Genomic DNA, 57,354 nt, shown 5'->3' on the forward strand with positions numbered 1-57,354 from the left:
CGCGCGCCAGCCGCTCCGGGCCGGCGGCTACTCGCTGATCGGCGAAGTGGGAGAGGTGCGCGAGGACGGGACCGTGCTGGTGCAGGGCGAGCTGTGGAAAGCCACCAGCGCGGCGCCGCTCGTTCCCGGCGATCGGGCCCGGGTGCTCGCCGTGCACGGACTCACCCTGATCGTGGCGCCTGAGGGCGCCCCACTGACAAAGGCAAGCTCATGATCTACTGGGTCTTCGTCGTCCCCGTCCTGTTCTGGATCATCTCCGGCCTGCGCGTCATCCAGGAGTACGAGTCGGGCGTCATCTTCCGGCTCGGCCGCTTCGCGGAAGTGAAGCGCGCCGGGCTCAACTGGATCGTTCCCGGGGTGGACCGGATGGTGAAGGTGGACCTCCGCACCGTGACCCGCGACGTTCCACCGCAGGACGTGATCACGCACGATAACGTCAGCCTGAAGGTCTCGGCCGTCATCTACTTCCGGGTGATCGACGCGGAGAAAGCAATCATCCAGGTGGAGAACTTCCTCTACGCCACCTCGCAGCTCTCGCAGACCACGCTGCGCAGCACGCTCGGCAAGCTCGACCTCGACGATCTGCTGGCCCAGCGCGAGAAGATCAACAAGGAGCTCCAGCAGGTCCTCGACCTGCACACCGAGCCCTGGGGCATCAAGGTGACCGCGGTCGAGGTCAAGGCCATCGATCTTCCGCCGGAGATGCAGCGGGCGATGGCGCGGCAGGCAGAGGCGGAGCGCGAGCGGCGCGCCAAGGTGATCGCCGCCGAGGGCGAGTACCAGGCGGCGGAGAAGCTGGGGATGGCCGCGGACGTGATCCAGGCGCATCCGTCGGCGCTGCAGCTCCGCTATCTGCAGACGCTGGTCGAGATCAGCGCCGAGAAGGCGAGCACCACCATCTTCCCGGTGCCCATCGACCTGCTCACGCCCTTCATCAAGCTTGCGCAGGGAGCCGCCGATCAGCAGCAGCTTCCGCCGCAGCGGGTTCCCATCGGAGTGACGCGTGAGTGATCCGTACGGGCTGCGGCGGGTGGTGCGCCCCAAGGGCGTGCTGCCGCAGCAGGCGGAGGTGATCGATCCGCGCCTGCCGCTCGGGCCCGACGAGGTCGCCATCGACGTCGAACGCCTGAACATCGACGCGGCTTCTTTCCGGCAGCTGCAGGAGGAGTGCAAGGGCGACGTCCCGCGGATCGCCGCCCGGATCCGCGAGATCGTCGCGGCCCGCGGAAAGATGCAGAACCCCGTCACCGGGTCCGGAGGGATGCTGATCGGCAGGGTGGCGGAAGTCGGACCGGAGCATCCCGCGCGCGGCGAGCTGGAGCGTGGCGACCGGATCGCGACGCTGGTGTCGCTCACGCTGACGCCACTGTCACTCGAGGAGATCCAGGCGGTGCATCCGCACGCCGAGCGCGCCGACGTGCGCGGGCGCGCCGTGCTGTTCGCCACCGGCTTGTGGGCGCGGCTCCCCGAGGATCTGCCGGAGGCAACGGCTCTCGCCGTGCTCGACGTCTGCGGAGCTCCGGCGTGGGTGGCTCGGCTGGCGTCCAAAGGTCAGCGCTTGCTGGTCGTAGGCGCGGGCAAGAGCGGATCGCTCGCCTGCGCGCAGGCCCGCAGGAACGGCGCCCACGTCACCGTTCTCGATTACCGGCGGGACGTCGCCCAGGGCCTCGTCTCGGACGGGCTCGCCCACGCGTGGCTTGCCGCGGACGCGACGCGCCCGCTCGAGGTCTACGCGCTGACGAAGGGCGAGTTCGACGTGGTGGTGAACTGCGCCAGCGTTCCCGGCACCGAGATGGCGAGCATCCTCTCCACGCGCCAGGGCGGAGAGGTCCTCTTCTTCAGCATGGCGACCTCCTTCACGGCCGCGGCGCTGGGCGCCGAAGGAGTCGGCAAGGACGTCCGCCTGACGATCGGCAACGGCTACGCGCAGGGGCACGCGGAGCTGGCGCTGGATCTGGTCCGCGAGACGCCGGCGCTGCAGAAGATCTTCGCTGCCCGGGTGGCCTAGGTGGCGCGGGACGCCTGCGCCGTCGTGCTCGCGGGCGGCGAGAGCCGGAGATTCGGCAGCGACAAGGCACTCGCCCGATTCCGCGGTGAGCCGCTGATCGCGCGCGTGGTCCGCGAGCTGCGGAACGTCGGATTCAACCAGGTCGCCATCGCCGCGAAGGAACCGGAAAAGTACGCCGACGCGGCACCGGGGGCCGAGCTTCTCCGCGATGTCCGCCCCATTCAAACTCCGCTCGCAGGGCTCGCCGCCGGACTGCGCGCCTCGCGGCACGCGCTGGTCTTTGCCTGTGCCGCGGACATGCCCTTTGCGGCAGATGCCGCGTTGATCGACGCCCTCACCGCGGCCATCGCCGGACACGATGCCGCCGTGCCCCACGCCGCCGGCTCGCTGCAGCCTCTTTGCGGCCTCTGGTGGAAGGACGCGTGCCTTCGCGCTGCCGAAGCGCTGCTCGCGAGACCGCGGCCCCCCGGCCCACGCGCCATCCTGCCGCTGGTCCGCGCCGCACGCCTCGATTGGCCGGATCCCCGTCCGTTCCTCGACGCGGACACCCCCGAGGTCCTACGCGAGCTGGAGCTCGCTTCGTAAGGCGGTGGCGAGCCGCGCGAACTGATCCTCGGAGTTGTACGCCTGCGCCGAGATCCGGATCAGCTGCCGGGGCAGCGCCGGAAACGGCATGACCGGAACCTCGATGTCATGCCTCTCGAGCAGCGCCCGCTGCAGCGGATGCCAGAAGACGCCGCGCGCCAGGGGCATCTTGCCTTTCGCGTCCGGCAGCGGAACCGAAGCGAGCGATCCCAGCATCTCCTCGGGCGCCGGCGCTTCGACGCGGAGCGCCTCGCAGAGCAGCTTCCGGCCGCGCACCGCCAGCGCATGGTTGCGCTCGATCAAGTCCGGCCACCCTCCGGGAAACAGGGAGCCGAGAAAGCGCAGCGCGTGCGGGATGCAAAGAAAGGGAGTGGGATCGTCGGTCCCGGTCCAGTCGAACTCCAGTCGGAACCGCGAGCGCTCCGTTCGCGCGGCGTTCGCCCCGTGGCTGATCGTCAGGGGACGGATGCGCTGCTGGCGATCGCGCCGCACGTACAGGAACGCGGCTCCCTTCGGCGCGCAGAGCCACTTGTGGCAGTTGCCCGTGAAGTACGCGGCGCCGATCCCGCGCAGATCCAGCGGCATCATCCCCGGCGCGTGCGCTCCGTCGATGAGGGAGTCGATGCCCCTTTCCTGAAGACGCCCGACGATCTCCTCGACAGGAAAAATGATCCCGGTCGGGCTGGTCACATGATCGAGCAAGGCCAGCCGGGTCCGGGCCGTGACGGCACCGAGCACCGCATCGACGACCTGCGAGGGCCCGGCGATGGGCCACGGCACCGCCGCCACCACGACTTTCGCGCCGCGCCGTTCCTGCCAGCGCAGCGCGTTCCGGCAGGCGTTGTAGGCGTGGTCGGTGGTGAGCAGCTCGTCGCCCGGCTCGAGCTCGAGCGAGCGGATCACGGTGTTCACGCCGCTGGTCGCGTTCGGAACGAACGCGAGATCGTCCGGATCTGCCCCGATGAACCGCGCCAGATCTCCCCGGGCTTCGTCGAGCAGGCCCTCGAGATCGCGTGCCAGGAACTGCAGCGGCTGCCGCTCCATGCGCGCGCGCAGCTCCGTCTGCGCCTCGAGCACCGGCTTCGGGCAGGCTCCGAACGAGCCGTGGTTGAGGAAGTCGATGCGCGGGTCGAGCGTCCAGTGCTGCGCGAGCGGATTAGCCACGCTTCGGCTCGGGCGGGAGCTGATCGACGAAGGCGACCTCGGTGAATCCGAGCCCGACGAAGAGCGAGCGCAACGACTGCCGCGCCGACTCGCGGGCGCGTTCCTGAAGGTCCTTGTCGGCGCCGACCTCCGCCTCGAAGGCGTTCCGCGCGCGCTCGAAGAGCTGCGCCGTCTGGGCGGAGCTCAGGTTCGAGCCGATCACCTCGACCTCAGCGGGGCGCAGCTCCACCTGCGTCTGGACTCGCGGCAAGACCACTTCCACCCGGCGCCCTTCGACGCGTAGCGAGGCGGTATCCAGCTTGCGAAGATCGAGTCCGAGGTGCGCGACGGCAAAGACGATGGCACGCCCGCGCGGTGGCCTCACCGAGTAGCTCGCCCACTCGACGAGCGAAGCCCAGGCGGTGGCCTGCTCGCGCGGGTCGGGAGAGAAATCGATCTTCTTGTAGAGCGAGACGTCGAGAGTCTCCAGCCGCGCCACCTCGCGGATCTTCAGCACCAGCGCCTGCGCGTCGGGCAGTCGCGGCTCGCGGTGCGTGAAGTGCCAGACGAGGGCGGCGCCGAGCACGAACGCGAGCAGCAGGGCGGCGAGGGCGAGCAGGTTTCGCATTCGAGTGAGCATACCGCGTCGCGGGGTTACGTTTTCTTACATTGACCTCCGTCGGCCCTCTCTCTACGGTGATTGAGAGTCGCTCAACGGAGGCTTTTCTTGGCGAAGCGCACCCTCCTGCTGTTCCTGGCCGTGGCGGCGTGCCGATCCGGCTCCGACGAGAATGCGCTGCCGTCCTTTGTGGTCCCGGGGTCGGTCGTCACCACGTCGTACGACGGCGGCAGCGACGATCTGCTGACCGGCGGCCTGGGCGTGGCGGGCCTGGGGCAGGCGACGCCGATCAGCCCTACCACTCCGCCTGCGCCGGGATTCGTCGATCCGGCGAATCCCACGGCAGCGGAGTTGAGGACTCGAGCGATCTACGTGAACTACCGCGCGCTCGTGGATCCCATCTTCAACGGCGGCTACGCCACCCTGTACGGCCCGAACGTCGACGTGAACGGGAATCCCACGTTCAACCCTGGCCGGATCGCCGGTGAAGAATGGCTTGCCTACGACGACGACGGCACCGGTCGCGTCAACGTCACCATGATGGTGCAGGTGCCCGCGAGCTTCAATCAGGACAAACCGTGCATCGTGACCGGCACGTCGTCGGGATCGCGCGGGGTATACGGCGGCATCGCCACAGCGGGAGACTGGGGCCTCAAGAACGGCTGCGCCGTCGCCTACACCGACAAGGGCAGCGGGATGGGCGTCCATGACCTGCGGAACAACACCGTCAATCAGATCGACGGCATCCGTGACGCCGCCCCCGACGCCGGCACCGGATCCAACTTCACCGCCGCGCTGACCGACGCCGAGCGGACTGCGTTCAACACGGCGAGCTCGGACCGGCTCGCCGTCAAGCATGCGCACTCGCAGCTCAACCCGGAAAAGGACTGGGGCCTCTACACGCTGCACGCCATCGAGTTCGCGTACTACGTGCTGAACCAGAAGTTTGGCACGCGCAGTAGCGACGCCGGCAGCGCTACCGTCGCCCGCAAGTACCATGCCGGTCAGATCCTCACGATCGCTGCGAGCGTCTCGAACGGCGGCGGCGCGTCGCTGGCGGCGGCCGAGCAGGACGGGCAGCACTGGATCAGCGGCGTCGTCGTCGGCGAGCCCCAGGTCCAGGTCGCATCGACCTCCGCCATCCAGCGCGGCGGAAGCGCGGTCGCGGCCAAGGCGAAGCCGCTCTACGACTACATGACCCTTGCCGCGCTCTACCAGGGCTGCGCCGCCGGGGCCGCAATCTACTCCTCGAACGCCAACATGAACTTGCTGACGGCCACGCAGATCACCAACCGATGCGCGGGCCTGAAGGCGAAGAGTCTGCTGACCGCGACCACCCAGCAGGCCCAGTCCGACGAGGCCCTGCAGAAGCTTCGCGACGCCGGCTATGAGGCGGACTCCGACCTCCTCCACAGCACGCACTTCAGCACGTACGCCACGCCGGCAGTCGCGCTCACGTACGCGAACGCGTACGCGCGGGCGAGCGTGAAGGACAACCTCTGCGACTACAGTTTCGCCGCGGTGGATTCACAGGCGAGCGGCCTGGTGGTGCCTGTCAACTCGACGACCGCGAACGCGCAGGGGCTGGCACAGATCTTCGCCAACGGCAACGGCGTTCCGCCCACCGGACCCATCGAGATCATCAACAACAAGGCCGTCGGCGGACCGCACCGGGATCAGGTTTCGCTCTCCGCCTCGACCAACGCCGCGGACTTGAACATCGACGGCGCGGCCTGCTTGCGCGGCCTCTGGACCGGCACCGTCGACGGGTCGGGTGCGCCGCTAACCGGGACCCTGCTGTCCCAATCGAACGCGTTGAAGTCCGCCGTGCAGCAGGTGCAGCGCAGCGCGAGATTGCACGGCATTCCCACCATCCTCGTCCAGGGGCGCAACGATGCGCTGGTGCCCGTCAACCACGCCTCGCGCGCCTACTACGGCGCGAACAAGCTGGCGGAGGGCGCGAACAGCCCCCTCTACTACTACGAAGTCACCAACGCGCAGCACTTCGATACCTTCATCGGGGCGTTCGCCGGCTACCAGACGCGCTTCATCCCGCTGCACCGCTACGTCATCGAGTCGCTCGACTTCATGTACAAGCATCTGCGCGATGGCGCTGCGATCCCTCCCAGCCAGGTGGTCCGCACCACGCCGCGCAGCTCGGGCAACAACCTGATCTCCAAGTCACAGAACGTACCGGACATTCCCGCGACCCCCGTGGCCGCGAACTTGATCACCTTCTCCAACGGCACCCTCAACATCCCGGAGTAGCGCCCGCCTTGCCCAAGGAGCTGCCTTGGGATAGACGCACCCGTCCCCATGGCGCAGCTCTTCGTCGACGCTGAGAAGATCGCCCGCGCGCGCGAGCTCGCCCGCAGCGCCGCGATGGGTGTGCAGGCGTTCATCGGTCGCCACACCACGGTCTCCATCGAGCGCACCGTCCTGCGGCTGCTCGGGATCTCCGGCACCGGTGCCCGCGGTGCTCCGCTGGCGAATCTGATGGTCGACCGCCTGCGCGACGCCCGCGTGTTGCAACGGGGCGCGGCGTACTGGCTGGGCCGCGCCCTGCGCGCGTCGCCGGGGAAGGATCCGCTGCAGGCGATCGAGCGAATCGCGGCGCATCCCGAGAAGCTGCCACCGCTTCCCGCCGCCGAGGACCAGCAGCTCCGCGAGGAGATGCGCGCGGAGACGCGCGCCGCGGTCCGGGAGCTGCAAGCGCGCATCGACGAGCGCAAGCAGCGCAAGCGCGACCTTCGCGTCGGATCGTTCGATGGCGCGCCCTGGAAGTACGTCATCGTCGCCACCGGCAATATCCACGACGACGTGGAGCAGGCGAAAGCCGCCGCCGAGCAGGGCGCCGACGTGATCGCCGTCATCCGCAGCACGGCGCAGTCGCTGCTCGACTATGTTCCGCACGGCGCCACCACCGAGGGATTCGGCGGCACCTACGCGACCCAGGAGAACTTCCGCATCATGCGCGAGGCGCTCGACGAGGAGTCGAAGCGCCTCGGGCGCTACGTCCACCTGACGAACTACAGCTCCGGTCTCTGCATGCCGGAGATCGCCTTCATGGCCGCGTACGAGCGTCTGGACATGCTGCTCAACGACGCCATGTACGGCATCCTCTTCCGCGACATCAACATGCAGCGGACGTTCTGCGACCAGTATTTCTCCCGCCGCATCTGCGCCTTCGCGGAGATCATCATCAACACCGGCGAGGACAACTACATCACCACCGCCGACGCGGACGAGGCGGCGCACACCGTGATCGCCTCGCAGCTGATCAACGAGACCTTCGCCCGCCTCGCCGGCATGAAGGAGGAACTGATCGGCTTCGGCCATTCCTTCGAGATCGATCCGGCCCGCGAGGACACGCTCTTGCGCGAGTTCGCGATGGCGATGATGGTCCGGGAGCTCTTCCCTCGCAGTCCGATCAAGTACATGCCTCCCACCAAGCACAAGGAGGGCGACATCTTCTTCAGCCACGCCTACGACGTGATGTCCGATCTGGTCGCCATCGCCACCGGGCAGCGCATCCAGCTCCTGGGCATGATGACGGAAGCGATGCACAATCCCTTCCTCATGGATCGCTACGTGGCGCTCAAGTCCGCCTCGTACGTGTACCGGGGCGCGCGGCACCTGGGCGACGAAATCCGTTTCCAGCCCGACGGGATCGTCGCCCGGCGGCAGCGCGAGGTGTTCGACCAGGCCCTCGCGCTGCTCGAGGAGGTTGCCAAGGACGGGATGATGGCTGCCATCGGCAAGGCGCGGTTCGGCGACACCGCGCGCACACCCGAAGGAGGGAAGGGGCTCGACGGAGTGGTGGAGAAGGCCCCCGACTACTTCAACCCCTTCCTCGAGATCCTCGAGGGCGCGGCGTGAGCACCGAGAAGGAAAAGCAGCTCATCCGGCCGTACGGCGATCGCAAGGACGACGGCGTCATCCAGCTCTCCTTCGTCCTGCCCGTGCCCAGCAGCGAGAAGGCGAAGGAAGCCGCGGCGACGGTGGCGAAGAAGCTGGGCCTCTCCCACGTGCTCGTCGCCTGCATGGAGAAAGCGGGCGAGGGCTACAGCTTCTTCGTCGTGTACGGCCGAACGCACATGCAGCTCGACTACAATTCCATCGAGGTGCCCGAGGTCGTGCACCGCAAGCACGGCTACGACGAGCTGAACGAGGTCATCCGCCGCGACCTCGGCCGCCGCATCGTGGTGGTCGGCGCCTGCATCGGGACCGATTCGCACACCACGGGCATCGACGCGATCATGAACATGAAGGGTTTCGCCGGCGACTACGGGCTCGAGCGCTATCCGATGTTCCGCGCCGTCAACCTCGGGTCGCAGGTGGACCCGGAGCACCTGGTCCAGCGCGCCAAGGAGGAAAACGCCGACGCCGTCCTGGTCAGCAAGGTCGTCACCCAGCGGGACGTGCACAAGGAGGACGCCCGGGCACTGATCGACGCCGCGAAGCAGCAGGGCGTGTTCGAGAAGACCATCTTCCTCTTCGGTGGCCCGCGGGTCGATCACAAGACTGCCCTGGAGCTGGGGTTCGACGCCGGGTTCGGTCCCGGCACCCGGCCCAGCGACGTCGCGAATTACATTTATTATCGTCTACTGGAAAGAATGGGCCGCCCGCCACCACCACAGAAGACGGCCCATGGTACGCAGGACGCCACGGTCCCGGCGACCGGCGAGAAGCTGGGAGAGACGCTGTGAAGGTGACGCTCAGGGTCAGGCTCTCCGCGCACGACGCGCACTACGGTGGCGGGTTGGTCGATGGCGCGCGCGTGCTCGGCCTCTTCGGCGACGCCGGCACCGAGCTGCTCATCCGCAACGACGGAGATGAAGGCCTCTTCCGCGCGTACGAGTCGGTCGAATTCCTCGCCCCGCTGCACGCCGGCGATTTCGTCGAGGTGGACGCGGAGCTCGTCTCGGTGGGAAAGACCAGCCGCAAGGTGCGGTTCGAGGCGCGCAAGTACATCTCGCCCCGGCCGGATGTTTCCGACTCCGCCGCCGACCTGCTGCAGGAACCGGTGGTGGTCTGCCGCGCGGTGGGAACCTGCGTGATCCCGGCGGCAAAGCAGAGGCGCAAGTGACTCCTGCGATCATCACCGCCGCGATCTGCGGAGCGGAGACCACGCGCGAGATGACGCCGTACCTGCCGATCACCGCCGACGAGCTGGCGGAAGAAGCGGCCCGGTGCCAGCAGGCGGGCGCCTCCGTCATCCACCTCCACGTCCGGCACGACGACGGTACGCCGACGCAGGATCGCGCCCTGTTCCAGAAGGCGCTCGATGCCATCCGCCGCCGGACCGACGTGATAGTCCAGACCAGCACTGGCGGCGCGGTGGGCATGAGCGCCGACGAGCGGGCGCAGCCGCTCGAGTGCGCTCCGCCGCCGGACATGGCGACGCTGAACGCCGGGTCGCTCAACTTCGGCGACGACGTCTTCCTCAATCCATTTCCGCTGGTGCGTGACTTCGCCGGCCGCATGCGCGCCAGACGAATTGCTTACGAGCTGGAGTGCTACGACGTCGGTCACGTCGAGGCCTGCCTGCGCCTGGCCGAAGAGGGCGTGATCGATCTGCCGGCCCATTTCGACTTCGTGATGGGCGTCCGCGGAGGGATCCAGGCGAGCGAGGACAACCTGACGTTCCTGGTCATGAAGCTGCCGCGCGGCTGTACATTCAATGTCGCGGGAATCGGGCGCCATCAGCTTCCGATGGCGGAGCTGTCGCTGCGGATGGGCGGGCACGCTCGCTGCGGGCTCGAGGACAACGTCTATCTGAGCAAGGGCGTGCTGGCGAAGGGCAGCTTCGAGCTCGTCGCGAAGATCGCGGAAATGGCGCGCGCCAGCGGCCGGGAGGTCGCCACGCCGGTGCAGGCGCGCGAGATCCTGCGCATTCCCGGGAGGCGGCAATGAGATGGCGCATCGCCAGGTTTCGCGTCCGCGCCTCCGAGGCGGCGGCGGCGGAGAAGGCGATCATCGCCTTCGTCTCCAAGGTCGCCGACGAGCCGGGCACGCTTCGCTACGAGTCGTTCCGGGAGGCCGACGGCGTCTCCTACGTGCACTTGATGGGATTCGCCGACGAGGTCGCGGAAGAGGCGCACAAGAAAACCGACCACGTGAAACAGTTCGTCGCCGATCTGTACCCCAAATGCGAGGCGCCGCCGGTCTTCGTCGATCTGAAGATGATCAGCGGCGCCGGTCGCTAGCGCGCTCTTGCAGAGGCGCCGCGGCAATTCCGCGGGCGGGCGGACAAGCCCACGACGCTGCTGTTCGATCGGGCGGTCCAGACGTTGGGCGGGGTACGCTCCTTGCCGGTCAGGTCGTAGCCTCCTTGCAGCAGCCGTGCGCTCGCGCACCGGAGGCATCGTATGCGTCTCACGGCGATCTGCTCTTGCATCGTGATCGGGTGCGGTCTGGCGAGTTGTGGAACCAGTTCGGCTTCGCCAGGATCGGGCAGCGGCGGATCCGCCAGCGATGGAGGAGTTGCATCCGACGGCGGCGGGAGCAGCACGGATGCGGGGACCGGCCAAGGCGGCGCGAGCGATGCAGGGACGGCAGCAGATGGTGGTGGCGATAGCGGTCCGGGCGGCGGGTCTGACGGCGGCTCCGGCGGTGGTGGCGGGGGGTCGGGTGGCACGGGCGATGGTGGGTCGGGCGGGACGACCGCATCCGACTGCGACAGCCTGATGCCCGCGGCGCCGGGCGCGCCATTGCAGTTCCGTTGGGCCGGCCGGGATCTGGTTAACGGCTCATGCTCCATCGGTGATGTCGACGGCACCGGTCACATCGCTTTGCTCTGGCAGGACAATAACCAGCCGGGTGACAGCCACTATTTGTTCGTCGATTCGTCCACCGGCAGCTCCGCTGGATCGTACACGGGGACGTGGCTGCTCGGGCTGATCGGGCAGCTCAGCGGGTTCATGGGCGCCGACTGCTTCGACACGTATTGCACACAAGGGGACTACGTCGTGCTCAGCCCGACCGGAGGGCTCCTCTACAGGAGCGGTCCCGATGAAACACCGGGCAGATCGCTATTCAACGATCCGACCGGCGGAATGATCCGCGAGCGCGTGAAGAGAGACAGCGGCAACTTCCTTCTCCTGCTCGACGCGATCGAGGCTTCCGGCGGCATCCGCTGGACGCGTCAGATCCCCGACGTCTTCCCGGACAGCGGCTTCACCCCGCACGCGACAGTCGGCGTGGACCGCAAGGGCAACGTGCTCGCGATCTGGTCTCGATCGGGAGAGAACCGGGGACAGTGGTTCGACCATGATGGCAACGCCGGGCCGGTGTTCGTCACGACCACGAATTCCGTGGGGGAGCTCGTGGACCGCGTAGGCGATGGACTCTTCGTCTATGGCGGCATCCAAGGGGTAAGCAAGCCGGTGTGGATCGGACAGTTCGAGCCGTTCGCGACGACGATGTCGGACCCGCCCGAGTGGCTCCGTGATTCGCCGATCGGCTCCACCCTGCACATGGTCCACGATGGGCGCGGATACGCGGTTCTTCCCCGCGAGGAATCCAGCGAGACCTGCGAGCAGTCGGTGAGCATCTTCTCTCCCTCCGGGCAGCTCTGCGGGACGACGACCTTCAGCGTCGGCGGCGGAAACTGTTTCACGGAACGCATGACCATCGGGTACGACGGCACCGCAGTGCAGCAGCTGCCGCGCGCCCGCGAGAGCAACTGTGCAGCCAGCCCCGGCGTTTCCTGCGACTGCACCTATCGGTACTGGCCCGGGTACTTCAGGTAGAGCGCCACGCCGCTAGACGGGGGCGACCTCGCGCTTGCGCCAGGGGCGCTCCACCTGCTTCCCCTGGCAAAGCGTCAGGTAGTGCGCGAGCAGCGGGCGCGTCTCGCGGGGATCGATGACGTCGTCGACATAGCCCAGCGCCGCCGTGCGCTCGATGTCGATGTGCGGCCGGATCGCCTCGGCGAGCTGCTTCTTCACTTCGTCGGTCTCCTTGTTCGCGGCGATGGCCACCATTCCTTCCGCGCCCATCACGCTGATCTCCGCTCCCGGCCATGCGACGAGAAGATCCGGCTCGTATGCGCGCCCGTTCATCACGTAATAGCCGGCGCCGTACGCCTTGCGCATCACCACGGTCAGCTTGGGCACCGTCGCCGACGCCACCGCGTACAGCATCTTGGCTCCGTGCCGGATGATTCCCTGCTGCTCGACCTTCGACCCGACCATGAACCCGGGGACGTCCTGCAGGAACACCAGCGGGATCTCGAACGCGTCGCAGAGGTTCACGAAACGGGCCGCCTTGTCGGCGGCGTTCACGTCCAGGACTCCCCCGGCCTGCATCGGGTTGTTCGCCACGATCCCGACCGGCCATCCGTCGATGCGCGCGAGACCCGTCACGATGTTTCGCGCCCAGCGCGGCTTGATCTCGAAGAGCTGGCCGCCGTCGACGATCGCGGCAATGACCTTGTGCACGTCGTATGCCTGCCGCGGGTTGTGCGGAACGATGTCCAGCAGCGCTTCCTCCCTGCGGTCCGCGGGATCCGACGAGGTGCGCCGGGGAGGCTTCTCGCCCGCCCGGGAAGGGAAGTACGACAGATAGTCGCGGACGGCGGCCAGGCATTCGGCGTCGTTCGCGGTCTCCAGATCCGCGACCCCGCTCACCTCGGTGTGGACCTTCGATCCGCCCAGCGCCTCCTCAGTGACATCTTCTCCGACGATGCTCTTGACGAGGTAGGGTCCGCCGATGGCGAGCGAGGACGTGCCCCGAACCATGGGGACGAAATCCGCGAGTCCCGGAATGTAGGCGGTGCCCGCAGCGCCCGGACCGACCATCGCCGCCACCAGCGGAACGACTCCGCTCATCACCACCTGTTCGCGAAAGAGATAGCCCGTATCGGCGAAGGAAGTGATCCAGGCCGCCTCCTCCGGATCGGCGGAAAGGCGCGCGCCCGCGGAATCGACGAGCCAGATCATCGGAATGCGCTCGCGTAGCGCCAGCTCGCGCAGGCGCGCCACCTTCCGCTCGCCGACGGGGCCGATGCTGCCGCCGAGGACGGTGAAGTCATACGACGCCACGCAGACCGGCCGGGACTCGATGAATCCGGTGCCGCAGACGACGCCGTCCGCCGGCGTGGGCGAATCCAGCTTGCCCAGATGCGTAGCCAACAGTCCGATTTCCCGGAATGTTTTTGGATCGAGCAGGAGGTCGAGGCGGGCGCGGGCGTCGAGCTTTCCACGCTCTTTCTGACGCGACAGACGCGCCTCGCCGCCCATTTTCCGGGCCTGGGACCTGCGACGCTCGAGCTCTTCCATTTTGTTCCGCATTGACATGAGGAGTCCGTATCACGGAGCATTTGGAAAAACCGGAATTCCCTGGACTGGAGCACCGTCGGATGGCCGCCCCGCAAGCCGCCCCTGACCTTCCTGAAAAAGGAGCAGAAGCGGATCCGCTTCTGGGGCGCGTTCTCAACGATCGGTACACGATCGTCTCCGCCGTTGGACATGGCGGAATGGGGCGGGTTTACAAGGCATTGCAGGCGCCGCTCGACCGGGTCGTCGCCCTCAAGGTGCTCGGCGCCGGCCACGACCGCGATCCCAACTTCTACAAGCGCTTCTTCCTCGAGGCGAGCGTCACGGCGAAGCTGACGCATCCCAATACCATCACGCTCTACGATTACGGGCGTACCGAGGACGGCGTCTTCTTCATCGCCATGGAGTACCTGAACGGCCGGACGCTCTCGCAGGCGATGCAGGCGGACGGACCGCTTGCCCAGGAGCGCGTGATCCACTCATCCACCGCGATCTCAAGCCGGCCAACGTGATGCTGCTCACGCAGCAGGACGATCACGACTTCGTCAAGGTGCTGGACTTCGGCCTGGTGAAGTTCTTCTCCGGCGAGACCACGGAAAGCGACATCACCAACGCCGGGACCTTCATGGGGTCGCCGCACTACATCGCCCCGGAACAGGCGCGCAACCGGAGCCCCGATCAGCGCTGCGACATCTATTCGCTGGGGGTGCTGCTCTATCACATGCTCACCGGGCGCGTGCCGTTCACGGCCACGGCGCCGGTCGACATCATCCTCAAGCATCTGCACGACGCGCCGGTGCCGCCCGCGGAGGCGCGCCCAGATCTCAAAATCGTCCCGGAGCTGCAGGAAGTCGTGCTGCGCTGCATGGCCAAGGACCGCGACGGGCGGTTCCAGTCCATGGACGAGCTCCTCGGGCAGCTCAAGGCGGTGCGCTCTCGATTGACGGGCGCGACGCCGCAGACTTCGACGCCGGAGCCGCGAGCGAACGCGTCCAGCGGAGCGATCGCGCAGACGCCTCCAACGCCGCCGCCCGGCCTGCGCACGCCAAGCCAACCGATGAGCGCTCTGCGGGCGACGCCGCCGCGTGGGATGTCGCGGCCGCCGCCGCCGCCGCCGGCGGACGCGTTCGCGGAGCAGGCGACGCCGATCAGGCGGCCGACAACCGCACTTGCAGCATGGCGTCAGGTGCTTTCGCCGACCATGGTCGCCGCGCTGAAAGTCGGCGTCGCGCCGGCCTTGATTCTCGTCGCGGGGATCGGCGCGGCGGCTTACGTGTTGCGAGCCCCCCTCCACGTTCCGGTCGTGCACGTGCCGCCTCCGTCGCTGCAGCCGCGGCCGTCCGTTGCCGCTCCGGCGGCTTCGCCAGTGGTAACGATTCCGCCGGCGCCTCCGGCGCCGTCGGTGACCTTCGTGACCGTCACCAGCGCGCCTTCCGGCGCCGAGGTACGGGACACGAATGGCGACCTTCTCGGGAGGACCCCGCTCCATCTGCGCGTGCCCTCGGGGCGGATCCTTCAGATCACGGTGCGGCGGGACGGATACCGGCCGGTATCGCTCAGCCGCAAGGTGGAAGGCGAGCACGCGGCAGTGAGCGTGACGATGAGGAGCGCGAAGTCGGGCGCGCCCGAGTCGAGGCCACAGAAGAGATCGACCGGATACAAGGACGACCCGTACTAAGAGGGGGATGACGACGGCATGAACAATACGAACAGCGCGACCCCATTGGCCGCGCGCGCAAACGTGTGCGCTGCGCTTGCGCTCGTTGCCCTCCTCGCCCCCGCTACGGCGCTCGCCGATGCGCGGTCGGATGCGAAGCGGCACTTTCGCGACGGCATGTCCCTGATCGCGGCGGGGCAGGTGGAGCGCGGGATCGCCGAGCTGAAACAGGCCTACGCCATCAAGCCTCACCCCGATGTGCTGTACGACATCGCCAAGGCATACGTCGATCTGGGAAACATCTCCGAAGCCCTCAACTACTTCCGGCACTACGTCGCGACGGATCCCGCCGACAAGGAGCAGGTGATGAGCGTGATGCAGCGGCTGCAGGCCGCCATCGCGCCGGCGGCTCCGCCGCCACCGCAGAACATCGACGTGCAGAAGCTGCTCGCGCAGCTGCAAGCGCTGATCGACCAGCAGCGGGGTCACCAGCAGCCGCCGTCGGCTCCAGCGCCCGCGGCCAGGCCGGCAGTCGCCAAAAAGGCGGAACCGGCAAGGGCCGAGCCGGAAGAGGACATGTTCGAGGCGGAGACCATTTCCGCGAAGACCCGGGCCACTGCGCGCGAGATCGCCGCCGAGCTGTCCGCGCACGAGAGCAGCGCGGAGGACATCTTCGAGGAGCAGGTGGTGACGGCATCCGCCCGATCCAGCTCGGAGACGAAGTCTCCGGCCTCGCTCACCGTCATCACCGGCGACGAGATCCGCATGAGCGGCGCGGCCACCGTGCCCGAGATCCTGCGTCGCGTTCCCGGGATCGACATCGCCGAGATGAACCCCAGCGACACGAACGTCTCGATCCGCGGCTTCAACCGGCGCCTCGCCAACAAGGTGCTGGTGCTGGTCGACGGCCGTTCGGTCTACCAGGACTTCCTCGGCGGCACGTTCTGGCCGCTGATCGACGTCAACATCCAGGACATCGATCGCATCGAGGTGATTCGCGGACCCGGCTCCGCCCTCTACGGCGCCAATGCTTTCTCCGGCGTCGTCAACATCATCACCCGCACCGGCGACGAGATCGCCGGCGCACGGGCGGCGGTGCAGGCGGGCGACCACCGGACCTTCCAGGGCGCCATCACCACGGGCGGCAAGACCGGCAAGCTCACCTACAAGACGTCGTTCGCGTACGAGCGCGCGGACAAGTGGACGCGCGACTTCACCGACGGGCGCGTCGATCTCTCTTCGCAGTTCCCACAACCGGACCGTAGCCGCGAGATCCAGCGCGGCGAAGTGGCGGCGAGCTACGACTTCGGCAAGACGCAGGTGAGCGGCGGGGGCGGCTTCGACAACGTGGCCATGCAGGTGGTTCCGCTCGGCGCGCTGCGGACGTTCGGCGCCACCGGTCAGAGCGGATTCGTGCGGGCGGAGGTGGGAAGCGGCCCGACGAAGGTGAAGGCATTCTGGAACGCGCTGCGCCTCACCACCGGGCCTGAGTACTGGCCGGACGGAATCCTCTCCCTGAAGAGCAGCGTGCGCAGCGACGTGGTCGATCTCACGACGATCACCGGGTTCGACTTCAAGGCCTACGGCACGCACCACCTGAACATTGGCGCCGGCTACCGGTTCAAGAGCCTGCAGTGGGGATATCTCGCCAGCCGGGCTGACGGAAGCGCGTACCAGGAGCACCACTTCAACGTCTTCCTCCAGGAGGAATGGGAGATCACCCGCAAGCTCTCGCTGGTCCTCTCGTACCGGATGGACCGCAACCCCCTTCTCGCCCAGCAGAGCGTCACCGCGGGCGGCCTCGTGCACTCGCCGCGCGGAACCGTCCTCTACGAGGTGAAGCCGGATCAGGTGCTCCGCTTCACCCTCGGGACGGCGTTCCGCGCCCCCACCTTCCTCGAGAGCTACGTCGACCTGTTTGCGCCCATTCCCGACCAGCCGGCCATGGGCGTGCGGTTCCAGGGCAGCACGACGCTGCGGCCGGAGCAGATGCTGCAGGCGGAGCTCGGATATCGCGGCCGCTTCGGCACCTTCCAGCCCGACGTGGTGATCTACGCCGAGCGCGTGCAGAACCTGATCACCGACGGAGCCCTGCGCCTCCCCGCGAACTCCTCGGAAGCGGTCGATCCCGTCACCGGGCAATACGTCGCCGGCTACACCGGATTCGAGAACGAGCCTGGCAGCTACTTCGGGGCGGGCGCCGAAGCCGGCGGCAAGTGGTCTCCGGCCGACGGCGTCGATCTCGGTTTGAACTACTCGTACGAGCGGATGTTCGCCTGCAGCGTGACCAGCACCGGCGGCTGCACCGACAGCATCTCCGCGGCGAATCAGGTGTCCGCCGCTCTCGCCAACACCGCCCGACACAAGCTGAACGTCACGGCCACCTGGCGGACCAAAACGAACTTCGACCTCGGGCTCGGCGTCCATTTCGTCTCTGCCGCGACCTGGTTCGAGAAGTCGTTCGACGTGAACAGCCAGGGCGGCGTGATCTTCACCCCCTACGCGGTCCCGGCGCACACGATGGTGAACGGACGCGTCGGGTACCGATGGATCAAGGACAAGCTCGAGACCGGCGTGGCGTTCTACAACCTGCTCGGCGACGAGCAGCGCGAGCACCCCTTCGGCAACCAGATCGGGCGCCGCGTGCTCTTCACCGCGTCGGGTGCGTTCTGAACGGCGCTGCCGGGCGCATCCTTGCGGCCGCGGCGATGGGAACTCTGGCGTGCGGAAAGCCGGGCGTCGCGCCCGGCCTCGATCAGTACACCTGCGACGGCGGCCCATGTGCCGCGCCGGGCGTCATCCGAGGGCAGGTGGTCTACGACGGTCCGGCGCGAGGCGACGCCATCCTCCTGCTCTTCGATATCCGGGCGCTGCCGCCGCCCGAGGGGAATGGCACGGGCGCAGTCGCGGTAGCCCGGGTCAAGGAGTCGGCGCTGTTCCAGCGGACCGGCGACGCAGGCGCAGGCCCGTTCTCCGCTCCTTTCACGTTCACGCAGGTTCCCTCCGGGCGGAGCTATCGGATCCGCGCGTTCATCGATGCGACACGCGAGTTCGTTCCGGTCTTCGACTACGCGCAGCAGCCGCGCGCCGGAGATCCGGCAGGAACCTCGGGCGACATCGCCGTGGCCCCGGCCCAGACCGTGAGCGGCATCGAGGTCGCCCTGACGCAGACCGTTCGATACGATCCGCCGTCGTTCGAGCTCGCAGGCGGCTCGCGGACGCTGGACCAGGACATGGACCAGCCCTATCGGCTCAAGCTCCGCATCGCGCGCCTGTCGGTCCAGGGCGCAAGGTTCGACGGGGCGCACTTCGCGCTCGAGCTGGACCGCGACGCGCAAGGCAACCGGCGCAGCACGTTCAACGACGGCCTCGACGACGTCTTTCCGCGCGTGTTCCTCCGCCAGATCGCCGGCCTCGACCAGGCAATCGTGCCTTGCCGGACGATCTCCACGCCCGTGCTGCCGGCGCTCGTGAACCTCGCCCCCGACGCGCCTCCCATCGTTCAGGATTCGATCGACGTCCTCGTCGAGCCTTTAGCGTTCCACGCCGCCGATCTTTCGCCGCTGCCGCGCATTCCGGCCGGCAAGTACCAGGTGGTGGTCGTCCAGCGCAGCGGCCAGATGTGGACGGTCCCCAATGATCTCGGCGACGAAGCAAACGCTGCGACGCCGTACTACGCGCCGTCGCAGGGCGAGAGCATCGCGTTCGCGTCGGGCGCGCCTTTGCCGAACAGCGTCAGCGGCACCGTCGTGTGGGTCGGCGATCCGTCGATCAAGAGCGGCAACATCGTGGTGCAGGCGTACTTCGACGATCCGTACGACCCGCCCCCTCCGGTCGGCGCCGCGTCGCCCGTGCGCGTGCAGATCATCCCCGCGGCGGCGGTAATTCCGGACGCTCAAGGCTTCAGGGCGTCCTACCGCATCGGCGGCCTGCCGCAGGGAACCTACCTCGTACAGGCGCTGGACGACGTCGACGGAAACTTCTCGACGCTGTCGCTCCTGCGGACGCCCACGCGCGGCGACCTGGTCGGCGCCATCGTCGAGCCGTCGACGGCGAGGCCGGCCGCGATCGCAGTCAGCGGCGACGTCACGGGGGAGGACGTCAGTCTCGCGCTCCGGCTTCCCGGCGATCCGCCGGCGTTCGAGGTCGATGGAGCTGGCGCTGTGCAGATGCCCGCCGACCAGGTGACGCCGCTGCGCTTCGCCCTGCGCGCGAGACCGCTCTCGTTTCCGGCGGGGAAGGCGGCCGCGCCCCGGTTCGCCGTGCAACTCGTGCGGAACTCGGGCGGCGCGGCGGTGGACACCGATCATGACGGGCTACCCGACGTGTGGCCCCGCGTGTTCCTCGTCCGGCTGGACCCTTCGGATCCTTCCGGCTTGACGCAATACGTGTCGCCCGACCTGCATACGACGCGCAGGCAGATGATCCCTGCCGCCGTCGACCCGACTCCGTTCCTGCCCGCGCTGCAGCCGCAGCCGGGTGGAAATGCGCCGCCGGTGCTGACGGACAAGCTCTCGATCGTCGTCCGCCCCGCGCTGTTCGATGCCGGAACGCCGGGCGCTCCGCCGCAACGGCTGCCCTCGCTGCAGCCCGGTACGTACCGGATCGTGCTCGTCGCGCAGACCGGACAGGCCTGGCAGGTCCCAAATGAAGCCGGCTCGGCGGCGCTCGATCCGGCCGTGGTGTGTCCCGAGTCAGCCTTGACCTGCAATCCCGCGACGGTGCAGACGCAGTCGCAGAGCCGCGCCTTCCGGGTCGGCTTGCCCTCCCACCCCGTCTACACGGGCGCGATCGCGGGATCGCTGACCGCGAACGCGGGCTCGATCGCGTCGGCGTACGTGTTCGCATACGCGGCGTCGGCGCAGCCGCCGTTCGGAGCGCCCCTGTCGGCGGACTTCCACCTGGGAACGGAATTCCAGGGCGGCAAGGTCAGCTACACGCTGCCGAATCTTCCCAGCGGCGATTACCTGGTGACGGCCGTCGTCGACACGAGGGGCGACTTCGCCCCCGCAGCGCCAGTGTTCGCGATGGCCCCTGGCGCGGGGAGCCTCGTCGCGGCTCCCGTGACCGTGACGGTCGGCGCCTCGGTCGTCAGCGAGGATCTTCTCGCAAGCGCGCCGATGCCGCCGCGGCCAAGCTTCCAGCTCGCGGCGGCGAGCGCCGGCGCCGACGTCGATCTGGCGTTCAACGGAGGAAGCCTCGCGACGATGCAGATCCAGATCGCCGCGGTCCTCAGTGCCAAGGTCGCGGCGGTTCACCCTGACACGTCGGCCGGACTCGCCTTGGCCTGCGGTGCCAACGGAAGGCCGACGACGGCCTCCGTCTCGATCGAGCTGATCAAGCTCCTGAGCGATGCGACGGGGCTCGCTCCCGAGCTGGACGCGCAGGGAAAGGCAACCGTGCTTTCAGGCTTTCTCGACTCCACCGAATTCGCCTCCGTCAGCTGCACGCCGGGGAGCCTCTATCCCGCGTCGGGCCTGCTCACCATCGGCATTCCGACGGTGGCGTCGGCGAAGGTGGATCTGCTCGACCCGCGCGTCGCCCCGATCGCGGTTCCGCTCGCCGCCGGGCGTTACGCCTTGAGCGTCACCTCCGCGGCGGGCCAGACCTGGCGCATCCCGAACCAGCTGCAGCCCGCGCTTCTCGACCCCGCAGCGCTGATCGCCACACCGGCCGCCGCGCAGATCGTCTTGCGGACGCAGCAGGCGGCAGTGAACGTAATGCCTTAGTGCGGCGAACCGGCCCAGGTCTGAGAGCGCAAAAAGAACCCGGAGCGCGCTGCCGTCACGCCCCGAGCCGCGGTCCAATGGCGAAGCGCGTTATCCGCGCTGCGCTGCGGGGTCGTCGTCGAGCATGTCGTTCGGCGACGGCACCTTGCGGAGCTCACCTTTCGCGATCTTCCAGGCCTGCTGCACGACCCAGGAAAGCGAGCGGTCGAGCCGCTGCGCCTGCGACTGTATCTCGTTGAGCATCTCTTCGGGGAAGTACAGGCTCTGTTTGCGCGCGTCGTTGGCCGACATCTATTCGCGCTCCTCGGACGGCCGCTCGCCGCCGATGACGTCGTTCACCGAGGGGAAGCGCATGATCTCGTTGCGGGCGATCTTCCAGGCCTGCTGAACGATCCACGAGAGCGAGCGGTCCTGCCGGTTCGCCTCCTCTTGGATCTCCCGCAGCATATCTTCGGGGAAGTAGAGGCTCTGCTTCCTCTTATCGGTACCTGCCATCAAATCCTCCGCGGAGGGGGCGACCGCCGCTCGCGGTGCGCGCACAACCGTCACCTTTGTCTAGACGTGGACGACAGCGGGGTCAAGTAAGCGACCAGCCGGCGCCAAGGTGCAGACGCGGCGGCCCTCGGCGCCGCTTTCGCGCCATCGGAACCAGCGAGGGAGCAAGCGACCGGTCGCTGGCATGAAGGTCGCACTGCCACATCGCCAGGACGGACTCGAGGAGCTCTGCGATGGCGATCGCTGGCGTGATTACGACGAAAGACGTACTGCGCCACAGCGGGACCATCGTGCGCGAGTTCGGGGCGGCCGCGTATATGCGGTGCTGCGTGGCAATCCTGCTGCGGAAGCGGACGACGTTTTTGATGTGCGTTTTGGCATTCGTTTGAGACGGGCACAGTCTCAAACCAATCGGCGCTGAGCCACCTGCGGTGGCCGCGCCGAAAAAAAGGCTGGCCTCAGCGTCGCTGGGCCAGCCCATGAGCCTGGAGGGGGAGGGGGGGACCCCCAGGCTCACTCCCAATCCTTGTCCGCGGCAAGGCGCCGCGCCACCGTCAGAACCCGCTGTCTGCGCTGGATGTTCCCGCTGCTGACCCGATGCCCCCTTTTCCGTCAGGAAAATTGGGTTCTCAACAGTCTACGCGCAAGGCCGTACGCCGAAATGGCGCCACGCGGCGCTACACTCAGGCCCGTGGGAAATCTGGCGGACAGCGTCGAACCTGCCGTCTCCTCGGGCTTGTCGCCCAGCACCAACGTCCTGATCGCCTGCTCCGGCGGCCGTGATTCCGTTGCTCTTGCGGCCTCCGCTGTCCGGTTGAACGTCCGGTGCGCGATCGGACACGTGGACCACGGGCTTCGCCGGGAATCCGCGTCCGAGGCCGAGCGGGTTCGCGAGCTCGCCAAACGGCTGGGGACCCGGTTTTATCTCAAGAAAATCAATGAGTTGAACCTGAGCGCGGAGGGTCTGGAGGCGGCCGCCAGAACCGCCCGATACTCGGCGTTGACTGTTCTCGCCCACGAGGCTTCCGCGACCGCGGTCGCGACCGCGCATACCCGGACGGATCAGGCGGAAACGCTGCTGCTCCGCCTCTTCCGCGGCGCGGGACCGGGCGCGCTGGCGGGCGTCCGGCGCAGGCGAGCGCTTGCTCCCGGCGTCGAGCTGTTGCGCCCCCTGCTCGACGTTTCGCGCGCAGCGACCGAGGCGTACTGCCGCGCCCAGGGACTCGACTGGGTCGACGATCCACACAACGCCGACCCGGCCCGCGCTCGCACGCGGATTCGCGCCCTCTGGCCCAAGCTCCTCGAGCTCAATCCGCGCCTCGAGGAGGCGCTGGCGGGCGCCGCCGAATTGTTCGCCGAAGAGGACGAGCTCCTCAACGCGTTGGCGCAACGCGGCGCCGACCGGCACCCCGCGTTGCAGCGGCGCGCCCTGCTCCTCGCCGCCAATGACGCCGGTCTTCGCCCCGAGCGCCACCACCTGGAAGCGATCCTCCGTCTGCTCGACCGCGGTGAAGGCGCGCTCGACGTCCCCGGTGGGAGGGCGGTGGTCAAGTTCGAGCGCCGCCGTCCACCGCATCCGCGGCCGGCCGAGGTAGCGATCCCGGCGCCCGGCCGTTACCAGTGGGGGGCACGGGTCCTGGAGGTTGCGGGCAGCTCCGGAGAAGGAGTGGAAGTCGACGTGACGGAGGCGCCGTTTCCCTGGACGCTGCGCGGCCGCCGGCCCGGCGATCGGTTTCGTCCTGGCGGCGGCAGGGCGAAGAAGGTCGCCGACCTGCTCATCGACGCGCACATTCCGAAGGACGTCCGCGACCAGCTCGCGCTCCTCGCCGACGCGAAAGGCCGCGTCTTCTGGGTCGAGGGACTGCGCCCTTCTGCGGCCTGCCGCAGCGGTGGCGTCTCCTTCCGCCTGCTCCCGGAAATGAAGCCTTCGGACGGACCGTTACCGTCCAGGCGGCGGCACGAATCCCGTTCTGCTACGATGGATCCGAGGCCAGACGAGGAGCCAAGGTGAGACAGTCGTACAAGACGTTCTTTCTCTGGGCGGTCCTGATCCTGCTCTTTTTCTCGTTCTACTCGATCTTCTCCCGGCAGCGCTCGACCGAGCCGAAGGAGATCGATGCCAGCGAGTTCTACGCGGCGGTCGACCGGGGCGACGTCTCCACGACCACCGTGAAGGGGAACGTGCTCCAGGGCCAGCTCAAGAACCGCCAGGACTTCCGGACCGTCTCGCCGCTCGACAGTCAGCTCCTCGAGAAGATGCGCCAGAAGGGCGTGGCGCTGAAGTTCGAGAAGGAAGATTCGCAGTCGCTCTGGGCGCAGTTCCTCGTCTCCTGGATGCCTCTCGGCGTCCTCTGCATCCTCTTCGTCTTCCTCATGCGCCAGCTCCAGGCGGGCGGCGGCAAGGCGATGAGCTTCGGCAAGAGCAAGGCGAAGCTGCTCTCCGAGAACCACAACAAGGTCACCTTCTCGGACGTCGCCGGCATCGACGAGGCGAAAGAGGAGCTCGAGGAGATCATCGCTTTCCTCAAGGATCCGAAGAAGTTCACCAAGCTCGGCGGACGCATCCCCAAGGGCGTGCTCCTGATGGGCGCCCCCGGCACGGGCAAGACCCTGCTCGCGCGCGCCATCGCGGGCGAGGCGGGGGTTCCGTTCTTCTCCATCTCGGGCTCCGACTTCGTGGAGATGTTCGTCGGCGTAGGTGCGTCCCGCGTGCGCGATCTCTTCGAGCAGGGAAAGAAGCACGCGCCCTGCATCATCTTCATCGACGAGATCGACGCCGTCGGCCGCCATCGCGGCGCCGGCCTGGGCGGCGGCCACGACGAGCGCGAGCAGACGCTGAACCAGCTGCTGGTGGAGATGGACGGCTTCGAGTCGAACGAAGGCGTGATCCTGATCGCCGCGACCAACCGGCCCGACGTCCTCGATCCGGCGCTACTCCGCCCCGGACGCTTCGATCGCCGCATCGTCGTCCCGCGCCCCGACGTGAAGGGCCGCGAGGGCATCCTCAAGGTGCACACGCGCAAGACGCCGCTCTCGCCCGAAGTGGACCTCGACGCCGTCGCCCGCGGGACGCCGGGCTTCTCCGGCGCCGACCTGGAAAACCTGGTGAACGAGGCGGCGCTGATCGCCGCGCGCAAGAACAAGGAGCGCCTGGAGAACGGCGACTTCGAGTTCGCCAAGGACAAGGTGATGATGGGCGCCGAGCGGCGCTCGATGATCATCAGCGAGAAGGACAAGAAGATCACCGCCTGGCACGAGGCCGGTCATGCGCTGGTGGCGAAGCTCACCGAGCACAACGATCCGGTGCACAAGGTCACCATCATCCCTCGCGGTCCGGCGCTGGGCCTGACGCAAATGCTGCCCAAGGAAGACCGGCTCAACTGGAACCGGAGCTCGGTCCTCGACCGCATCGCCATGTCGATGGGCGGCCGCATCGCCGAGGAGCTGGAGTTCAACGACATCACCTCGGGGGCGAAGAGCGACATCGACCACGCCACCAAGTTCGCCCGCAGCATGGTCTGCGAGTGGGGCATGAGCGAGAAGCTCGGGCCGCTCGCCTTCGGCGAGGAGGAGGGCGAGGTCTTCCTCGGCCGCGAGTTCGGCCAGCGGGCACGCAATTTCTCCGAGGCGACGGCGATCGAGATCGACGCCGAGGTGCGCAAGATCGTCACCGAGCAGTACTCGCGGGCCAAGCAACTGTTGATCGAGCACAAGCCCGCGCTCGATCGCGTTGCAGCGGCGCTGCTGGAGTGGGAGACGTTGGACGGCGATGAAGTGGAAGTGCTGCTCCGCGGCGGCACGCTGAAGAAGAGCAAGCCGACGCCGCCGGCGCCGAAGCCCAACGAGGTCCGGCGACCCGAGGTGAAGGAGAAGTCGAAGATCCTCGACGCCCTCGGCGGCCTGACGGCGCCGGTGCCGAAGCCAGAGAACGTCAACGGCTCCAGGTCGGGTTCGACCCACTGCGCCCGTGCCGCGTCCGACCAGAGAAGCTCCGGCGACCAGTGCCGCAGCGGCAGGTTGGTGTCGGCGAGCTGCGTCCGGAGCAGCGCCGGCAGATCGCCTTCGTGAGCGTTCACGGCGCGCAACCAGAACCAGGTCAGCGTCTCGTTGTACTTGACCTGCGCGCCCACTCGCACGACGTACTTGAGCAGTATCTCGCGCGCCTTTTCCGGCTGCCCACGGAACACCAGCGCGAGCCGCAGGTGCGCGGCGTGGTTCATCTGGTGGTTCGGCAGGGTGCCCGACTTGAGGGCGTCGATGAAGGCGGCGTCGTCCATCATGGGAGTTTACAGCGCGCGCGCTGTGATCGCTCGCTTTGTGTAGAGTCGTGCCGGTGCGGCTGCTCGAGCTCCAGAACGAGTCCGATTCGCTCCAGGCCTGCGCGGCCGCTGGACGCTCGGTCGCCGACGGGAACCTGCGCGGTTGGGCGGCGCTGCTGACCGGCGCGGAGCCGGCCCTCGCAGAGGGATTGCGCCAATCCGGGATCGTCGTCCTGCAAGGCTCGCGCGGCGCGCTCGCCCTCGGGAGCATCGCGCAGATCTGGCTCGCAGCGCGAAGCCTCGCGGACGCGCTGGAACGGCAGCCGCTGCGCGAGGCGGCCCAGGATCTGATGCGCCGGGCCGCAAACGTCGAGTCGCCGGCGCGAGGCACCGCCTGGAAGCTTCCACGAAGCCACCTGCCCGAGGGGCGCACGCTGGTGATGGGAATCGTGAATGCGACACCAGACTCTTTCTCGGATGGGGGCGCCTACGACCCGATCGCGCAGGGCCTGAAGTTGGCGGAGGATGGTGCAGACATCATCGACGTCGGCGGCGAGTCAACCCGGCCCAACGCAAGTCCGGTGGATGCGGTAGAGGAACGGCGTCGCACTGAGCACGTGGTTCGCGAGCTGTCCCGGCGAACGGGGCTGCCCATCAGCATCGACACCACCAAGGCCGCGGTGGCCGCGCCCGCGCTCGACGCCGGGGCCGAGATCGTCAACGACGTTTCCGGACTGGCACGCGATCCGGAGCTGTTCCGCGCCGCAAGCGGCGCGGCGGTTTGCCTGATGCACATGCGGGGGACACCCGCCGACATGCAGTCGCGCGCCACCTATTCCGATCTGCACGGGGAAGTTGCGCAGGAGTTGACGGAAGCACTCGAGCGCGCCCGCGCCGCCGGGATCCCCGACGAGCGCATTGCGCTCGACCCCGGCCTCGGATTCGCCAAGACCGGCGTGCAGAACCTGACGCTTTTGCGCCGGCTGCGGGAACTCACGCAGCTCGGGCGACCTCTGGTCGTCGGCGCTTCCCGCAAGTCGTTCATCGGCGCCGCCACCGGAAGGCCGGCGCCGGAGCGGCTCTTCGGGAGCGTCGCCGCAGCCGTGATAGGGGCGTCGAATGGGGCTTCGGTGTTGAGGGTGCATGACGTCAAAGCCACGCGAGAGGCGCTGGCCGTTGCCGATGCCGTCGGGACGTCCGTTGCCTGACACTCGCCCGCAGTCTTGCCGCCCCGCCAACCAGGCACCAAGATTGCGTCTCACTTCAGGAGCATTCAACATGGCCGTCCGCTTGGCAGAGAAACCGGTAGAGCCTGCGCGCAAGCTGTTCGGGACCGACGGAATCCGCGGCACGGCCAACGTGTACCCGATGACCGGCGAGCTGATGCTCCAGCTCGGCCGGGCCGTCGCCCATCAGATCAAGCGCGGCAACCATCGCCATCGGGTGGTGATCGGCAAGGACACGCGGCTCTCCGGCTACATGCTGGAGACGGCGCTCGCTTCCGGGCTCTGCAGCATGGGAGTCGACGTGCTGCTCTGCGGCCCGCTGCCGACGCCCGCCATCTCCAACCTGACGGTCTCGATGCGCGCCGACGCCGGGGCGGTGATCAGCGCGTCGCACAATCCCTATCAGGACAACGGGATCAAGTTCTTCAGCGCCGACGGCTTCAAGCTGCCCGATGAGGTCGAGGCCGAGATCGAGGACCTGATCGCGAACGACAAGCTGAACCACCTGCGGCCGACTGCCACCAGCATCGGCAAGGCGTACCGGATCGACGACGCCGCCGGGCGCTACATCGTCTACGCCAAGAACACGTTCCCGCGGCACCTGACCCTGGAAGGCGTCACCGTCGTGATCGACTGCGCCCACGGCGCCGCCTACCGCGTGGCGCCAGCCGTCCTGCAGGAACTGGGGGCCAAGGTCATCGTCATCGGCAACCAGCCGGACGGAAAGAACATCAACCGCGGCTTCGGGGCCATGCACCCGGAGACGATGTGCAAGGCGGTGCGGAAGACCGGAGCCGATCTCGGCATCGCGCTCGACGGCGACGCCGACCGGCTGATCGTTTCCGACGAGCACGGCAACGTGGTGGACGGCGACTCCGTGATGGCGATCTGCGGCCTCGATCTCATCCGCCGCAGGGCGCTGCCGAAGAAGACGGTGGTCGCGACGGTGATGAGCAACATGGGGCTCGATCAGTGCCTGGCCAAGGCGGGCGGCCGCGTCCTGCGCACGCGCGTCGGCGACCGGTACGTGCTCGAGGAGCTGCGGCGCGGCGGGTACAGCTTCGGCGGCGAGCAGAGCGGCCACCTGATCTTCCTCGAGAACGCGAACACCGGCGACGGCACCATCGCCGCCCTTGCGCTGCTCGCGGTGATGATGGAGACCGGCAGGCCCGTCTCCGAGCTGGCGCAGTGCATGGACGTGTTCCCCCAGGCGCAGCTCGGGCTTCAGGTGAAGAGCAAGCCCGAGCTCGGCTCGCTCCCCGGCGTGATGCGCGCGATCCGCGACGTGGAGGGCAAGCTCGGCGCCAATGGTCGGGTCCTGGTTCGCTACAGCGGCACCGAGCCCAAGGTGCGCGTCCTGGTCGAAGGGCCGGACCAGAAACAGATCGATGCCTACGCCGCGGAGATCGCCGCGGAGCTGAAGAGAGCGATCGGAAGCTGAATTCGGTACACTGCGCCGCGGAGGGCCTCGCCCGATGCGGCTCGGCGTCAACATCGATCACGTCGCCACCTTGCGGCAGGCGCGCAAGGGCCGCTATCCCGATCCGGTCGCCGCCGCCGCCCTCGCCGAGCTGGGCGGAGCGGACCAGATCACCCTTCACGTGCGCGAGGATCGGCGGCACGTCAACGACCGCGACCTGGATGTGCTCCGCAAGACCGTGAACGGCACCCTGAATCTGGAGATGGCCGCGGTTCAGCCGATGCTGAACCTGGCGCTCCAGCACCGCCCCGACACGGCGACCCTCGTTCCGGAACGCCGGGAAGAGCTCACCACCGAGGGCGGTTTGGACGTCATCTCCAACCGCGAGGAGATCCGCCGCGTGGCGCAATCGCTGCGCGACGCGAGCATCGAGGTCTCCCTCTTCGTCGACCCCGACCTGGAGCAGATCAAGGCCAGCCACCGCGCCGACGCCCAGGCCGTCGAGCTGCACACCGGTCGCTACTGCGAGGCGCGCACCTCGAGGGACCGCGCCCGCGAGCTGGCCCGCATCGTCGAAGGCGCCAAGGCGGCGACCAAGCTCGGGCTCCGCGTCGCCGCCGGCCACGGCCTCGACTACTGGAACGTCAAGCCCGTGGCGGAGATCGCCGAGATCACCGAGCTGAACATCGGCTACGCGATCGTCTGCCGGGCGATCCTCACCGGCCTCGAGCGGGCGGTGCGCGACATGAAGGACCTGATCGGATGAGGCTGCTGACCGCCGCCGGGCAGCGCGAGCTGGATCGGCTCGCCGCGGCGGAGGCGGCGCTGCCCACCCGGGTCCTGATGGAGAGCGCTGGGGGCGCCGTCGCGCGCGCGGTGCTCGAGCTGCAGCCGAGAAAGGTGGTCGCCTTCTGCGGCCCGGGAAACAACGGCGGCGACGGATCCGTCGCCGCGCGCCTGCTGCGTGAAACCATCCCGGAGGTCTACGTCTGGTTCACGCGATCGCCGGACGGCCTGAAAGGCGACGCCGCTCTGGCTGCGAAGGCGTGGCAGGCGGCGGGCGGCGAGGACGCGAAAAAGACGCTGCGCGGCGGACCCGGCGTCGTCCTCATCGATGCCGTGTTCGGCAGCGGTCTTTCCCGTCCGCCCGAGGGCGCGGAGGCGGAGGCCATCCGGGCGATGAATTCCGCCCGCGAGCGGGGCGCGAAGATCGTCGCGGTCGACGTGCCCAGCGGCATCGACGCGGACACCGGGCACGTCTATCCCGTGCACGTCGCGCGGGCCGACCTGACGGTGACCCTGCACGCGCCGAAGCGCGGACTGTATCTGCATCCCGGAGCCGACTGCGCCGGGCGCATCGCCGTTGCGCCGATCGGGATTCCGCGTGCGCTGGAAGAGAAGCTTTCGGGGCCGGTGTGCGAGCTGATCGACGAGGAATGGGCGCGAGCGCAGATCCCGGCGCGGCCGCGGAACGCGCACAAGAACGACTTCGGGCACGTGCTGGTCATCGCCGGATCGGCCGGAAAGACCGGAGCGGCTGCCCTGGTTTGCGAAGCGGCGCTGCGGGCCGGGGCCGGGCTCGTGACGCTCGCCGCAAGGCCGGAGGTCGGGGCGGCCCTCCACGGCGTCCCCGAGGCGATGTTCGCGGCGTTGCCCGGAAGCGGTCCGCTCGCTGCGGCGGACCTGCCGCCGCTGCGCGAGGCACTGAAGGGAAAGAGCGCGCTCGCGATCGGGCCGGGGATTCACCGGGGCCCGGAGACCGGGCCTCTGATCGGTGAGCTGGTCGCGGGCGCGGAGGTGACGGTGCTCGATGCCGACGCGCTGAATGCGCTCGCCGAACATCGGGACCGGATCGCCGAATGGTTCCGCAAGGCGCCCACCCGGCCGCTGCTCACGCCGCACCCGGGCGAGTTCGCGCGCCTCACGGGCGAGGAGACCGAGCGCGCTCTCTCGGACCGCGTCGAATCGGCGGTACGCGCGGCGCAGCGCTTTGGCGGCTGCGTCGCGCTCAAGGGAGCGCACACCGTGATCGCCGACCCGGAAGGATCCAGCGCCATCTGCGCCGCCGGGAATCCGGGGATGGCGACCGCGGGGACGGGCGACGTCCTCACGGGCATCGCCGCCGCCCTGCTGGCGAGGCGCTCCGGCATCGGCGGAACGTCCGAGCGGGGCCGGCTCGCCGTCTTCGTCCACGCGATGGCCGGCGACCTCGCCGCGGCGGAGATCGGCGAGACGCCCCTGGTGGCCAGCGACATCGTCCGCATCGGCCTGCCGCGGCTCTTCCGGCGCTGGGGACGATGATCGTCCGGGAGCTGCTCCTCAGGACTCCCGCGGCGACGCGCGCCCTGGGGAAGAAGCTCGGTGCAATCCTGCAACCGGGAGACTTCGTGGCGCTCACCGGCGAGCTCGGCGCGGGAAAGACGCTGTTCGTCAAGGCCGTCGCCGAGGGCGCCGGAGCCGAGGCTGCGAGCTCTCCGAGCTTCGCGCTCGTGAACCGCTATCGCGGCCCGGTGCTCCTGCAGCATCTCGACCTGTATCGCGTTTCCGGTCCCGGCGAGCTGTTCTCCCTCGGATTCGATGACCTGCTGGCCGAACCGGCAGCGACTCTCTGCGAATGGGCCGACCGCGCGCCGGGCGCATTGCCCGCCGATCGGCTGGAGATCGCCTTCGAGCACGCGGGCGCGAGGTCGCGCAAGGTGCGCTTGCATGCCACAGGTTCGCGGGCGGAAAAGCTGCTCGCCGCCATCGCCTCCTTATGATGAAGCGATGACCAGCACCATCACCTGTCCGCACTGCGGCCTTGCCCAGGAACCGGCTTCCGACAGCGTGTGCCGCGGATGCGCGAACCCGATCGCCGGCGTCGTCGCTCCCGCGAAGTCCGTGCTCGGCCTCGGCAAGGCGGTGGCAGCAAAAGCGCTTCCGCTCGGCGCCCGCGTCGCCGGAGTGGTGCTGCTCCTCAACGCCGGGGCGAACGTTCTCTCGATGATCAAGGAAGGTGCAGGGACCGGCCCTCTCGCCAACCAGGAAGTCAAAGGGATGATCGTCGATCTCGTGGTCGGCGGCGGCCTTCTCGCCGGCAGAGCCACGCTGCAGAAGTGGGCCATCGTCCGCGTCGTCCTCGGATTGATCGTGTTCGGCGCGATGTTCGGCGCGCAGCACGACATGACGTCGCTGACGCTGCAGGCCGGCTTCTCCGCCGCGCTTCTGTTGCTGCTCGTCGGCGACGCGGGAAAGGCGCGGATTGGCGCGGGCGCGGGTCTGAGCGTCGCATACCTGCTCCTGGCGACGGCCGGGGTGATGCAAACCTGGACCGGCTCGAATCCGGCGGCGGCGGCGCTGCTCACCTCGAAGGGGGACATCTCGCCAGCGGCGGGGCGCCTGAAGGGCGAGAAGTTCGACTACTGCCTGTCGGTACCCGAGCAGCACTGGTACCTGCGCGCGCCCCAGCTGGCGTCGCGCGACAACCCGTCCTCCGATCGATGGCTCACGCGCCCGGATCTCGACGCGCACGTGATGATCATGGGCGAAGCGGTCGAGCCGACGCTCCGGATCAACCAGGACAAGTTCGAGCGGGCGGTGATCGACGAGATGAAGGGCCGTTTGACGAAGTTCGAGAACCTGGGCCGCGAGCCCCTGCCCGGCGGCGCGATGCTCCACTTGCGGGGTCACGCGAAGACGCTCGATCTCGAGTACTACCGTGGCCTGTTCGCTTACGGGAACCGCGGGTACCAGGTGGTCGCCTTCGCGACCCCGAAGTCGTTCGCCCGCGCCGAGCCGGAGCTGGCGGCGATGGTGCGCTCGTTCCAACCGGCTTGCCAAGGCCGACCCGTCACCGCCCGCTGACCTCACTGCGGCAAGATCGAGGTCACCGTCAGCCGCAGACGCTCGTCCACGACCACCAGCGCTTCCTCCGGGAGAAGACGCCAGGCCCGTTTTCCCCCCGGAGGAGGCTCGCCCGGGTCCTCGCTGGCGATCGCGACGTATCCGGATTCTCCGTGCCGGTCCGGCGCGGGTGAGGAGAGAAACAGCGTCCGCCCTCGCCTGCAGGCGAGGAGCACGCGGCCGTCCGTGGCCAGGAACGTGGTGCTCGCCCTGTGCTCTCCGTGCTCGGCGATCTCCCGCACCAGGGCGACCGTCTCCGCCATCGCCGCCCCGGCAGCCTCCGCGTTCGCGCGCTCGAGCTCGCAGCGCCGCCGCAGGAGGGAGAGGAAGAGCAGGAAGCAACGTTCGCTGTCCGTCTCTCCGCGCAGCTCGTCCCGCAGCGACGGATCGATCAACGCTTCCAGCGGCGCGCGCACGCGGTCCCAGTCCGGGATGGTGCCGTTGTGCGCGAAGAGCCACGGCCCGCGCTGGAAGGGATGTGTGTTGTCCTCCGCCACGCGGCCGACGCTGGCCTTGCGGACGTGGGCAAGGACCGTCTGCGCACTTACAAACTGCGACAGCTTCTCGAAATCTGCGTCGCCGTGGGCAGGAGTGAGACTGCGGACCACACGCGGCACGCCGTCTTCGTACCAGCCGACGCCCCAACCATCGGGATGCTCACGGCTTTGCACGCGGAGTGCGTTTGCGCCGTGAAAGAGCTCATGGGATACGGCGTCGACGGCGCGTGAGCGGCAGCCAAAGAGACGGCACATCCAAGAGCATCATACCATGGCGCCCCCTATCGACCGCGAGCGAGGGGACCTAAAATGGCGTCGCGGCTACGGGGAGAGTGCATCAAGGGTAGCGTTCTCCCTGGCGGTCGTGCTGTAATTTTGTTTGGCCGCTGCGGGGCCGCCGGGAGGGGTGACGCAGATGTGGGCAGCGCTGGCGCTCGTGCTCGCCTCCGCGACGACCGCGCCGGTCGTAGCGCTGCTGCCCTTGCGCCCCTTGGGAGCGCCGCCGGACGTCGTTCACGCCCTGGAGGTCACGCTCCGCAATGAGCTGGCGCAGCTTCCCGAAGCCAGGTTGGCGTCTGCGAGGGACGTCGCGGCCGCCCTCAAGCGCGAGCCGGGGTGCGAGACGAGGGTCGCATGCGCCGCCGCCGCCGCCGCCCACGCCGGGGCACGCCTGCTGATCATGGGCACCACCAGCCAGCTCGGCGATTCGTTCATGGTCGACTTGAAGCTCATCGATTCCCGCTCCGGGCAGGAGCTCCGCCGCGCGACGCATCCCGTGAGCGGCTCTCAGGAGGCGCTGATCGAGAAGGTGCGCGAGGCCGCCATCCACCTGCTCGCGCCGTCCCGCTTCGTCGGCGCCCTGCGCGTCGATGTCCCCGGAGCTGCGGGGGCGCAGCTCTATCTCGACGGCAAGCACGCGGGAACGTTGCCTCTGGCGCAGCCGCTGGAGGGACTGGCGCCCGGCCAGCACGCCATCCGGGTCAAGGACAGGACGCAGGAGACCAGCACGTTCGTCGAGGTCCGGTTCGGGCGTACCACCGACGCCCAGCTCGAGCTGGGCGCCGCCCCGGTGGTCGCGGTTCCCGCGGCGGCGCTTCCGGTGGCGATCGCGACCGCGGCTCCGCGAAAACCGGCATGGGTCCGGCCGGCTGCCATCGCTGCCATTGGAGCGGGAGTGGCGAGCGCGGTGATCGGCCTCGCCTTCAATGCTCGCGGCGGATCTACCGCTGCCAGCTCCAGCAACGGGGTCCCGGTCAGCCAGCTGCAGAGCCCCAAGGCGCAGGCATTCCCCGACGGCGATCAAAACGCGAGCATCGCCCGCGGCTTCTACTTCGCCGCCGCGGTGCTCGCGGCCACCGGAGGAGGGCTTCTCTGGTGGGACGTGCAGACCGATTCCATCGGCGTCACCACGCACTTCTGAGCGGCGGCCGGAAATCTGCCCCCGCGCAGGTGCCATGCTAGCGTCGGATCGACGCCTTTCTTCGACGGGAGGACCCGCGTGTCCCGCAGCGCCGCGATCTGCCTGCTTCTGATTGCGTTCGCCGGCTGCCGCAGCAGCGCCCCGGATCCGAACTTCCAGCAGGCGAATGCGATCTACCAGCAGCTCTACGCGACGCAGCTCGACGACGCGTACGGCGACCCGAAGATGGACGAGGTGGTAGCCCTGCTGCACAAGGTGAGCGCGCGATCGGTCGACGCGTCCAGGGCGCAGGCCATGCTGGGCCTGATCCAGCGCGGGCGCGAGGAGCTGGCGAAGCAACTCGCCGAGCGGGAGAAGATGGCCGCCGCGGCGGCGCAGAGCGTCGCCTCCGCGCAGGTGAACATCGATCCCTCGAAGGTGCTGGCGGCGAGCGAGGCCGACGCCGGACCGCCGGTGGATCCGTTCGGCCCGGGCGCTTCGATGGCGGACCTCAACGCGCACAACGGCGGCTGCCTGGTGGACAGCGAGCCGTTCACCGAGCAGGGCACCGGCGTCGCGGGAACGGTGTACCGCGTAGCTCCATCGGACACGTGCAAGGGAAAGCTGCCGGGGCTCAGCGGGCAGATCGTGCTGGTCGTCAACGGCAAGATCTATCGGCGCACCGCCGATCCCAGAGCTGGCTCGGCGCAGCCGCGATAGCGCAAGGCGGCACGGCCTGCTACACAACGCAGCCCGATGGCCGAGCTGTCGTACACGCTGTTGCGCCTGCTGCCCAAGAACACGCTCTCGCGCGCGGTGGGCGCCGCCTGCCGCGCGAGCGCGCCGAAGCCCGTGGTGCGGGCGGTGATCCGCGCGTTCGCGCGCAAGTACGGCGTCGACTTGAGCGAAGCGGAGCGCCCGATCGACGAGTACCCGACGTTCACCGAGTTCTTCACCCGCCGCCTCCGGCCTGGAGCGCGCGCCATCGCGCCCGGAGAGCTCCTTCCGGTCAGCCCGGTCGACGGCACGGTGGGAGAGCTGGGCGAGATCGTCGAGTCGCGCCTCTATCAGGCGAAGGACAAGCACTACACGCTCGCGGAGCTGATCGGCGGGCCCCAGGCGGAACAGGACGCGCGGCAGTTCGGCGGTGGCGCGTTCTGCACCATCTATCTCGCTCCCTACGACTATCACCGCATCCATGCGCCGCTGGGCGGACAGATCTCCGGGTACGTCAACATGCCGGGGCAGCTCTGGCCGGTGAACCCGACCGGCATCCGCAACGTGGACAAACTGTTCTGCGTGAACGAGCGCCTGACCACGTTCCTCAAGACGCCGCGCGGCGCTTGCGCGGTGGTTGCCGTGGGAGCGACGAACGTGGGCCGGATCCGCGCCGTCTACGACGACGTCGTCACCAACGCGCGCCGCACGCGGCAGCCGGAGCGGAAGCTGTACGAGCGGTCGCTGCGGGTGGAGAAGGGCGGCGAGCTTGCGGTGTTCGAGATGGGCTCCACGGTGGTGGTCCTTTTCGCGCCCGGGGTGAAGCTCGCCGACCGGTTGCGGCCCGGGCTCGCGATCAAGCTGGGCGAGGCGCTGGAATCGCCATGAGCCAGAAGATCCGCGGCGTGAAGGGCACCCGCGACGTCCTGCCCATCGACACCTACGTGAAGGACGACGATCCGTGGGTCCGCATCGGGCACTACCAGCTCGTCGAGCAGACCGCCCGCGACCTCTTTCCCCTCTACGGATACCGCGAGGCGCGCACGCCGATCCTGGAGCGAACCGAGCTCTTCGTCCGCAGCATCGGCGAGGTCACCGACATCGTCGGCAAGGAGATGTACACCTTCGACGACCGCGGCGACTCGGTGACCCTGCGGCCGGAGGACACGGCCTCGCTGGTGCGCGCCTACGTCGAGCACAACGTCAATCAGCAGGAGCCGGAGACCAAGTGGTGGTACGTCGGCCCCATGTTCCGGCGGGAGCGGCAGCAGAGGGGGCGCTACCGCCAGTTCACACAGATCGGCATCGAGGCGTTCGGCAATCCGGGCCCGCGGATCGATGCGGAGCAGATCGAGATGCTCGACCGCTGGCTGAAGACGCTCGGGATCCCGTTCGCGATGCACCTGAACACGCTCGGCGACGGCACCTGCCGCCCCCGGTACCGGGAGGCGCTCCAGTCGTATCTGCGCTCCCGCGCCAGCGACCTTTGTGAGGACTGCCGCAAGCGCACCGAGACCAATCCCATCCGCGTGCTCGACTGCAAGAACCCCAAGTGCCAGGAAGTCGCCGCGGGGGCGCCGCAGATGGATGCGTTTCTCTGCGACCCGTGCAAGGCGCACTTCGCCGGGGTGCAGGAGACGCTCCACCGCCTGGGGGTTGCCTTCGTCGTGGACCCGAAGCTGGTGCGCGGCCTCGATTACTACACGCGCACGACGTACGAGGCGATCGCCACTTCCGGTCTCGGCGCCCAGAGCACCGTGGCCGGCGGCGGACGCTACGACGGACTGGTGAAGGAGCTCGGAGGTCCCGACGTCCCGGGGATCGGCTTCGCGGCCGGCGTCGAGCGGCTGGCGCTGCTCGTCGCGCAGCAGGGCAAGGAGAGCGCGACGCGCCCCCTGGTCTTCATCGCGCCGCTGGGCGACGCGGAAGCGGCCCGCGCCGACGAGCTCGCGCAACAGCTGCGCGCCGCCGGGCTTCCCGCAGAGGTGAGCTTCAGGAAGGCGAATCCGGGAAACCAGCTCAAGCGGGCGGACGCGCTCGGGGCACGATTCGCGCTGGTGCTGGGAGATGCCGAGCTCAAGGCAGGGCGGGCGCGGTTGAAGGAGCTCAAGACCGGCGCCCAGCACGAAGTCTCGCTGGACGGCTTCGCCGAGGAAGTGAAGAAGCTCGCGGGGCGCTAGCACGACGCGCCTGCGCTCGGTCACGACTTCCGGCTGGTCTCCCGCAACCGCCGGGTGAGCACCTTCATCACCCCCATGGCGATCTCGGGCCGCTCGCCGAGGATGTCGCGGAAGTCGTCGCGGCCGATCTTGAGCAGGACGGCGTCCTCGACCGCGGTGACGCTGGCGGAACGAGGCTCCGAATCGAGCACCGCCATCTCGCCGAACACGTCGCGCTCGCCCAGACGCACCAGCTCCTTGTTGCCCTGGTGCACCTTCACCTTGCCTTCGACGATCAGATAAAGGGCGTCGCCCGGCTCGCCCTGCGCGAAGACCTGGTCGCCCGCGGCGAGCGGCTGCTCCTCCGCGATCTCGGCGATCTGGGCCAGCTCCTCCGAAGGAAGCGCGCGGAACAGGTCGATGCTCTTGAGGAAGAGGACCTTTTCGACGGTCGAGATCACGCCGTGGCCCTCGGCGCGACGGGGGCGAGCAGGGCGCGCACGGTCCGCTGGACGGACGGCGCCGGGTCTGCGGCAAGCTGTGCCAGCAGGCCGGGCGCTTCCGCGGGCGCCACGCGAGCCACCGCCAACGCGGAGGCTTCGCGCAACGGCGCCGAGGGGGCGTGCAGCGAGGACCGCAGGGCAGGCAGGACGGCGGCGAGCAGCCACGGCGCATCGAGGACCCAGCGCGCGGTGCAGGCTCCCACCCACAGCCCGCACTCGCCGCGGATCAGCGCGTCGGCGAGCTCGAGGGCGGGGCGCGCATCGGCCAGCACCTGGTCGCCGCGGCGCTTGGTCTCGTCGAGCGTCGCCATCACCTGCCGATTCCACGGCTCGGGGAGCGTGTTGTCGAGCACCTCGATGGCGTTCCCCCGCGCTGCTGCGGACTCGGAGCGCAGGTACTCCGCGACGACGTCGAGCCTGACGTCGGGCAACAGGACCTGGAGGAGCACCAGCGCCTGGAGCACGCGGGCATCCCGCTCCTCCAGCAACGCCATCGCCAGCAGCTCTCCCGCGCCGCGCGGCGCGTGTGCGGCCGCGCGCAGGGGTAGCTTCTTGAAGATCGCCAGCGCCGTCCGCGCCGCGGAGAGCTCGGCGTGCGCGGCGCGATCCACCCGCGCGATTTCGATGCGGATCCCGCGCTGGCGCCGGGTGAGCCGCGCCAGCGAGCGCGCCGCGGCCTTGCGCACCGCCGGCTCCCGGGCGGTGAGGGCGGCGACGAGCGCGTCCGCAGCTTCGCGCGTGGCCAGTCTCTGCAGTACGAGCGCCACGCCGCGGCGGCAATCGACTTGGGACGCTTCGTCGACGAGGATGCCCTGGAGCGCGCCTTCGATCCCCGGACCGTAGGCGGCGAGCGCGCCGGCGGCCTCCAGCGCCGTCTCCCGGCGCTGGAACTGCTCGACGATGGCCAGGATCAGCTCCGGAGCGCGCAGCTTGCCGGCGGCGGCGATCGCCCTGCGCCGGACCGCGTTCTCCGGGTCGCAGAGGAAAACGAGCAGCGGACGGAAGAACCCTCGCACGCCGATGTTGCCGAGGGCGTCCGCGGCAGCCGCGCGATCGCGCGGGTCGACGGCCGCCAGAAGCTGGTTGAGCGGCTCGGCGGCGGCCAGCACGCCGTCGATTCCGGCGTGGCGGATGAGCGCGACGCACGCGGCGGCTCGAACCACGGCCTCGGGCGCGGTACGAACGTCGAGAAAGGGCAGCACGGCGGAAACGGCCGCCTCCTGCTCGATGGCGCAGACCGCTCCCAGCGCCGCCGCGCGCACCTCCGGAACCGGATCCCGCATCAGCGCGCGCATCTGCGGCAGCGGCTCGGTCGTGCCGAGCGCGCCGAGCTGCTCGAGAGTCGCGGCCCGCACGGCGGCATCCGGGTGCTGCAGCAATTGCCGCAACTCGGGCGTGAAGTCCGCCGCCTGGGAGAGCTGCCGCACCAGGGTGACAGCGTGGAGGATGGTCCCCGGGTCGCCGCCCAGCGCCGTGCGCAACGCGCGCAACGTCGCCTCGTTGAGGCCGGAGAACTCCATGCCGGAGAGATCGAGGTGCCGCCGTTCCAGCGACTCGACGAGGCTGCGGACATACTCGCCGCGGGCGCGCACGAGCAGCCCGATCCAGACCGCGACGAGCACCAGTACGGCGGCGGTCAGCGGGCGGCCGCTTCCACCCGAGTGCTTGTAGAGCAGCAGGACCGCCCCGGCGCAGGCCACCGAGCTGGGCTTGAGGACGCCGTCGATGAACGCTTTCGCACGCCCGCGGACATGCGGCTGCACCGGCACGTACAGGAGCTGCATCGAGGCGTCGTTGATGGTGTAGCGGAAGATGGTATCCGAGCCTTTCGCGAGCGAGCTGACGAAGAGCCCGGGAGCCGAGAACGCGACGGAAGCGCCCGAGCCGAGCGCGAGCCCGAGCGGCAGAGGCAAGAGCGAGGCGAGGATCCCGTACCGCTCGAGCACGCGCCCGGTCACCCAGATCTGTACCGCGAGCGCCACACCGCCGCAGATGCCATAGAAGCGGCCGAAGTACCCGGCGAGGTCGTTCTCGTCCAGCACTGCCGCAGCGGAAAGCTTGAACTGGAAGTCGACGATGGTCACCGCCGCGGCGCTGACCGCTCCGATCAGCGCGACGATCGTCAGGTGCCTTTGCGAGAGGAAGGAAAGGCCGGCGCGGGAGAGCACTCGTGCCTTCCTCACCGGGCGGGAGCGAAGCGGCAGCGGGGAAGGCGAGGCCAGCCGCGAGCCTGCCTGGGCCAGAGTCGCGCAGAGAATGAGCTGCGCCACCATCAGGAGCAGCAGGTTCTGCGCCCCGAAGACCTGCGCGTATCGTCCGATGAGAAGTCCGAAGATCACGTTCGCAAGCGTCCCGCCGCCGCCGATGAGCCCGAAGAGCCGCTTCGCCTCGCGAGCATGGAAAACGTCGTTGGCCAGCGTCCAGAACTGGATCACCACCAGCGACCCCATCGCCTCGACGAAGACGTAGAGGCCGGCGTAGACCCAGACGGCGTCGGTGACGGTCAGCACCGCCCAGAAAGCCGCGCCCAGCGCCGCGCATCCCAGCGCGCTCACGGCGTTGAGCAAACCGCGGCGCATGCGGTCGGCGATCCGCGCGTACAGCCAGGAGACGAGCACGATGGCGATCGAGCTCCAGATGTACATCCCGGCGAGGCCGCGGGCGGGGCGATTCGAGAGGTAGAGGGCGTCGCGGACCGAGCGCCCGACCACCACGGCGCCGATCGCGTTCGCCGCATACAGCGCCATCAGGGCGACGCGACGCTGCTCCCCCGGGCGGATGCGCAGGCCGGCTTCGAGCGCACGTTCGATCCTGCCTGCCATCTGCTCTCGAGAGTACACGCCGCGCGCCGGAGCGCGCCAGGAACTGACGCCGCCGGATGTCTACGCTTCTCCCACCCGTGGAGCGGGCGTCAGAACACGCCGCCGAGCGCGGCGTAGCAGTCGAGGATCGCGACCGGTCCCGACTCCAGCCCTCTCGCGCACCCGAAGCGCAGATCGGTCGGCAGGATCCAGCCGAGCACGACCTCGGCGCGCAGCTCCGCGCCGGCGCCGGTGTGGAGGTGGAAGTCGTGTCGCGAGAACGTGAACGCGTCGCCGACATCGGCAAAGACCGCGGCGTGCAGGCGGCGGAGGTAGACGGGCAGGGTCCACGCTCCGGTCTCGACGTCAAAGAGGGGAAAGCGGTACTCCGCGGTCCCCAGCGCATAAGCGGTGCCGTGAAAGGAGTCTCGCGCGAAACCTCGAAGGCGCGGCGTCCCAGCCGCCGGGTTGAGGACGCTCCGTACCAGATCCCCCTGCTGGAAGCCGCCGAGGAAGAAATCGTGCCGGTTCGACAGATCCCCGTTCGAGACACCGAACGAGCCGCGCAGGGCCAGCGCATGGTGCCAGGGAACGCCGCGCGTGCTCCAGGGCAGGGCGAAGAACTTCGATGCGGACGTCGTCGCCTGCCAGAACGAGAACTGGCTTCCGAGAGCAGGGTCGGAAAGACGCAGGGAGAGGGCGAATCGCTGGCCGCGCTCGCTGGAGATGCTGCGGACGAAGCGCCTCACGTCGGACCACGAGTACGTCAGCGTCGCCGCGGCGAGCAGCCCCGGCGACGTGGGAACGCCGAGCGGATTGGTGTCGACGGCCAGGTTCTCCAGCTCGTACGTGAGCGAGAGCGACTGCGAGCGTTCCACCTCTGAGAACGGGAACGAAGCGGTGATCGAGCCGCCGATGGATCGCTCGAAGTAGTAGCCCGGCGCATCCAGTCCGCCGGCTGCCTGCGGCGCGCCGAGGTCCCGGGTGAACTCCAGCGTCAGGTCGGGATAGAGCGAGTGATTGACGTAGATGAGGTCAAATCCCGGCTCCTTCCCGTAGATGCTCCACCAGGCGGTGGCGGCGTATTCGTGCCGGTCCACGGCGTCGAATCCCGCCGTCAGCGCCCCCACCGTCGTTCCGTATCCGTCGGCCGCCGCGTACGGGAGCCAGAAATGCGGCCTCAGCGTTTCCCAGGGCGAGTAGGGCCGCGTCGGATAGATCTCCTCCTGCGGCACCGCCGTGACCGGCGGACGCTGCTCGGCCAGCGGCGCCGCCGTGACCGGGCGCCAGGAGTCGGGCTCGAGCGGCATGCGTCCGACGTCGTATCCGCGCGAGCTGTAGGTCACGAGCGCGAGCTGCGTTCCGTCCGGCGAGGGATCGGGCTCGAAGGCCCCCAGCACGACGTTCGTGACCTGGCGCAGATCGCCCGGCCTCCACGCGTACAAGTTGTAGACGCCATTGCGATCGCTGCTGAACAGGAGCCAGCGCCCGTCGCGCGTCCAGGCGGGGTCGCGGTCCAGCGCCCGATCCCGGGTGACGTCGGTGACCGCGAGCGAGGCGCGGTCGACGATGCGCACGTCCCAGGCGCCGTCGCGGTGGTGCAGAAACGCGACCCGCGCGCCGTCGGGCGAGTAGCGCGGGCTGTCCACCGGCTCGGCGTGCGGGTCCTCGAAGAGGACCCGGGGACCTTCGGCCCGCAGCTCCGCGATCGCCGTCCTTCCCCCGCTGCGCCTCCAGACGAATGCGATGTTGCCGTCGCGCGAAACGTCGGGGCTCCGCGCGCGCAGACCGCGGCTCAACCTGCGCTCGTCGCCGGTACGCGGATCGACGGAGTAGAGGTCCTGGAGGATCTCGAACTCCTGGAATACCTGCGCACGCGCGTACACGACGCGCCCGTCCGGGCCCACCGCGAGCGTCGAGTCCCCCGAACCATCCGACCAGAGATTCCCGACGTGCCGGTCGCCGGGACGGGTCGACTCCGTCATGGGAACAGGCGGTCCGCAACACTTGTCCGGACGGACCGCGCGGATCTCCGCCAGCCGATCCGGCCCGGCGTTCGTGTAGTACAGCGTCGACGCGTCGGGGCTCCAACGCGGTGTGCGGACCCATTCCCCGAGCCGCGTGAGCGGCTCGATGGCCGTGGGCCCCGACGCGCCGACCTGCGCCTGCAGTCGAGATGCGCGCCGCAGCTCCTCCGCCGCGAACTGGTCGTAGAGCTGGAGATAGGTCGGTCCCAGCACCCGCTCGGCGCTGAAGTTCATCGCGAAGGGGACGGGCCGCGATCCGAAATCGTGCGACAGGTCCCGCAGCGCGCCGAGGCCGTATTCGTTCCCGATGAAGGAGAGGAAGCGCGATCCGACGGTGTACTGGCCGAAGCCGCGCGGCCATTCGAGCGGAAGGTTGGAGAGCGTGTCGATCCGCGGAAGCTTGCCCTCCAGGACCTCGGCGCGCAGCACCATGTCCTCTTCCGACGCGCGCACGCGTCCCGCCGCGCTCACCTCGCTCTCGGCGAAGGTGGCCATGCCCTCGATGAACCAGATCGGCTGTCCGCCGTTGGTGATCCACAGCTTGCCGAAGACGTCATTCACCGCCTGCGGAAGGCCGAGCACGGTGTCGAGGTGGAGGATGTGCGTGTATTCGTGCGAGATCAGCTCGTAGACGTTGTCGTCGAAGTCGGCGAGCGTGCTGCGCGCGTCCGGGGGCGGAGCATAGGCGTGGATCAGGTTGTAGAGGATGGGGCTGGCGCTGCCGTTGGCGAAGTCGGTGTCGTCCTGCACCACGATATGCGTCCGTCCGTCCGGAACATGGTCCAGAAGCGGAACCAGGCGCTGGTACGAAAGCTCCGCGGCCCGCGCGACCCGCTGCGCGTACCGGTACGTTCCCTGGTGGTAGTGGACCTCGAAATGGGGTGTGTCGAGCGTCTCCCAGACGAACCGCGGGTCCAGCGCGACCGCCGGCAGACCCGCGAGCAAGAGGAGCGCGAACAGCCGCATTCAGCCAGTGCGCCGCGCCGTCGAGGATCCGCGCGCGGGAATGCTGGCCAGGAACTTCTCCAGCCGAAGCGCGATCAGCTCGGGATGCTCGATGGGGGCCACATGCGTCCCGCCCGGCACCGTCAGGAGCTCCGCGCCCGGAATGCGCGACCGCATCTCCTCGCTGAGCCAGTAAGGCGTGAACGTGTCGTCGGTCCCGGCGACGATCAGCGTGGGGGCGCTCACATGCGGCAAGTGATCGAACGCGGTGTGCTCGCTCGCGTGCTTCAGCATCCCCAGGAAGAGCTGGGGATCCATCCCGGCGAGATGCCGGAAGTAGGGAAGGAAATCGTCGCGGCGCACCAGCCGGCCGTTCACCTCGAAATGCGTGGCGATCTGGTAGGCGAGCTCCCCGCTCGCGGCCAGGCGCCAGATGAGGCTCATGGCCTGGGGGTACTTTCCCGCGGCCACGATCATCGACGGCAGCAGGATCTTCAGCGCTTTGCTGTCGTGAAAGGTATCCAGAGGCAATCCGTACGAGCCGCAGATCAGGACCAGGCCCAGGACCTGATCGGGCCGGCGGCGGTGGTGCTCGAGCGCGACTTGCACGCCCATCGAGTGGCCGAGCAGCACCGCCTGCGAGGTCCGCGTCGCTTGCAGGACGCTCTCCAGATCGGAGGAAATGTCGTCGAAGCCGACTCGGGTGGAATCACGCGGGACACCGCTGCGCCCGTGGCCGCGGTAGTGCCAGTGGACGATCCGGTGTCGCGCGGCGAAATCGCGCAGGACGTATTTCCAGGCGAATCCGTCGCAGCCGATCCCGTCGCAGCAGACGAGCGCCGGAGCGCCGTTCCCGACCGCCGACCAGTGGATTCGCGTGCCGTCGCGGCCCTCGGCGAATCCCGTTTCGACCCCTTGCAGCTCCGCCTGCATGCCGGAATGGTAGCGCATGTACCTGCCGCACGCTGGCCCGATCCGGCAACGCGTCTTAATATCGGCGGGGATGCACGATCATCTTCACGCAAACGACCGCGCGCATCCCCACGGTCCGGAGCGCGTCGGCGAGCAGCGGCGGCTGGTGCTCGCGCTCGTGGTGGCGATCGTCGCCACGGTGGCAGAAGCGGCGGGCGGGTGGGTATCGAACAGCCTCGCCCTGCTGTCGGATGCGGGACACATGCTGGCGGACGCCGCCGCGATCGGGCTCTCGCTCTTCGCGCTCCGCGTCGCCACCCGACCGGCGGACGCGAAGCGGACCTACGGGTACTACCGTCTCGAAATCCTGGCTGCGCTGGTCAACGGCGGCGCTCTGTTCGCCATCGCCGCGGCGATCGCCGTCGAGGGCTACCGCCGGCTCATGCATCCGGAGCCGGTCCACGTGAGCACCATGGTGCTGCTCGCCTGCCTCGGGATCGCCCTCAACGCGGTCGGCATGTGGATCACCAGCGCCGGAGCGCACAGCAGCATGAACCTGCGCTCCACCTTTCTGCACCTCGCCGGAGATCTGCTCAATTCCGTCGGCGTGCTCGTCTCGGCGGTGCTGATCGCCTGGACCGGGCGGCTCGCGGCGGACCCCATCGTCAGCTTCCTCATCGCTGGGACCATCGTCTGGAGCGCCATCCGGCTCTGCCGCGAAGCGGTCGACGTCCTCCTGGAGGGCGCGCCAGGCCACATCCCGGTCGTCGACGTCTCCTCGGCCATTGCCAACGTGCCGGGCGTGGCGGCGGTGCACGACCTCCACGTCTGGACCATCACCAGCGGGCTTGTGGCGCTGTCCTGCCACATCGTGGTGACCTGCGACGGACCAGGCTGCCGCAGCCACGACGAGATCCTCACCGAAGCAAAGGCGGTGTTGCGCGACCGGTTCGCGATCGAGCACACCACGATCCAGTTCGAGAGCGAGCAGTACCGCCATGAAGAGGTGGTGCATTAGGCGCTGCCGCACCGACGGTGCGGCTTTGCGCCTACGTTTCGAGCGTGATTTATCGCCAACGGGGGTTCGAAATGCGTTCCGGTTCCGGCGCGCTGCAGCGGGTCTGGTCGAGGCGGCCGGCGAAGGCCATCGCGCGGCCTGGCGCCCGCGAGCTCCTGGTGCTCAGCGTCCGCGACCTGCTCGCCGCTGCCGCCCGTGAGGACCTTCTCCTGGTCGCCCTGGCGGCGCCCGCGCCGGCGGCGATTGCGGGATTCGTGCGGGCCGCGCGCGATGCGGAAGCGCCGCTGCTTCTCGTCCGCCCCTCGGGCGCGGCGGAGGAGAAGGGACCGCAGGAAGCGCGCGACGACGCCGCCTTCACGGAGGCGGCCTTCCGCACCGCCGCCGACATGCGCTTTCATGGCCCGCTCGTGCTCCTCAAGGATCCACCGCGCGCCGGCAGCGGCATCCCCGACGCCGAACGCGTGCAGCGGGAAGTGGAAGCTGGATTCACGGGAGTCTCGCTGGCGGCGGCGGATACGCAGAAGCACGTGCGGGACGCGGCGCTCGCCGCAAGCGCCGTCTGCCAGATGGAGCTCGGCCTGGAGATCGTACCGCTCGGAGGAGCCCGCGCGGCCGCCGAGCTGGCGCGGCAGCTCAGGTCGCGGGGAGCGCCCCCGAGCGCGGTCAGGATCAGCGGGCTCGAGGATCAGTCCGAGGAGCTCTCCGCGGAGCTCGGTGACATCGCGCTATCCACGGCCATCGAGGCGGCGGCACTCGAATCGCGCAAGGGCCTGCGGCAGCTGGTGGCATCGGGCCCGTTCCTGCGCGCGCTTCGACGCGCGGTCCCTGCGGAGACGTGGGACGCGCTCCAGTCCTGGTCGGACGAGAGCGGCGCAACGCCGGAGCAGTCGGCGGCGCGGCACCAGCGCGTGCTTCGCGACTTGCCGGCTGACGTGCAGGGCAGGCTGGAAGCTCTCTGCTGCTTCGAAGCCCTGGATCTGTTCCGCAAGGCCTCCGCCCAGCGCACGTCGGCGCGGCTGATCGCCGCCATCGCGGCGCTGCACGAAGGCGAGGATTGAGGATCGTCGGCGGCGAGGCGCGCGGGCGGCCGCTCCGCGCCGTGCCGGGAAGGAGCACGCGGCCGACAGCGGACCGCGTTCGGCAGAGTCTCTTCGATGCGCTCGGACAGCGCGTGGACGGCCTGGTGGTGCTCGATCTCTACGCGGGCACCGGCGCGCTCGCTCTTGAGGCGATCTCGCGGGGCGCAGCGCGCGCCACCCTCGTCGAGAACGACGCGCGCGCCTGCGCCGCCATTTTCCACAACGTCGAGTCGCTCCGGTACGGCGAACGCTGCCGCCTGCTTCGCGCGGAGCTGCCGGAGGCGCTGCAGCAGCTGCGCGGCGAGCGATTCGATCTGGTCTTCTCCGATCCGCCCTATGCGCTTCGCGCCGCGCAGACGACGCTCGATGGCCTCAGCTCCAACGGCCTGCTCTCGCCGGCCGCCAGGGTCGTCGTGGAGATGGATCGCCGTGAGCCTGTTCCGGCGGCTCCGGCCGGCCTGCGGCTCGTCGACGAGCGGCGGTACGGCGATACGCGCGCGCTGATCCTGTCAGCGGAATAGCTGCGGGTGAATCCGGAACGTGCGCTGGCTCCGGGCCGTGAAGGCGGTTCCGTCCACTCCAATGCCGACGAGCGGAGCGCCGAGATTCACGGTGCCGCAGGAGGATCCCTCCGCGGCGAGGATCTCCGTGCCGAACGCCATCGCCCGGCCTTCGGGCAGAAGGAAGAAGTCGCCTCGCGACGCGAGCCAGCCCGGCGCAGCGCGCTCGACCGTGTCGCCGGCCACCACGATGCCTCGCCAGCTCCGCGTGGCGACGCCGCTCTGCGGTTCCGCGGCGATGGCGATCGCTCCGCCGGCGAGCGCGGCCGTCTGCGGGGCGCTGGAGCTCCACCCCGCGATGGAGAACGGAGCGCTCGAGGCAGAGCCGTCCGCCGCCAGCCATCGCGCGGTCGCATTGGCCTCCCCCTGGATCTGCCAGACGACGAGCGTGGCGCCCGTGGAGCTCGTCGCGCCGCTCAACATCAGGCTGCCAGCGGATCCGGTGAAGGCCCCGATCGCGGTCGTCATCCTCGAGGTGCCGTCCGCGGCGAAGGACTGCGCGATCAGCTGGCCGTCGCCGGCCCGGACGATCACCGCGCTGTCGGGCCCGGCGTAGAGCGCGCCGCCGCTCTGCGCTGCGCGGAAACCGCCGTCGTGCGCGAGGAAATCATACGTGGGCGGAGGGAGCAGGTACGAACCCTCGGAGGCGATGAAGCCGTCGCGCAGCGGCCGCACATCGACGCCGAGGCTGGCCTTGGAGACGAATCCGTTCCGGATGGCCACGAAGAGGAAGTTCAGCTGCGGCGGGCCGACGTCGTTGCGACGGCACGACAGGACGACGGACCCGCGCCCGTCGCTGGTCGCGCCGACGACGGCGTTGCCGGTGTCGCCGGACCCGAGCCCGGAGCAGATCGTGATCTCGGCCGCACACGTCGACGCAGCGGGAATGACGCCGGGACAAGCGCCGGTATCGACGATTGCGACACCTTCGGACGCCGCGATCGACGGGTCACACGGTCCCGCCGCGACGCCCCCGTCCCCCGGTCCGGCATCCGGCTGCTGTGGAGTTGTCGCCTGGGCATCCACGGGCGGTTGCCCGGGGACCCCCTGCGCACATCCGAACGTCAAGATCGCTGCCGTCGCCAGAGCTGCGTTGCGCATCCGCGGGCAAACTGGTCACGGGTCGGGCGCTGCGCACGTTTGCGTCGCCTCCTCAACAGATCGATTGACCTCGCGCGCGCTCTCCCGCAGGATGCCAGCCCGATGTCCACGCGGATCGCCCTGTACCCGGGCTCCTTCGACCCGCCGACCAACGGGCACCTCAGCATCATCCAGCGCGGGTTGAAGATGTTCGACGGGCTGATCGTCGCCGTGCTCAAGAATCCCGCCAAGGACGCGCTCTTCAGCGTCGACGAGCGCGTGGAGCTCCTCCGCGGGGCCGTGGACGGCGACCAGCGGGTGCAGGTGAAGACGTTCTCCGGGCTCCTGGTGAAATTCGCGGAGGAACAGGGCGTCAACACCGTGCTGCGCGGCCTGCGCGCGGTGAGCGACTTCGAGTACGAGTTCCAGATGGCCAACATGAACCGCAAGCTCGATCCGGGGATCGAGACGCTCTTCATGATGACCGGCGAGGACTACTTCTACATCTCCAGCCGTTTCGTCCGGGACGTGGCCCGGCTGGGAGGCGACGTGACCGGCCTCGTTCCCCCCAACGTCCTGGCTGTTCTCAAGAAGAGGTTCAAGTGACGAGCAGGCGTCTCGAAGCGGTGAAGCCCTCCGCCACCATGGCCATGACGGCGCGTGCCATCCAGCTCCGGCGCGAAGGCCGGGACATCGTCTCTCTCTCCGTGGGCGAGCCGGACTTCCCGGTCTTTCCGCACGTGGAGCAGGCGGTGTCCGAGGCGCTGCGGAAGGGCTACACCAAGTACACCGCTTCCAACGGCATTCTCGAGCTGCGCGAGGCGATCTCCGACTGGACCAACCGGGCGGTCGGCGTGCGCTGGCCGGCAGCGCAGATCGTCGCCACCTCCGGGGCAAAGCAAGCGCTCTACAACGCCTGCATGGCGCTCCTCGACGAGGGCGACGAGGCGGTGATCCCGAACCCGTACTGGGTCAGCTATCCGGAGATGGTGCGGCTCGCCGGCGCGAAACCGGTCGAGCTCATGCTTCGCCAGGAGGACGGGTGGGCCCCGAGGTCCGAAGACCTCGAGCGCCTCCTCACGCCGCGCACGCGGGTCTTCATGTTCTCCAGCCCCTCGAACCCGACCGGCGGCGTCTGGAACGCCGACGTGATGCGGGGGATCGCGCGCGTGCTGGAGAAGTTTCCCAAGGTGGTCGTCCTCTCCGACGACATCTACGACAAGCTGGTGTACGGCGGGATGAAGGCGACCAACGTCCTGCAGGTCGCGCCGCAGCTGAAAGACCGCACCGTGCTCGTCAACGGCTGCTCCAAGGCATATGCGATGACCGGGCTCCGGCTGGGCTGGGCCTGCGGCCCCGCGGAGATCATCTCGGGGATGAACAAGGTGCAGGATGCGAGCACCTCGAACCCGAGCTCGCTTTCCCAGCACGCCGCCGTGGCGGCGTTGCGCGGTCCCCAGGAACCGGTCGAGACGATGAGGGTGCAATTCGAGAAGCGGCGACACCTGATGGTCGAGCTGCTCCGACAGGTGCGCGGCGTCGACGCGCATGCCCCCGACGGCGCCTATTACGTGTTCGCGAACTTCTCAGGGCTGCTCGCCCGCAGGTATCGGGGGGAACCGGTCGCCACCACCCAGCGCCTGGCGGAACTGCTCCTCGAGGAGTTCGGCGTCGCGACCGTGTCGGGGAGCGCTTTCGGCCGCGAAGGGTTCTTGCGGCTCTCCTTCGCCACCTCGGAAGCCGACATTCGCAAGGCCATGGATCGGGTCGCACGCTGCGCGGCGGCCCTCGAATAGACCCGAAAGGAGAGCACCATGATCAAGCTGCTTCGCGCCCTCGCCATCGCGGTCGCGCTGGCCTTCGCCGCGCCCTCCATCGCCTTCGCCAAATCGCAACCCGCTGACCAGAAAGCTTCGGCGAAGAAAGCCCAGAAGGTCGACCTCAACACCGCCAGCGAGGACGAGCTCAGGGCGCTTCCGGGAATCGGGGACGCCTACTCGAAGAAGATCATCGAGGGCCGCCCGTACAAGGCCAAGGACGAACTGGTCGAGAAGAAGATCATTCCCAAGGCGACATACGCGAAGATCAAGGACAAGGTCATCGCGCACCAGGTGAAGTGACGGCGGTCTTCGGCGAGCTGCGGCGGCGCGGCGTCCTCGGGGCGCTGGCTGCCTATGCCGTGGCTGCCGCTGGCGCCCTGCAGCTCGCGGACATCGTCGTTCACAATCTCGAGCTGCCCGGATGGACGGTGCGGGCGCTGATCTGGCTCGCCGCGGCGGGTTTCATCGCCACCGGCGTCGTCTCCTGGTTCTACGATCTGACACGGCGCGGATTCGTCCGCACCCAGAGTCCGGTGGATCGCGCGCCGACGCCCGCAACGCCGCAGAAACCCACGTTGCCCACGCCGCAGCCGCCGATCCTGCCGCGCCTTCTGGAAGCAGGGGCGGTGCTCGCCGGCCGCTACCACCTCGAGCGCGAGCTGGGGAAGGGCGGCATGGGCCGCGTGCTCGTGGCGCGCGACGAAAAGCTGGGCCGCCGCGTGGCGGTGAAGGTGGTGACCGCAGCGCACGATCCCGCCCGGGTGCGGCGCTTCGAGCAGGAAGCGCGGACCGCTGGCGCCCTCGAGCACCCCAACGTGCTGGCGGTCTACGATCTGGGAGAGCAGGACGGAGTGCCGTTCCTGGTCACCGAGCTGCTGGAAGGGCACACCTTGCGGACCGTGATCGATGGTCCCCGGCTCCCTCCCTCCCAAGTGCAGGGGGTCGCGCTCCAACTGGCCCGTGGCCTCGCTGCGGCGCACGCGCGCGGCATCGTGCACCGCGACCTCAAGCCAGAGAATCTCTTCCTCACCGACGACGGCCGGCTGAAGATCCTCGATTTCGGCCTGGCTCGTCTATCGGCGAACGACGAGGAGGGTCCAGGTCTGACCGTGACCGGCGCCATCTTCGGGACGCCCGGTTATCTGTCCCCCGAGCAGGCTCGCGGTGAGAAGGCCGGTCCGCCGAGTGACGTCTTCGCGGCCGGGGCGGTCGTCTACGAGCTGCTCTCGGGCAAGCGCGCCTTTCCCGGGAGCTCGCTGATCGAGGCCGGGCACGCGACGCTGAACACACAACCCCCGCCGTTGCCGGCCGCGGTCCCACCGGGGCTCGCCGCGGTGGTGACGCGATCGCTTCAGAAGGATCCGGCCCGACGGTTCGAGAACGGCGCCGCGCTCGCCCGTGCGCTCGATGCGCTGGAGCCGGGCGCCCCGGTGACGCTCCCGGCGCGGCCAAGGAGGCGCCGATCGACGTCGCTGATGGTCGCCGCCGCGGCGCTGGCCATCGCCGCGGCGGTGGCTTCGGGACTTCGCGTCAGCCGCTCGCCGCGCAGAGAAGACCGCGCGGGACGCACTCACCCCTCGGTTCCGGTCCCGCCCGTGCCGCCGTCGCCGCCGTCGATCGATTTTCCGCAGGGGCCGCAAGACCGCAATCCGTTCGACCGCGAACGATTCGAGCGCCAGCTGAAGGATCAGCTGAAGACGGCGATTCCCCGGGCCGGGACCGTGGGCCTGATCGCGGGCGCCCGCGCGCTGCAGAAGACCAACCAGGGCGCGCGTGCGGCAGGGATGCTGCGGCGTTCGCGCGATCCGGTCGCGCGGTTGGAGTTGTATCTGATCGAGCGCCAGTCGGACCGCTCCGCGGCGGACGCTTCGTTGCGGCAGTTCGCCGCGTCGGTACCCCCTGACGAGTGGCCCGCTCCGCTCTTGCGCGCGTTCCTGGGCAAGGCCAAAGACGACGAGGTGATCGCCGCGGCCAGCGACGACGACGAACGCTGCGAGGCGAACTACTACCTCGGACGGCTGCACGCGCCGACCGAACCCGCGCTGGCGCGAAAGGAGCTCGCGATCGCGGTTGCCGACGAGTGCGATCAGTCGGAGTTCGCGCGCGAGGAGCTGCAGGCGCTTCAGAGACGGTGAATTTGCATCATCGAGGCGCCGAACGTCGGACGGTTGGGCGGCACGGCGCTGGCGATGACGATGGCCTCGCCCCGCATCGCCTCCCCGGCTCCGACCAGCGTCTGGGCGACGTTGCTGATCATCTCGTCGGTGGTCTCGAACGGCTTGCGCACGCGGCGCGCCGTGACGCCCCAGTAGAGCGCCATCCTCCGGTACGCGACGTCGCTCGCGGTGAACGCCACGATCCGCGCTTGCGGCCGGTACTCCGCGATCTGCCGCGCGGTCTCTCCGGTACGGGTATAGACGCAGATGGTGCCGATGCCGAGCTGCTGGGCCGCGGCCGCGCAGGCGCGGGCGACCGCGGTGGCAAAGGTGCTCTCGCCGCGATCGAGAGTCGGGTCGGGCAGCGACTGGTACCGGGCGCTGCGCTCTACTTCCTCGATGATGGCCGCCATCGTCTTCACCGCTTCGACCGGATGCGCGCCGGTGGCCGTCTCCGCCGAGAGCATCACCGAGTCCGCCCCGTCGAGCACCGCGTTCGCGACGTCGCTCACCTCGGCGCGGGTTGGCTGGGGCGAGACGATCATGCTCTCCAGCATCTGCGTGGCCACGATGGCGATCTTGCCGTAATGGTTGGTGCGCTCGATGGCCGTCTTCTGGATCAGCGGCACCCGCTCGAGCGGCATCTCCACACCCAGGTCGCCGCGGGCGATCATCACGCCTTCGGCGAGCTGCGCGATCTCGTCGACCCGGTCCACCGCCTGGGGCTTTTCCAGTTTCGCGATCACGGGCGTGGTCGGCGCGTATCGCTTGATCAGCCGGATGTCGTCGGCATTGCGGACGAAGCTGAGCGCGACGTAGTCGACCTCGTGCTGCAGTCCGAACTTGAGGTCCTCGATGTCCTTCGGGGTCAGCGCCGGGATCGAGACCGGCGTACCGGGAAGGTTGATCCCCTTGTTGTCGGAGAGGGTGCCTCCGACATTCACCCGGCAGCGCACTTCTTTTCCCTCGACGGCGATCACCTCGAGCCGGATGGCGCCGTCGTTGATGAGGACGGTGTCGCCGATGGATACGTCCTCGGGCAGGCCTTCGTAGGAGCACGAGAACCGCTGTGCGTTTCCCAGCACCCCGGGCTCGACGGTGATGACCACCTCCGCCCCGGGCTGGAGCTGCGCCTTGCCACCGTCGATCTTGCCCACGCGGATCTTCGGCCCCTGGAGGTCGAGCAGGAGCGCCACCGGCCGCCCGGCGGTTTCCGCCGCCCGGCGCACATTGCCGATCGCGCGCAGGTGATCGTCGTGCGTGCCGTGCGAGAAGTTCAGCCGCGCGACGTCCATTCCCGCCTCGACCAGCCTGCCCAGCACCGGCTCTTCACGGGAGGCCGGCCCCATGGTGCAGATGATCTTGGCCTTGCGCATGCGTTGGCCGGGAGCGTAGGGCGCAACACCGGGCCCTGCAAGAAAGGAATAGCCGCTGCCGCGCCGAAGGCGCGGGTTAGTCGCGGCCGCCGAAGGTGCGGCTTAGTCGCGGCCGCCGAAGGCGGCTTAGCGACTACTTCGGAGACTGTACCGGTGATGAGAAGCGCTACTCCAGTTCGGCGACTTCCTCTTCTTCGTCCTCGTCGCCTTCCTCGTCCTCGCTGTCCTCTTCGTCGAGGAGCGCGGCCTTCCGGGAAACCGCTGGCGCCTCGTCGTACGGCGGCGGCATGTCCTCGCTGTTCACCTCGACGCTGGCGGTGAACTTCCTGCGCAGCGGCGCCAGCGCCGCGAACAGCTCTTCCAAGCCGCTGACGATCGCCTCGACCTGCTCGTCCGGCGCCCGCGTCCCGCACCCGGGGCAGCGAAGCACGGGGTCGCCCTGGATGTCGGAGACGTCCATCGAGAAGGACTCCTCGCATTTCTGGCACTGGAATTCGAGCTGCATGGCACAGCCTCCCGACCGGGCCACAATAGTCACGGCTTCGCGGTCGGGAAGGGGGGAGTGCGTATTTCTCCGGGGTTGTCGCTGAACCGACGTTCCAGGCTCCTTTCCACCGCAGAAACGGCCCTGTACGCGCGGCTGGGCTGGCGCTATGTTCCGCGCCCCCCGGACAGGAGCCGAGACATGCCCAGCCCAGCGCCGCAGGTCCCGAAGAACGGCAAGGCCATCACTATTTCGGGCGGCCGCCTCAGCGTCCCGGATCAGCCGATCCTGCCGTTCATCGAAGGAGATGGAACGGGTCCGGACATCTGGCGTGCGTCGCAGCGCGTCCTCGATGCAGCGGTCGAGAAGGCATACGGCGGCCGGCGCCGGATCGCCTGGATGGAGGTCTACGCCGGCGAGAAGAGCAAGAACCTGTTCGACAACTGGCTTCCGGACGAGACCGTCGAAGCGTTCCGCAAGTATCTGGTCGGAATCAAGGGTCCCCTCACGACCCCCGTGGGAGGTGGGATCCGCTCCCTCAACGTCGCGCTGCGGCAGATGCTCGACCTCTTCGTCTGCCTGCGCCCGGTGCGCTGGTTCAAAGGCGTCCCCAGCCCGGTCAAGCGGCCGGACAAGATCGACATGGTGATCTTCCGCGAGAACACGGAGGACATCTACGCCGGCATCGAGTACGCCGCGGGCACGCCGGAGAGCCAGAAGGTCCTCGATTTCTGGGCCAGGGAGTTTCCCAAGGAGTTCAAAAAAATCCGCTTCGGCACCCGGGACGCCGGCGCGGCCTGGCAGAAGCAGCTGGAAGGGATCGGCGCGCCGAAGCGCGAGACGCCGGTGGAAGTGGGCGTCGGTCTCAAGCCCATCAGCTACCTCGGCACCGAGCGGCTGGTGCACAGCGCGATCAGCTACGCGGTACAGAACAAGCGCAAGAGCGTCACGCTGGTGCACAAGGGCAACATCATGAAGTTCACGGAGGGCGCCTTCCGCGACTGGGGCTACCGCGTCGCGAAGGAGATGTTCGGCGCGAAAGAGATCGACGGCGGGCCCTGGTGCAAATTGCCCAGCGGCGTCGTGGTCAAGGATGCGATCGCCGACATCACGCTGCAGCAGGTCCTCACCCGGCCGGAGGACTTCGACGTGATCGCCACGCCGAACCTGAACGGCGACTACCTGAGCGACGCGCTCGCGGCGCAGGTGGGCGGCATCGGCATCGCCCCGGGCGGCAACATCAACTACGTCACCGGACATGCGGTGTTCGAGGCGACGCACGGGACGGCGCCGAAGTACGCCAACCAGGACAAGGTGAACCCCGGCTCGGTGATCCTCTCCGGAGAGATGATGCTGCGGCACCTCGGCTGGAACGAGGCCGCGGAGTTGATCGTCCGCGGGATGGACGGCGCCATCGCTGCGAAGACGGTCACGTACGACTTCGCCCGGCTGATGGTCCAGGAGGGGGAGAAAAACGTCCAGGAAGTGAAATGCTCGGAATTCGGCGAGGCGATTACTCGTCACTTCTGAATTCACGGGGCTTGAAGAGTCCCTTGGGCCCCGAGATCCGCCATCATGCATTCCGGCCGGTTGGGTCCCGCGATCGCGACAGCGTCGCCGCGCTGCACTCCGAGCGCGATCAGCGCGCGCCGCGCGGCGGACGTCGCGCGCGGCCTCGCTCCATCTCCACTCGCGCGCCCGTGCTTCCAGTTGAGGCGCCGCGGATGCCGCCGGGCCGTCTCGAAGAAAGCGCGGACGGTGATGCCTGCAGCAGTTGCGGCGCCCGCGCAGGTGGAGTAGGTAGCGCGCGCCCCCAAGGTTGCGGAGAACCATCATGGCGCGCAGGAAGATCGCCCTCATCGGCGCAGGTCAGATCGGCGGCAACCTCGCACTTCTCGCGGCCCAGAAGGAGCTCGGCGACGTCGTGCTGTTCGACGTGGTGGAAGGCGTCCCCCAGGGCAAGGCGCTGGACATCATGCAGTCGCGCGCGGTGGACGGATACGACGTCCGGATCGTCGGCACCAACAAGTACGACGAAGTGGCGGGCGCCGACGTGGTGATCGTCACCGCGGGGGTGCCGCGCAAGCCGGGCATGAGCCGCGAGGACCTCCTCGGGATCAACATCAAGATCATGCGCGACGTGGCCACCAACGTGAAGGAGAAGTGCGCGAACGCTTTCGTGATCGTGATCTCCAACCCGCTCGACGCCATGGTGTACGCGATGAAGCAGATCACCGGCTTCCCCAAAGAGCGGGTGGTGGGCATGGCCGGGGTGCTGGACAGCTCGCGGTTCCGCCTCTTCGTCGCCGAAGAGCTGAACGTCGCGATCGAGGACGTGCACGCGGTGGTTCTCGGAGGGCACGGCGACGACATGGTCCCGCTGACGCGCTTCTGCTCGGTGTCGGGGATCCCGCTGGAAAAGCTGATCCCCAGGCAGAGGCTCGAGGCGATCGTCGATCGGACGCGCAAGGGTGGAGGCGAGATCGTCGCGCTGCTCAAGACCGGATCGGCGTTCTACGCGCCGGCGACGAGCGCCATCGCCATGGCGGAGAGCTACCTTCGCGACAAGAAGCGGGTGCTTCCCTGCGCGGCGCTGCTCGAAGGCGAGTACGGCGTCCACGGCTATTACATGGGCGTGCCGGTCACCATCGGCGAGAGAGGGATCGAGAAGATCCACCAGATCGAGCTCAGCGGCGAAGAGAAGGCGATGTTCGAGCGGTCCTTCCAGTCGGTGAAGAAGACCGTCGACGAGATCAAGCCGCAGGTCGCTGCTTAAGATTGGGGTGTGGCCCAGGCAGAGGTTCTCGAGCGCGGCGACCTCCATTTCCTCTACACGCCGCGCGTCCGCCCCGAGGGCGGTCTTCCGTTCCAGATCGAGAGCGCGCCGCTTCGCCCGCGCGAAGTGCAGCGCCTCTACGTCGTGCTCCGCCCGGAGGGAAGACGGCTCTACAGGCGCCTGCTCGTCGGCCGCAAGCGCATGCCGGACTCTTCGCGAAGGCAGCGATTCTGGGCGGAGATCGAGCGGGTGGAAGGGAGCGCCGCGGCACTCCTCGGCGATCTGCGCCGCTTCGAGTACGAGACGAAGACGCGGGGAAGGCGCGTGCAGCCGGCAGCGAGGGCGGCGGGAGAGGGCGTCTACGCGATGCTCCGGCACGGCAGCCACTCTCACCTTCTCTACCGGCTCGTCGATCCGGCGGAGCCGGGCGACGTGCAGCGCGCCCTCGGCATTCTTGGCCGCGGCAGCTACATCGCCGCGGCGTTCAATCCCGAGGCGCCTGCGAAGCTCGGCCGCCGGCAGCCCGACGTCGCTCCCTTGCCGCAACGGCTGCGCGAGAAGTTCGGCGGTCGCAAGTTCGCGCCGCTTGACGTCGAGCTGCTCGACGTGCCCGGCCTCGAGGTCGTGCTGATCGGCGCGTTGGGCGCCGGAGAGGCGGCGCTCGAGGCCGGCGCGTGGAGCTGATTCACAACGCTGCGTTCGCGCCGTCCGCTGCCGCCGTCAGGACGGGAGCGAACGTCC

The 57,354-nt window shown here is 68.8% G+C and carries 50 protein-coding genes and 2 pseudogenes (2 of these 52 only partly in view); 37 read left to right on the plus strand and 15 right to left on the minus strand.

Features of this window, described 5'->3' with window-relative positions:
• The 4 genes and pseudogenes from E6J58_21720 to E6J58_21735 form a co-directional block, all read left to right on the plus strand.
• Nucleotides 1-214 (plus strand): annotated as a pseudogene (locus E6J58_21720) (nodulation protein NfeD) (it extends 1,034 nt beyond the left edge of the window).
• A complete protein-coding gene (locus tag E6J58_21725; GenBank protein TMB33039.1) occupies nucleotides 211-1,011 on the plus strand; it encodes a slipin family protein in 801 nt (266 codons plus the stop codon). Before E6J58_21720 ends, E6J58_21725 begins: the two are co-directional and overlap by 4 nt.
• The gene (locus tag E6J58_21730; GenBank protein TMB33040.1) at nucleotides 1,004-2,008 is read left to right on the plus strand and encodes an L-erythro-3,5-diaminohexanoate dehydrogenase; all 1,005 of its coding nucleotides are present in this window, start codon (nucleotides 1,004-1,006) and stop codon (nucleotides 2,006-2,008) included. Before E6J58_21725 ends, E6J58_21730 begins: the two co-directional genes overlap by 8 nt.
• A complete protein-coding gene (locus E6J58_21735) occupies nucleotides 2,009-2,593 on the plus strand; it encodes a molybdenum cofactor guanylyltransferase (protein TMB33041.1) in 585 nt (194 codons plus the stop codon). It begins immediately after the preceding gene.
• On the opposite strand, the gene E6J58_21740 is transcribed toward E6J58_21735, so the two are convergent.
• Nucleotides 2,567-3,781: an aminotransferase class V-fold PLP-dependent enzyme gene (locus E6J58_21740; protein TMB33042.1), complete on the minus strand. Its 1,215-nt coding sequence runs from the start codon at nucleotides 3,779-3,781 to the stop codon at nucleotides 2,567-2,569. The genes E6J58_21735 and E6J58_21740 overlap by 27 nt on opposite strands.
• Nucleotides 3,750-4,364 (minus strand): DUF4230 domain-containing protein, encoded by a 615-nt coding sequence (locus E6J58_21745; GenBank protein ID TMB33043.1) that lies wholly within the window; start codon nucleotides 4,362-4,364, stop codon nucleotides 3,750-3,752. Before E6J58_21745 ends, E6J58_21740 begins: the two co-directional genes overlap by 32 nt.
• Nucleotides 4,365-4,436: 72 nt before the next feature.
• Between E6J58_21745 and E6J58_21750 the strand changes: the two genes are divergently transcribed.
• From E6J58_21750 to E6J58_21780, 7 genes and pseudogenes are all read left to right on the plus strand, one after another.
• On the plus strand, nucleotides 4,437-6,623 hold the full coding sequence (locus E6J58_21750) for a D-(-)-3-hydroxybutyrate oligomer hydrolase (GenBank protein ID TMB33044.1): 2,187 nt from the start codon (nucleotides 4,437-4,439) through the stop codon (nucleotides 6,621-6,623).
• A gap of 48 nt (nucleotides 6,624-6,671) precedes the next feature.
• A complete protein-coding gene (locus tag E6J58_21755; GenBank protein TMB33045.1) occupies nucleotides 6,672-8,234 on the plus strand; it encodes a D-lysine 5,6-aminomutase subunit alpha in 1,563 nt (520 codons plus the stop codon).
• On the plus strand, nucleotides 8,231-9,064 hold the full coding sequence (locus tag E6J58_21760; protein TMB33046.1) for a hypothetical protein: 834 nt from the start codon (nucleotides 8,231-8,233) through the stop codon (nucleotides 9,062-9,064). The genes E6J58_21755 and E6J58_21760 overlap by 4 nt, the downstream gene beginning before the upstream one ends.
• A complete protein-coding gene (locus E6J58_21765) occupies nucleotides 9,061-9,444 on the plus strand; it encodes a 3-aminobutyryl-CoA ammonia lyase (protein TMB33047.1) in 384 nt (127 codons plus the stop codon). The genes E6J58_21760 and E6J58_21765 overlap by 4 nt, the downstream gene beginning before the upstream one ends.
• Complete coding sequence (locus E6J58_21770) at nucleotides 9,441-10,271, plus strand: 3-keto-5-aminohexanoate cleavage protein (GenBank protein ID TMB33048.1); 831 nt, start codon at nucleotides 9,441-9,443, stop codon at nucleotides 10,269-10,271. The genes E6J58_21765 and E6J58_21770 overlap by 4 nt, the downstream gene beginning before the upstream one ends.
• Nucleotides 10,268-10,564 carry a hypothetical protein gene (locus tag E6J58_21775; protein ID TMB33049.1) on the plus strand — a complete coding sequence of 99 codons (297 nt, stop codon included), beginning with the start codon at nucleotides 10,268-10,270 and terminating at the stop codon, nucleotides 10,562-10,564. Before E6J58_21770 ends, E6J58_21775 begins: the two co-directional genes overlap by 4 nt.
• 240 nt (nucleotides 10,565-10,804) lie before the next feature.
• Nucleotides 10,805-11,017: pseudogene (locus tag E6J58_21780) on the plus strand (hypothetical protein).
• A 1,104-nt stretch (nucleotides 11,018-12,121) separates the two neighbouring features.
• On the opposite strand, the gene E6J58_21785 reads toward E6J58_21780, so the two are convergent.
• Nucleotides 12,122-13,657: an acyl-CoA carboxylase subunit beta gene (locus tag E6J58_21785; GenBank protein TMB33050.1), complete on the minus strand. Its 1,536-nt coding sequence runs from the start codon at nucleotides 13,655-13,657 to the stop codon at nucleotides 12,122-12,124.
• A gap of 62 nt (nucleotides 13,658-13,719) precedes the next feature.
• Here E6J58_21785 and E6J58_21790 point away from each other — a divergent pair, with 62 nt between their 5' ends.
• The 4 genes from E6J58_21790 to E6J58_21805 are packed head-to-tail and all read left to right on the plus strand — an operon-like array spanning nucleotide 13,720 to nucleotide 21,022.
• Nucleotides 13,720-14,148 carry a hypothetical protein gene (locus tag E6J58_21790; protein TMB33051.1) on the plus strand — a complete coding sequence of 143 codons (429 nt, stop codon included), beginning with the start codon at nucleotides 13,720-13,722 and terminating at the stop codon, nucleotides 14,146-14,148.
• Complete coding sequence (locus tag E6J58_21795; protein ID TMB33052.1) at nucleotides 14,145-15,314, plus strand: PEGA domain-containing protein; 1,170 nt, start codon at nucleotides 14,145-14,147, stop codon at nucleotides 15,312-15,314. The genes E6J58_21790 and E6J58_21795 overlap by 4 nt, the downstream gene beginning before the upstream one ends.
• A gap of 18 nt (nucleotides 15,315-15,332) precedes the next feature.
• On the plus strand, nucleotides 15,333-17,966 hold the full coding sequence (locus E6J58_21800) for a tetratricopeptide repeat protein (GenBank protein TMB33053.1): 2,634 nt from the start codon (nucleotides 15,333-15,335) through the stop codon (nucleotides 17,964-17,966).
• Between the two features lie 35 nt (nucleotides 17,967-18,001).
• Nucleotides 18,002-21,022, plus strand: coding sequence for a hypothetical protein (locus tag E6J58_21805; protein ID TMB33054.1), 3,021 nt, complete (start codon nucleotides 18,002-18,004; stop codon nucleotides 21,020-21,022).
• Nucleotides 21,023-21,112: 90 nt separating this feature from the next.
• On the opposite strand, the gene E6J58_21810 is transcribed toward E6J58_21805, so the two are convergent.
• On the minus strand, nucleotides 21,113-21,313 hold the full coding sequence (locus tag E6J58_21810; GenBank protein ID TMB33055.1) for a TIGR04563 family protein: 201 nt from the start codon (nucleotides 21,311-21,313) through the stop codon (nucleotides 21,113-21,115).
• Nucleotides 21,314-21,517 (minus strand): TIGR04563 family protein, encoded by a 204-nt coding sequence (locus tag E6J58_21815; protein ID TMB33056.1) that lies wholly within the window; start codon nucleotides 21,515-21,517, stop codon nucleotides 21,314-21,316.
• Nucleotides 21,518-22,094: 577 nt separating this feature from the next.
• On the opposite strand from E6J58_21815, the gene tilS reads away from it, so the two are divergent.
• From tilS to E6J58_21855, 8 genes are all read left to right on the plus strand, one after another.
• Nucleotides 22,095-23,528 (plus strand): tRNA lysidine(34) synthetase TilS, encoded by a 1,434-nt coding sequence (tilS, locus tag E6J58_21820; protein ID TMB33057.1) that lies wholly within the window; start codon nucleotides 22,095-22,097, stop codon nucleotides 23,526-23,528.
• A complete protein-coding gene (locus E6J58_21825) occupies nucleotides 23,525-25,585 on the plus strand; it encodes an ATP-dependent metallopeptidase FtsH/Yme1/Tma family protein (GenBank protein TMB33058.1) in 2,061 nt (686 codons plus the stop codon). Before tilS ends, E6J58_21825 begins: the two co-directional genes overlap by 4 nt.
• A 541-nt stretch (nucleotides 25,586-26,126) precedes the next feature.
• On the plus strand, nucleotides 26,127-26,984 hold the full coding sequence (folP, locus tag E6J58_21830) for a dihydropteroate synthase (protein ID TMB33105.1): 858 nt from the start codon (nucleotides 26,127-26,129) through the stop codon (nucleotides 26,982-26,984).
• 70 nt (nucleotides 26,985-27,054) lie between these two features.
• Nucleotides 27,055-28,443: a phosphoglucosamine mutase gene (locus E6J58_21835; protein ID TMB33059.1), complete on the plus strand. Its 1,389-nt coding sequence runs from the start codon at nucleotides 27,055-27,057 to the stop codon at nucleotides 28,441-28,443.
• 34 nt (nucleotides 28,444-28,477) lie between these two features.
• On the plus strand, nucleotides 28,478-29,188 hold the full coding sequence (locus E6J58_21840) for a pyridoxine 5'-phosphate synthase (GenBank protein TMB33060.1): 711 nt from the start codon (nucleotides 28,478-28,480) through the stop codon (nucleotides 29,186-29,188).
• Nucleotides 29,185-30,723 (plus strand): NAD(P)H-hydrate dehydratase, encoded by a 1,539-nt coding sequence (locus E6J58_21845; protein ID TMB33061.1) that lies wholly within the window; start codon nucleotides 29,185-29,187, stop codon nucleotides 30,721-30,723. The genes E6J58_21840 and E6J58_21845 overlap by 4 nt, the downstream gene beginning before the upstream one ends.
• Nucleotides 30,720-31,181: a tRNA (adenosine(37)-N6)-threonylcarbamoyltransferase complex ATPase subunit type 1 TsaE gene (tsaE, locus tag E6J58_21850; GenBank protein TMB33062.1), complete on the plus strand. Its 462-nt coding sequence runs from the start codon at nucleotides 30,720-30,722 to the stop codon at nucleotides 31,179-31,181. The genes E6J58_21845 and tsaE overlap by 4 nt, the downstream gene beginning before the upstream one ends.
• 7 nt (nucleotides 31,182-31,188) lie before the next feature.
• Nucleotides 31,189-32,265 carry a hypothetical protein gene (locus E6J58_21855; GenBank protein ID TMB33063.1) on the plus strand — a complete coding sequence of 359 codons (1,077 nt, stop codon included), beginning with the start codon at nucleotides 31,189-31,191 and terminating at the stop codon, nucleotides 32,263-32,265.
• 2 nt (nucleotides 32,266-32,267) lie between these two features.
• Here E6J58_21855 and E6J58_21860 read toward each other — a convergent pair whose 3' ends face one another.
• Entirely contained in the window at nucleotides 32,268-33,056 is a 789-nt protein-coding gene (locus E6J58_21860) for a class II glutamine amidotransferase (GenBank protein ID TMB33064.1), read from the minus strand.
• Between the two features lie 151 nt (nucleotides 33,057-33,207).
• On the opposite strand from E6J58_21860, the gene E6J58_21865 reads away from it, so the two are divergent.
• The 4 genes from E6J58_21865 to E6J58_21880 all read left to right on the plus strand — a co-directional run bounded on the left by E6J58_21865 (nucleotide 33,208) and on the right by E6J58_21880 (nucleotide 37,097).
• Nucleotides 33,208-34,221: a hypothetical protein gene (locus E6J58_21865; protein TMB33065.1), complete on the plus strand. Its 1,014-nt coding sequence runs from the start codon at nucleotides 33,208-33,210 to the stop codon at nucleotides 34,219-34,221.
• Nucleotides 34,222-34,299: 78 nt separating this feature from the next.
• Nucleotides 34,300-34,920 (plus strand): hypothetical protein, encoded by a 621-nt coding sequence (locus tag E6J58_21870; protein TMB33066.1) that lies wholly within the window; start codon nucleotides 34,300-34,302, stop codon nucleotides 34,918-34,920.
• Between the two features lie 36 nt (nucleotides 34,921-34,956).
• Nucleotides 34,957-35,805 carry a phosphatidylserine decarboxylase gene (psd, locus tag E6J58_21875; protein ID TMB33067.1) on the plus strand — a complete coding sequence of 283 codons (849 nt, stop codon included), beginning with the start codon at nucleotides 34,957-34,959 and terminating at the stop codon, nucleotides 35,803-35,805.
• Nucleotides 35,802-37,097, plus strand: a complete 1,296-nt coding sequence (locus tag E6J58_21880) for a histidine--tRNA ligase (GenBank protein ID TMB33068.1) — start codon at nucleotides 35,802-35,804, stop codon at nucleotides 37,095-37,097. Before psd ends, E6J58_21880 begins: the two co-directional genes overlap by 4 nt.
• 20 nt (nucleotides 37,098-37,117) lie before the next feature.
• On the opposite strand, the gene E6J58_21885 is transcribed toward E6J58_21880, so the two are convergent.
• The 4 genes from E6J58_21885 to E6J58_21900 all read right to left on the minus strand — a co-directional run bounded on the left by E6J58_21885 (nucleotide 37,118) and on the right by E6J58_21900 (nucleotide 44,285).
• Entirely contained in the window at nucleotides 37,118-37,906 is a 789-nt protein-coding gene (locus E6J58_21885) for a cyclic nucleotide-binding domain-containing protein (protein ID TMB33069.1), read from the minus strand.
• On the minus strand, nucleotides 37,534-40,401 hold the full coding sequence (locus tag E6J58_21890) for a hypothetical protein (protein ID TMB33070.1): 2,868 nt from the start codon (nucleotides 40,399-40,401) through the stop codon (nucleotides 37,534-37,536). Before E6J58_21890 ends, E6J58_21885 begins: the two co-directional genes overlap by 373 nt.
• 89 nt (nucleotides 40,402-40,490) lie before the next feature.
• Nucleotides 40,491-43,373 (minus strand): hypothetical protein, encoded by a 2,883-nt coding sequence (locus E6J58_21895; protein ID TMB33071.1) that lies wholly within the window; start codon nucleotides 43,371-43,373, stop codon nucleotides 40,491-40,493.
• Complete coding sequence (locus E6J58_21900) at nucleotides 43,374-44,285, minus strand: alpha/beta hydrolase (protein TMB33072.1); 912 nt, start codon at nucleotides 44,283-44,285, stop codon at nucleotides 43,374-43,376.
• A 16-nt stretch (nucleotides 44,286-44,301) separates the two neighbouring features.
• Between E6J58_21900 and E6J58_21905 the strand changes: the two genes are divergently transcribed.
• From E6J58_21905 to rsmD, 3 genes are all read left to right on the plus strand, one after another.
• Nucleotides 44,302-45,282 (plus strand): cation transporter, encoded by a 981-nt coding sequence (locus tag E6J58_21905; GenBank protein ID TMB33073.1) that lies wholly within the window; start codon nucleotides 44,302-44,304, stop codon nucleotides 45,280-45,282.
• Between the two features lie 71 nt (nucleotides 45,283-45,353).
• Nucleotides 45,354-46,340, plus strand: a complete 987-nt coding sequence (locus E6J58_21910) for a hypothetical protein (GenBank protein TMB33074.1) — start codon at nucleotides 45,354-45,356, stop codon at nucleotides 46,338-46,340.
• A complete protein-coding gene (gene rsmD, locus E6J58_21915; GenBank protein ID TMB33075.1) occupies nucleotides 46,238-46,882 on the plus strand; it encodes a 16S rRNA (guanine(966)-N(2))-methyltransferase RsmD in 645 nt (214 codons plus the stop codon). The genes E6J58_21910 and rsmD overlap by 103 nt, the downstream gene beginning before the upstream one ends.
• On the opposite strand, the gene E6J58_21920 is transcribed toward rsmD, so the two are convergent.
• Entirely contained in the window at nucleotides 46,871-48,022 is a 1,152-nt protein-coding gene (locus E6J58_21920; GenBank protein TMB33076.1) for a hypothetical protein, read from the minus strand. The genes rsmD and E6J58_21920 overlap by 12 nt on opposite strands.
• A 102-nt stretch (nucleotides 48,023-48,124) precedes the next feature.
• On the opposite strand from E6J58_21920, the gene coaD reads away from it, so the two are divergent.
• Genes coaD through E6J58_21940 form a run of 4 tightly spaced genes read left to right on the plus strand, consistent with a single transcriptional unit; the run spans nucleotide 48,125 to nucleotide 51,956 of the window.
• Nucleotides 48,125-48,607: a pantetheine-phosphate adenylyltransferase gene (gene coaD / locus E6J58_21925; protein TMB33077.1), complete on the plus strand. Its 483-nt coding sequence runs from the start codon at nucleotides 48,125-48,127 to the stop codon at nucleotides 48,605-48,607.
• 38 nt (nucleotides 48,608-48,645) lie between these two features.
• Entirely contained in the window at nucleotides 48,646-49,797 is a 1,152-nt protein-coding gene (locus E6J58_21930) for a pyridoxal phosphate-dependent aminotransferase (protein TMB33106.1), read from the plus strand.
• Nucleotides 49,798-49,815: 18 nt separating this feature from the next.
• Complete coding sequence (locus E6J58_21935; protein ID TMB33078.1) at nucleotides 49,816-50,121, plus strand: helix-hairpin-helix domain-containing protein; 306 nt, start codon at nucleotides 49,816-49,818, stop codon at nucleotides 50,119-50,121.
• Nucleotides 50,118-51,956 (plus strand): hypothetical protein, encoded by a 1,839-nt coding sequence (locus tag E6J58_21940; GenBank protein ID TMB33079.1) that lies wholly within the window; start codon nucleotides 50,118-50,120, stop codon nucleotides 51,954-51,956. The genes E6J58_21935 and E6J58_21940 overlap by 4 nt, the downstream gene beginning before the upstream one ends.
• Here the strand turns inward: E6J58_21940 and pyk are convergent.
• Entirely contained in the window at nucleotides 51,944-53,353 is a 1,410-nt protein-coding gene (gene pyk, locus E6J58_21945; GenBank protein TMB33080.1) for a pyruvate kinase, read from the minus strand. The genes E6J58_21940 and pyk overlap by 13 nt on opposite strands.
• Nucleotides 53,354-53,519: 166 nt before the next feature.
• Complete coding sequence (locus E6J58_21950; GenBank protein TMB33081.1) at nucleotides 53,520-53,858, minus strand: hypothetical protein; 339 nt, start codon at nucleotides 53,856-53,858, stop codon at nucleotides 53,520-53,522.
• Between the two features lie 180 nt (nucleotides 53,859-54,038).
• On the opposite strand from E6J58_21950, the gene icd reads away from it, so the two are divergent.
• Entirely contained in the window at nucleotides 54,039-55,367 is a 1,329-nt protein-coding gene (gene icd, locus E6J58_21955) for an isocitrate dehydrogenase (NADP(+)) (GenBank protein TMB33082.1), read from the plus strand.
• 2 nt (nucleotides 55,368-55,369) lie between these two features.
• Here the strand turns inward: icd and E6J58_21960 are convergent, their stop codons facing one another.
• Entirely contained in the window at nucleotides 55,370-55,654 is a 285-nt protein-coding gene (locus E6J58_21960; protein ID TMB33083.1) for a long-chain fatty acid--CoA ligase, read from the minus strand.
• Nucleotides 55,655-55,671: 17 nt separating this feature from the next.
• Between E6J58_21960 and mdh the strand changes: the two genes are divergently transcribed.
• Together mdh and E6J58_21970 are read left to right on the plus strand one after the other, a co-directional pair.
• On the plus strand, nucleotides 55,672-56,613 hold the full coding sequence (mdh, locus tag E6J58_21965) for a malate dehydrogenase (GenBank protein ID TMB33084.1): 942 nt from the start codon (nucleotides 55,672-55,674) through the stop codon (nucleotides 56,611-56,613).
• A 9-nt stretch (nucleotides 56,614-56,622) separates the two neighbouring features.
• Nucleotides 56,623-57,297 (plus strand): hypothetical protein, encoded by a 675-nt coding sequence (locus E6J58_21970; protein ID TMB33085.1) that lies wholly within the window; start codon nucleotides 56,623-56,625, stop codon nucleotides 57,295-57,297.
• 1 nt (nucleotide 57,298) lies between these two features.
• Here E6J58_21970 and E6J58_21975 read toward each other — a convergent pair whose 3' ends face one another.
• Nucleotides 57,299-57,354 carry the 3' end of a hypothetical protein gene (locus E6J58_21975; GenBank protein ID TMB33086.1) on the minus strand. It continues 130 nt past the right edge of the window, so the window shows 56 of its 186 coding nt (coding positions 131-186); the start codon falls outside the window, past its right edge — the gene reads right to left on this strand; it ends in the stop codon at nucleotides 57,299-57,301.

The sequence above is a fragment of the Deltaproteobacteria bacterium genome (assembly GCA_005879535.1).
Lineage (GTDB): Bacteria > Myxococcota > Myxococcia > Myxococcales > 40CM-4-68-19 > 40CM-4-68-19.

Bases quoted from the DNA above. Each gene is read 5' to 3' on its own strand.
- E6J58_21835 (TMB33059.1), top strand. From the start codon at position 27,055: ATGGCCGTCCGCTTGGCAGAGAAACCGGTAGAGCCTGCGCGCAAGCTG.
- E6J58_21930 (TMB33106.1), top strand. From the start codon at position 48,646: ATGGCCATGACGGCGCGTGCCATCCAGCTCCGGCGCGAAGGCCGGGAC.
- E6J58_21845 (TMB33061.1), top strand. From the start codon at position 29,185: ATGAGGCTGCTGACCGCCGCCGGGCAGCGCGAGCTGGATCGGCTCGCC.
- E6J58_21905 (TMB33073.1), top strand. From the start codon at position 44,302: ATGTACCTGCCGCACGCTGGCCCGATCCGGCAACGCGTCTTAATATCG.
- folP (TMB33105.1), top strand. From the start codon at position 26,127: ATGCGCCGGGCCGCAAACGTCGAGTCGCCGGCGCGAGGCACCGCCTGG.
- coaD (TMB33077.1), top strand. From the start codon at position 48,125: ATGTCCACGCGGATCGCCCTGTACCCGGGCTCCTTCGACCCGCCGACC.
- tilS (TMB33057.1), top strand. From the start codon at position 22,095: ATGTTCCCGCTGCTGACCCGATGCCCCCTTTTCCGTCAGGAAAATTGG.
- E6J58_21755 (TMB33045.1), top strand. From the start codon at position 6,672: ATGGCGCAGCTCTTCGTCGACGCTGAGAAGATCGCCCGCGCGCGCGAG.
- E6J58_21785 (TMB33050.1), bottom strand. From the start codon at position 13,657: ATGTCAATGCGGAACAAAATGGAAGAGCTCGAGCGTCGCAGGTCCCAG.
- E6J58_21790 (TMB33051.1), top strand. From the start codon at position 13,720: ATGGCCGCCCCGCAAGCCGCCCCTGACCTTCCTGAAAAAGGAGCAGAA.
- E6J58_21775 (TMB33049.1), top strand. From the start codon at position 10,268: ATGAGATGGCGCATCGCCAGGTTTCGCGTCCGCGCCTCCGAGGCGGCG.
- E6J58_21890 (TMB33070.1), bottom strand. From the start codon at position 40,401: ATGGCAGGCAGGATCGAACGTGCGCTCGAAGCCGGCCTGCGCATCCGC.
- E6J58_21860 (TMB33064.1), bottom strand. From the start codon at position 33,056: ATGTGCCGTCTCTTTGGCTGCCGCTCACGCGCCGTCGACGCCGTATCC.
- E6J58_21900 (TMB33072.1), bottom strand. From the start codon at position 44,285: ATGCAGGCGGAGCTGCAAGGGGTCGAAACGGGATTCGCCGAGGGCCGC.
- E6J58_21805 (TMB33054.1), top strand. From the start codon at position 18,002: ATGGGAACTCTGGCGTGCGGAAAGCCGGGCGTCGCGCCCGGCCTCGAT.
- E6J58_21855 (TMB33063.1), top strand. From the start codon at position 31,189: ATGACCAGCACCATCACCTGTCCGCACTGCGGCCTTGCCCAGGAACCG.
- psd (TMB33067.1), top strand. From the start codon at position 34,957: ATGGCCGAGCTGTCGTACACGCTGTTGCGCCTGCTGCCCAAGAACACG.
- E6J58_21745 (TMB33043.1), bottom strand. From the start codon at position 4,364: ATGCGAAACCTGCTCGCCCTCGCCGCCCTGCTGCTCGCGTTCGTGCTC.
- E6J58_21815 (TMB33056.1), bottom strand. From the start codon at position 21,517: ATGGCAGGTACCGATAAGAGGAAGCAGAGCCTCTACTTCCCCGAAGAT.
- E6J58_21935 (TMB33078.1), top strand. From the start codon at position 49,816: ATGATCAAGCTGCTTCGCGCCCTCGCCATCGCGGTCGCGCTGGCCTTC.
- tsaE (TMB33062.1), top strand. From the start codon at position 30,720: ATGATCGTCCGGGAGCTGCTCCTCAGGACTCCCGCGGCGACGCGCGCC.
- E6J58_21910 (TMB33074.1), top strand. From the start codon at position 45,354: ATGCGTTCCGGTTCCGGCGCGCTGCAGCGGGTCTGGTCGAGGCGGCCG.
- E6J58_21920 (TMB33076.1), bottom strand. From the start codon at position 48,022: ATGCGCAACGCAGCTCTGGCGACGGCAGCGATCTTGACGTTCGGATGT.
- E6J58_21810 (TMB33055.1), bottom strand. From the start codon at position 21,313: ATGTCGGCCAACGACGCGCGCAAACAGAGCCTGTACTTCCCCGAAGAG.
- E6J58_21895 (TMB33071.1), bottom strand. From the start codon at position 43,373: ATGCGGCTGTTCGCGCTCCTCTTGCTCGCGGGTCTGCCGGCGGTCGCG.
- E6J58_21840 (TMB33060.1), top strand. From the start codon at position 28,478: ATGCGGCTCGGCGTCAACATCGATCACGTCGCCACCTTGCGGCAGGCG.
- E6J58_21800 (TMB33053.1), top strand. From the start codon at position 15,333: ATGAACAATACGAACAGCGCGACCCCATTGGCCGCGCGCGCAAACGTG.
- E6J58_21950 (TMB33081.1), bottom strand. From the start codon at position 53,858: ATGCAGCTCGAATTCCAGTGCCAGAAATGCGAGGAGTCCTTCTCGATG.
- pyk (TMB33080.1), bottom strand. From the start codon at position 53,353: ATGCGCAAGGCCAAGATCATCTGCACCATGGGGCCGGCCTCCCGTGAA.
- E6J58_21880 (TMB33068.1), top strand. From the start codon at position 35,802: ATGAGCCAGAAGATCCGCGGCGTGAAGGGCACCCGCGACGTCCTGCCC.
- mdh (TMB33084.1), top strand. From the start codon at position 55,672: ATGGCGCGCAGGAAGATCGCCCTCATCGGCGCAGGTCAGATCGGCGGC.
- E6J58_21725 (TMB33039.1), top strand. From the start codon at position 211: ATGATCTACTGGGTCTTCGTCGTCCCCGTCCTGTTCTGGATCATCTCC.
- icd (TMB33082.1), top strand. From the start codon at position 54,039: ATGCCCAGCCCAGCGCCGCAGGTCCCGAAGAACGGCAAGGCCATCACT.